Source organism: Collinsella sp. LCP19S3_D3, assembly GCF_052121455.1.
Classification (GTDB): Bacteria; Actinomycetota; Coriobacteriia; order Coriobacteriales; family Coriobacteriaceae; genus Collinsella.
In genome coordinates this window covers 1-57,671 of sequence record NZ_JBQKEF010000007.1, presented here as the reverse complement: position 1 = coordinate 57,671, position 57,671 = coordinate 1, and the positions used below count along the sequence as shown (strand labels likewise).

Below are 57,671 nucleotides of genomic sequence, written 5' to 3'. Positions count from 1 at the left end.
TTGGCAAAGGCGGGTTGCAGAGCGGTGAGCAGCTCGGACTTAAGCTGGCTGTCGATCTTATCGCGCGTGTAGCTATCGGTCACGTTGCCGCACACGTTGGTGTAGAACAGCAGCGGGTTGGTGATGCGGTACGAATACTCGCCGTTGCAGCGAACGGAGATGTCGACATCCAGGCCAATGTTGTTATCGACCACGCGGAAGGGCACAGGCGAGGCGGTGCCGTACTTGTTGCCGATGATCTCCTTGGTGTTGATGAAGTAGACGCGCTGGTCTTTGCCCGCGTCGCCGCCAAAGGTAAAACGGCTGCCGATATTGGCGAACGTCTCCTTGATGGAGTCGCCCAGGTTGCCGCTAAAGACGCTCGGCTCGCTGCCGGTGTCAAAGACAAACTCGCCGGGCTCCAGCGCGACCTCGATGATCTTGCCGTTTTGCACCACGAGCATGCCCTGGCCGTCGTTGACGGCGATGACGGAGCCGTTGGAGATGACGTTGTCCTCGCCGCGCGTGTTGGAGCTGCGGCCGCCGGTGCGCTTGCTGCCCTTGCAGGCCAAGACGTCAGCGGGCATCGATTCGCAATAGATATATTCCTTCCACTGGTCGGCCATGACGCCGCCGGCAGCACCCAATCCAGCTTTCAAGAGTCCCATGGTGATCTTCCTTTCTCGTCAAAGGCCGGGTGGTATTGGTCAGAATGGCTAATCGTCCTTGTTGTCCTTCATGACAACGGTGGTCTCGGTGTGGCTGAAGGTGTCGTGCTTCTCGGTCAAGTCGAGCTCGCCGCAGTAGCAATCGGCGTGGGTGGCCTCGTTGGCCGTCTTGAGCTGGCCTACCAGCAGCACGTCTCCGATGATTACGATAATCAGCGGTGCGACGATGTTGATGAGGATGCCCTCGATATCAAAGGTGAGGTAGTCCGGATCGAAGGCGTTCTCGCCCATAAAGAGAATCTGGGAGAGGACAAACCCGATCACAAAGAACAGCACCGAGGCGATGGCGAGCTTGGGCTTGGAGCAGGGCAGCTCGCCGACCATGCGGCCGGTTTGGCCGTTCATGGCAAACAGGTAGCTCTTGCCGTTCCACGAGGTGGAAAGCATCCACACGGGGAACAGAGCGTAGTTGCTGTCTTCCCAGGTGTAGTCGAGCTGCTTGCTTTCGACCGTGGCATCGTCATATTCGTCGACGACGGTCTCGCGCAGGGCCGAAATCGTACTTTCTTCCATACGACGCTCGGCGCGCGCCTTGCAGGTCTCGCAATCCTCATCGTAGCGGTTGGCGATGTAGCCGGGCATATACGCGACCGAGAACGGGCGCAGCGCGTCGTAGTCAAACGGCTCGATGGCATCCATATGGCCGTCGGGCATCTTGGACGATCCGTCGACGGGCACGCGCTCAAACGAGATTTTGCCCTTACGGTAGGCGTCGTAGTGGTCGGTGGTCGTGACGGTGCGGTCGGATTCCTCGGTCACGGTCTCGTTGGTCGCATCGAAGTGCACTTCGCCATCCACGCGGGCGCCGTAGAGCCAAAATGGCACGTAAACGCCTTGGACCTCGTCGATGTGGTTGCCGGTGACAAAGCTCTTGGGCAGCAGGATTTTGCCCTTGTAATGCTCTTTGAGTGCTGCCATAACATCATCGCGCCCGAGCTTAAACGGAATCACCAGGTCGGGTGAGAAGTCGCCCGAGAGCTGGCCGGGCGCCACGGCGGAGTTGCCGCAGTATGGGCAGGTGGTAACGGCGACGGTGCCGTCCGAGACCAGCTCGGCGCCGCACGACGAGCAGATGTAGCCGGCGTTTTGGGCCAGATCCTGCACGGCATCGTCGACAGCAGGTTTGGGGGCCGCGGCTGCGGCATCGGCTTTGGCATCTGCCTTGTCCTGGCGCTCGCGATAGAGGGCCTCGACTTCCTCGACTTCAAAACGCGAATCGCAGTAGTCGCAGACAAGCTTTTGTTCGGCACTGGCAAAGTGAAGGGGGCCGCCACACGCGGGGCACTGATAGTTGACACTCTCGAAGGCCATGATCGGTCCTTTCCGTGCCGGAGGCTATGCGCCGATGGCGCCGCCGCAGTATTCGCAGCGTCCACTGGCATCGGGAATGGTGGTTGCACCGCAGAAGGGGCAGGTGACCGCGGTCTTGGGGGCCTTGGCGGCCACGACGCTGTCGCGTGTCTCCTGACGCAGCTGTACCAGCGCATCGCGGACTTCGGTTGCCTGGCGCTTGGCCTCGCGATATTCGATGGAGCCACGCTGATCGATGGTGGAGTCGTTCACGCGCAGGTTGATCTCGGTAAAGTACGGCGTGTTGACGTGGATGGTCAGGTTAAAGTCGTAATCCAGGTCGTAGCGCGGCGGGTTGTAGCTCTCGCGCTCGCCGTCCTTGGTCTCGCGATAGATCTCGGTGCGATGCTCGTCGATATCCATATCGCAGCCGAGTACCTGTGAGAACTCGATGATGTCGGGATTGGCGTCGCGCCAGCGGCTCTGCGAAGTGATGATCAGCAGACCCGCGTCTTCGTCGAGCATGATGTTGGTGCGCCCGGCAGAGAGTGTGCGCGTGGGGTTGAACGAGGCCAGGCGCTCGGCGTTGGCCTCGCGGTAGGCGAGTTGCTCGCGGATATCGTCCGCGGTGCTGGAGCGCCAACCACTAAAGAAGGGGGAGAGCTTGCCTGCGCACTCTTTGCACAGGTAGCCTTCGTTGATCTTGGTCTTTCCCAAAATCCCCAGTTCGGTACCGCAAATCGCGCACTCTTTCTTCTCGAACATCTTGTCAAAGAAGCCCATGGCTGCCTCCCATCAACAGGTAGCGTGTGTCACTTTTGATGATGGGTGAGCGCGCGATCTTTCACGATACCCAGACGGCTCAAGGAGTCTCCACAACTGGGACACATGGCCCATTTTCGGCCACTCATTGGGGACGTACTTAAATGAGTGGCAGCTGGGGACAGTCCATGCCGAATGTGGCGGCTGCCGAATGTGGGCGCCGTCCCTGCTATGCCACGGTCACGGCAACCTGGGCGTAGCGGCTGCAGGGGCGCTCGGCGCGCGTCTGCACGGTAAGGGTGAGCACGAAGCGGTCGCCGGGCTGCGCGTCGGCGGGCACGATAAAAGCGGTGCTCACCGTGCATTCCTGCCACAGCGAAAGATCCTGCGTGCCTGCATAGCTCGACGGGTCCACGGCGACATCCCAATGTGCATCAAAGCCCTTGCCGTCGGGGTCGACGACGGTCGCTGCAAGGGTGACGTGCTCGCCGGCTGTAGCGCTGCGGTCGGCCGTGACCTCGACAACATGTGTCGGATGCGAACAAGCTGCCGGATCATGGGCGCACCATTGCGCGCGGGCGGCAAAGTCTTCCTGATAGGCGCGCAGGTAGGGATTGGGGTTGCCGTCTACGGGCGTGCCGATGGCGGCAAAACCGGCGGGTGCGTCCGTATCGGGATGTCCATCAAGAAACATGCGGCCGAGCAGTGTGTCGAAGCCGCGGTCGTCGATGCCGCGCAGGCCAAACGGCAGCAGCGGAATATAGGTCATGCTGTCGCCTTCGGCCATAAAGTCGCCGCGCTCAAACTGCATCGCGGGCATGCCTTCTAGACCCCAATCCAGACGGGCATGCTTGCCAAACTGAAAGCGCTCGGGCTCATTTTCGTAGACCTTGCCGTCGCCATAGAGCATGTAGCGTGCCATGAGGGGGCCGTTACCCTGCGTGAGATTCTGCTCAGGCCAAGGTGCCTTAAACAGCGGCAACGTATCGGGTTGAGCCATCTTGGCATCGACATAGCCGCCATACATATAGGGCACACACCAAAAGATGAGCTCGGGAAAGAGCTCGCGTCCATGGTCGAGCCATGAGTTGTCCTGCCCCACGCCATCGGCAACGCCCATCACGCGCACCTTCTGATAGACCCGCTGCTGCACGGCAGGCCATTCGGGCGTGGCGCGATAACGCTCGGCAATACTCATGAGGGCGCGAACGATGGTGTTCATGCCACCCCAGCTGAGCAGCCATAACGTACGCGGATCATCATCCAAGATTGCCTGCGCAATTACACGAGATCCCTCAGTTTCCTCAGTCACATCACCCTCAAAGGCAACATTTCCCACAAAGGTGCGCTCGATCATCTGGGCGGGCGTGGGAAACGGCGGCTCACCGGCAGCGCCCGCATTCGCCTGCAACTGCGGCCAAGCCTGGGCATATTCATTACTCCAGAGACTCTCAATCCAATGCTCGGGAAACGGACGATACTCACGAAGCTCGCCGGCCAGCGGATCGGGCTCATGAGGCACAACATCCCACTCATAAGAGCGACGCCCTTTGGTCCGCCAATGCGAATTCACCTCGCCCAGCGTATGAACCCCATCCCCAAGAAAGTGATACTGCGAAGCCGTGTACACCACAGCCTGAACATCAAGCACATTAAGATACAGAGCCAAATGAACGAGCGAGTTCATATCGTCGACTTCCATATCGGTAGTAACAATCACCCGAGTTAACTCTTGGGACATAGGAACAGCTCCAATCAAAATCAATTCAGCCAGTTACGCGCAAGGCAAGACGGGACCCGGTCCCCATCGCCGCCGACCCGGCGTGCTGCCGGAAGCGGCCGGCCAGGGCCAACGACAATGGCAACGCAGCGGGGGCCGGGTGTTAGTTTTGCAAACATTCCGCAGGGGGCATGGGAAGGCGCAGCGCGAAGCGCAAAGCGCCGCCCCATGCATGCCCGAGGACGTTTGCAAAACTAACATCCGGTCCCCGCGCCGGGACGGATTACCTATTGACCCTGGCCGACCACTCCCAGCAGCCCACCGGCTCGCCGTCGATGAGCACGCTGCCCCCGTCGAAGTCTTGATAACACAGGTCGTTGAATTGGTGGATCCACACGCCGTGGTTGAACGTCTTCTTGGGCGAGCCATCGGCCTCGCGATAGCGACCGGTCAGGTCCTCGACATGGCTAAAGTAGGTAAGGTGCACGTTGGCTCCGGCGTCACGCAGGCGTGCCGTGAGCGGCAGCACGGTCTGCTGCGGCGACACGAGCTCGTCGCCCTTGGAGTGCGTAAACCACAGCGGCGTCTTGGCGAGCGCGGCTACGTCCTCGTCCGTGGCGTTGTACCACGGGGCACAGCAGGGAAGGCCGGCGGCGAAGAAATCGGGGTAGTCGGCGCACAGACGCAGGGTCATAAAGCCGCCGTTGGAAAGGCCGGCGACCACGATGCGGTCGGTGTCGATGCGCTCGGCATGCTCGGCGACAAACTCGTCGATGAGCGCCTTGAGTACGGGGGAGTAGATGCTCTGGTTGGAGCGGCCGAGCTGCTCGACGCCGTTATCCATCCAAAACGTGGGAGACTGCGGCACGAGCACCCAGGCAAAGCCGCCAAAGTAGCGCTGGATTTGCGCCTGGCTAATGGCTGTCACACGGTTGCCGATATAGGCGCGCGTGGCGCCTTCGCCCTGCGTGGCACCCCTGCCTTCGCCAGCGCCGTGTAGGTACACCACGAGCGGGGCCTTTTGGGGCACGACCGTGGCCTCGGGCGCGAAGGGATTGAAGCAGGCCGAGTCCTCGGCTTTAAAGCTGGGCTCAAAGAAGCCGTACTCGAGCGCGATGCCATTGACGGCGGTCTTTTGCACGGCATTGCTCCAGCCCTTGAGCGCGGGGCAGATGTCGCCGCGACAGGTATCGAAGACCAGGCCGCAGGTGGGTTCGCCGTCGTCGCCGGGAAGAGCCGCGAGCTGCGTGACGTGAAGCTGGTTATCGAGCATGCGCGAGCCCATGACGCCGCCTTCGATCTTTTTGGTCAGGCGCTGCTCGGCGACCTCGAGTGCCACATGGGTGCCCACGGCGAGCTTGCGGCCGTTCTCGTCACTCGGATACGCGGCGAGAACGTCGATGTAACCCACGGAGGGCGTGGCATGGTCGGCGCCGTGCTCCTTGCGCATCAGGACCTCGCCCGTGCGCTCGTGACGCTCTACATATATATGGAAAGTGTTCGCATCGACATCGTTGGCGCGCACGGTGCAGGGTAGGTCGAGAACGACCTTGCTGATCCAGGGGCCAAAGTCGCCCAAGGTGCTGACGGTTGCGTAGGTGCACGATTTGAGTTCCATGAGCTGCCTCCCTTGTGCCGCGCGTGCTAAACAATCGCGGCAATACAATCTAAACATGTTTAGTGTAAAGCAGAATTTGAGAATAAGCGGATGAACTCGGTAAACGGTAGCATCAAACGTTCAATGAACTACTAAACACTCGTTTACTACTATCTAGCAGGGCTTTTGTTGATGAGTCAACAAGGCATTGAGATGCCAGATTATATAAAATCCCACGTAAAAGACCATTTATAAATAAATGGCACTATATGTAATGCCTCTGCATTCAATTACGTTCACCCCCGATTTCCTACCGTTCACCGGACTGCAAACGGCAAAACTGCCACAAATTCAATGCTGAGTGTAAACTAAGCGCTGTAAACGTTCAGTAAACAGATTGTTTACGACAGCGTATCCAAGGGTTCGGTAACCGTAAGGGGTTATAGTCACCGGGCCAAAGGCGTGCCTGCGCCCAAGCGATTAGGCACACGACGATATGGGGAGGGGTCCCATGGCAGTAGATAACAAGCAGATTGCCACCGATGTCCTCGAGCTCGTGGGCGGTGCGGAAAACGTCACCGTCGCCACCAACTGCATGACGCGCCTGCGTCTGACGCTCAAGGATAACAGCAAGGCCGACGTGGAGAAGATCAAGAAGGTCAAGGGTGTTCTGGGCTGCCAGTTCGCCGGCAGCCAGCTCCAGGTCATCATCGGCCAGAACGTGCCCAAGGTGCTCGCCGAGTTCGTCGCCATGTCCGGCGTCAAGCAGGGTGCCGCGGTCGACGAGAACCTCGACGCTCCTAAGGAGAAGTTCGAGCTCAAGAACCTGCCCAACATCATCCTCGACTACCTGTCGGGTTCCATGACCCAGCTGATTCCGCTGCTCATGGCCGGCGGTCTGTTCCGCACCATCGCTGCGGTTCTTGGTCCCACCATGCTCGGCGTTATCTCCGATACCGATCCGACCTACACGTTCCTCTACACCACCCTGTACGAGGCCACGTTTACCTTTATCCCCATCTACTTGGGCTATGCCGCTGCTAAGAAGCTCGGCGCCTCTCCGGTTCTGGGCATGCTCCTCGGCGGCGCTCTCATGGCCCCGTCCGTCGTGAGTGTCGCGACTCAGGAGGGTGGCGGAATCATCTCCGTCTATGGCATCCAGATCACCGCTGCCAACTACCAGCAGTCCGTCCTGCCGATTATCCTCTCGGTGCCGGTCCTCTACTTTGTTGAGAAGTTCTTTAAGAAGGTCATGCCCGACGTGCTGTCCACGGTCTTCACGCCGTTCTGCACCATGATCGTCACCATCCCCATCGCCTTCATCGTCCTTGCCCCGATCGGCAACGAGCTCGGTACGCTGATTGCCAACGCCCTCTTTGGTCTCGCCGACCTTGGCGGTATCGGCATCCTGATCGTCATGGCCGTCCTCGGCGCCTTCTGGCAGCTCTTCGTGGTCTGCGGCATGCACATGCCCGTCATCCTGCTCGCTCAGGTTCAGATCATCGCCGCCGGCTACGATCCCTTCGTCTTCGTTTCCACCAACTGCGCTATGGCCGCCGTCTGGGGCTGCGCTTTCGGTGCCTTCCTCAAGATGAAGAACCCCGACGAGAAGGGTCTTGCTCTGGGCTACGTCATCTCCGCCATCGCCGGCGGCGTCACCGAGCCCGCACTCTTCGGTATCCTCATGCGCTTCCGCCGCACCATGCTCGGTATGTTCATCGGCGGTGCCATCGGTGCCGTGTTCTCCGGCCTCATGGGTGTTACTTACTACCTGGCCGGCGGTGCCTCCAACTTCCTGGTCTTCACCAACTACCTGCAGGGTGGCCAGATGAACACCGTCTGGGCTATCGTCGGTATGGCAATCTCCTTTGCCATCGCCGCTGCCGTCGTCTTTGTCACTGGCTTCTCCAAGGAGGAGCTCGCCGAGATGGAGGCCTAAGGCCAAACCATTCGGTCACATACGACCTTACCTACACGACAGGGCCCCGTCAGGCGCAAGCCCGGCGGGGCCCTTTTTACAAGGTAGACTGATTGGGGGCGCGTGGCGCCTGCTCGCCGGGGCTTGCTAAGCGCCAGGGGCTTTCGCGCGGGGTTACCGCGAAAGAATCTGCCGGTTCGCAACTCCTTTATCAAACGAAAGGACATGCAGATGAGTTTGGGAAAGCTGGCCGTCAACGGTCGTCAGGACGGCTTTTTGTGCGAGGGCAAACCGTTCTTTTGGTTTGCCGATACGTGCTGGAGCGCGTTTACGAGCATTACCGAGGCCGATTGGGACTACTATCTGACCCGTCGCTCCGAGCAGGGCATGAACGTGCTGCAGATCAACACGCTGCCGCAGTGGGATCGCTGCTGCCCCGATCTGGGCATTTGGCCCTATGCCAGCGAGGATGGCGTGCATTTTGATTGGTCCCGCCCCAACCAAGCGTACTGGGATCGCGCCGCTGCCATGTGTCGCGCTGCCGTCGAGCACGGCATTCGTCCGGCACTCGTGCTTATGTGGTGCAACTACGTGCCCGGCACCTGGGGTGCCAAGATCGCTGGGCATTGCGGTGCCGAGGTTATGCCACGCGAGGAAGTCCGTGCCCACGTTGCCCGCGTCGTCGAGAACCTGGGCGAGTTCGACCCCGTCTACGTGGTGACGGGCGATACCGACTTTACCAGCGACGAGGCGATCGCCTACTACGAGGATGCTCTCGACGAAGTCGTCAAGCGCGCGCCCGAGGCGTTGCGCACCATGCATATCAACCGCGGCAACCGTACCATTCCGGCACAGTACCTGGACCGTCTGGACTTTTACATGTTCCAGCCCGGCCACAACTACGAGGGCCAGCCCGAGGCCTGGCGCCTGCCGCAGGACTTTACCGCCAACTACCCCAAAAAGCCGATGGTCAACTCCGAGCCCTGTTACGAGCAGATGGGCGCGTCACGCAACGTGTACTGGCGCTTCACCGCGCAGGACTGCCGCGCGAGCGTGTGGTCGTCGATCCTTGCCGGTGCGAGCGCTGGCGTGACCTATGGTGCGCACGGCGTTTGGAACTGGCAGACCAGCAGGAGCCAGGGCTCGGTGCTGGGCGAGGGCTTCGACATGCCGTTCCGCTGGCAGGAGTGCCTGCAGTTTACGGGCGTTTGGGACTTTGGCGCGATCGAGCATGTGCTTGCCGGCTTGGGCGCTACGGCTGGCGACGACGCGCTTGCCGTGGTTCCGGCACAGGAGCTGCTCGATGACGCGCGCGAGGCCATTCGTGTGGCGCGCGTTGGCGATCGCGTCGTCACGTACCTGCCGCGCACTACGGCGCTCAAGTTTAAGCTCGACGGCACGCGCGGCTGGACGGCGACGGTTCTCGACATGGAGGATAAGCGCATCGCCAAGCTGCCCGTTCGCGACAACGGTGACGGCACCGTGCGCGTGGCTCAGCATCCCTTTGAGCACGACGCACTGGTGATCCTGGCCCCCGGGCGCTAACGGCTCTTCTCCAACATTTACAATCCAGTCCCTTTCATGAGGCTGCGACGGAATGGTTCCTGCATGACAGCTTTAAGCTGCCAAGGGAGCCATTCCGTCGCACTCATTGGGGACGTACTTAAATGAGTGGTAGTTGGAGACGCTCCTAGCCGAGCTAGAGGTCTCGCGTGTCCCTTCTGGTCCATGTGGCTCAAAATCGCGGCGTGATGTGGACGGTGGGCTCGAAATGAGCGGCATTTCGAGCCTGGCTTCGATATTGAGACTGGTTCTGTATTAAAATAGCTTTCCAGACAATTGAGCGGCTGGGGGTTAACCATGAGAGGCACGGGAGACACAACCGCATGTCTGCGTCGGGGCATTCAGGAGATTATATGCCTGGCTCTGTTCTTCTTCACGTTTTTGGCGTGCGAGTATCTCTTTGATGTGCGCATGGCCGAGTTCGTGTCTCCGAACGAGGTCGTTATTTATGAGAGCCTTGTCCTCGGCGCGAGTGTGATTGGCTTTCTTGTGCGTCCCGTTCTGTACTATCGCCGTCCCCATGCCATCGATGCAACGAGTGACGTTACGGGTGTTTTGCTGGTGGCGGCATTCCTGCTGTTGATTATGGCGGTTCGGACTGAGGTGGTAATCGCCGGCGGTTTGGTGGCGTGCTGCGCGCTGGGCTACTGCGGATCGACTGCCCATGCAAACTTTGCGCGGCGCTTTGCGCGGACGCCCTGCTTGGCGCGCGCCGCCGCACTTTCTTACGCCATGGGCGTTCTGGTGCAGGTCTTCAACCATATGGTGATACCTGCCGGCATTCCTCAGCAGGCTGTTCTGGTCGTCGGTGCGATCGCGCAGGTGGCGTTGCTTCACGGTGCCCGACGCGCCAAACTGCGCGATGAGTCCGATCCCAACTTTGAACCCAGTGCTGCCGGGCTTTCGGTAGATGCTTTGGAATATGGCGCCAAGTGGCATGACGAGCCCGAGACAAAGGCGGCATTCCGCCGCGCCGTAGTTCGCCTGACCGTGGCGACGGCGTATCTTTCCGGCGTATTCGCCGCTCTCAACGCGGGCCTCACAACCCTGCATGCTACCGGAGCCGTTGATTTGGGTGATTGGCCGCGCCTGCTGCTTGTTGCGAGTTCGTTGGCCGCCGGCGCCCTATTTGACCTGAGCGGCCGTTCGTATATGAATATCGGCATGACATGTGTCGCCATGCTGTCCACGCTTTCTTTCTTTGTGCTCATCATCGATGGCAATGGCGGCAACGAGCTTGCTGCCACGATCATCTTTTATCTGGGCTCGGGCTTCTTTGTGGTGTTCTTTACCACAAAATTCGCCGCTATCTCGCTCTATGCGCACTGGTCATATTTTTGGCCGTGCATGGGCCGCGTCGTCAATAACGTGTGCTCGATGCTCGTGACGGCGCCGGCGGTAGCGATTATCTCGAGTCAAAACGTGCTGGCTGCAGTCGGCGCGGCACTCGTGATGTTTGTGGGTATTGCGATTACGCTGTTGGGACAGTCGGGGCAACGGGCCGATGATGCCGTGATGCAGGACGGGCTGGCGCTTGCTGCCGACAATCTTGGTGGAGATCTTGCGCCCGCATGTTCCGACCCCGCGCTTGTGGAGGCAGCGGAGCCCACGCCCGATGAGCGCCTCGATGCCTTCGTCACCACCTTTGGGCTTACAGAGCGCGAGCGCGATATTCTTGAGGCCTTGGTCGTTTCGGATCGGAGCGTTCAGGACATTGCCGCAACGCTTTTCCTTTCGCGCTCTACGCTCTACCGCCACATTTCCTCGATCAACAGAAAGACCGGTACCGACTCGCGTGTGGCCCTTATCAACTTCTTCTGGTCCTGGGCACCCAAGGACTAGCGTATGAGGCGCCGCCCAGTTCCTTACTCTAACGGGGGGATGTGGCTCCAAAGCGCACCCGCATCGACGCTTCGCCTGCGCTAAACTGGAGGGCACGTACGCGATTACGAGAGGAGCCCGCATGGAGGCTTACAAGCAAGAGTTCATCAAGTTTATGGTTGAGTCCGACGTTCTTAAGTTCGGCAGCTTTACGCTCAAGAGCGGCCGTCAGTCCCCGTTTTTTATGAACGCCGGCGCTTACGTGACGGGCTATCAGCTCAAGAAGCTGGGCGAGTATTACGCCCAGGCCATCCACGATAACTTTGGCGACGACTTTGATGTGCTGTTTGGACCGGCCTACAAGGGTATTCCGCTGGCCGTCGTGACCGCAATTGCCTACCACGAGCTGTACGGCAAGGAGGTCAAGTACTGCTGCGACCGTAAGGAGGCCAAGGACCACGGTGCCGATAAGGGCAACCTGCTGGGTTATGAGCCCCAGGACGGCGACTGCGTGGTCATGGTCGAGGACGTTACCACCAGCGGCAAGTCCATCGACGAGACCTATCCCAAGGTTAAGGCTGCTGCCGACGTCGAAATCAAGGGCCTGATCGTGTCTCTCAACCGCATGGAGGTCGGCAAGGGTGGCGTGACCACCGCTCAGAAGGAGATCGAGGCAAAGTACGGTTTCCCCGTCGCGAGCATCGTCTCCATGGCCGAGGTCGTCGAGACCCTCTACAACCACGAGATCGATGGCAAGGTCGTCATCGATGACGAGCTTAAGGCCGCCATCGACGCCTACTACGAGCAGTACGGAGCACAGGAGTAGTTACGGCGTTTTACCAAACGCCGTAACCGGCCGACGCTGCGCGCTGCCCAGAGCGACAATTTGTCATTCAAAAGGCGAGGCATGACCAGAAGGTCAATGCCTCGCCTTTTTCACGCCAACTTGTTCGCCCTGGACGTCGCTCGCTGTCCGTCCTCTACTTGCGGCGTTGTCTTGCTCCGAATGCGGCCCGCTCGCTGCCGTTGCCAGAGTAGTCATTGGGGACGTTCTTAAACGACTACTTAAGCCCGGGCAGGCGAGTATAGGGGAACGAACGCTCCAGGAATTCGGAGCAGCGGGCGTAGTCTTTGGCGAAGTAGCTGCTGTAGAGCGAATCGAGCACGTATTGCACGGCGATGTGGCTGGCGAACTGCGTGATGCGATGCGTCATGCTCTCGTGGTCACTCACCGTAAGGTAGGCGGCAAAGCCGGGGTGAATGCGCGCGCAATAAGGCGTGCCGATGACGATGACCGGGACATGCCGACTGCTGAGGATCGGCAAGATGTCCTTGAGGTTGGGGGCAAGGCCGCTGTAGGAGATGACGATTGCCGCATGGTCGGGATCCGAGGCGAGCGCCGTTCGCACCTGGGCCTCGACACCGTTGTGGCACGTCGCACTTTTACCGGCGGAGAGCAGGCGGTCGCGGAACATTCCCGCTGGATAGAGGTTGTGCGAGCCCGTGTAGATGTCGACCTGTCGGGCGTTCGCGATGAGCTTGGCGGCATGGTCGAGCTGCGTGGGGTCGAGCAGCTCCTGCGTTTCGGCCAGCGTGGTCTGGTAGAGCCCCTCCATGCGCTCCATAACCTGCGCGGGGGTGGAGGTGGCATCAAAGGGAAAGTTGATGTCCACGTCGCGGCGGTTTCCCGCCTCGGTTGCCAAGCGAATAAGCTCGACCTTGAGATCCTTAAAGCCCTCGAGGCCGAGCTTTTTGCAAAAACGATGCACGCTCGCGACCGAAACGTTGGTGCGCGCGGCAAATTCCTTAATAGAAAGCCCGCGGATGTCCTGACCGATAGCAAGGGCTGCAATGCCGAGCTGTTGCTCGGTGGGGGTGAGGCCCTGCGCCTCGGTGATCTTGCGTTTGATATCCATGCGAACTCCCACACTCGCCAAACCTGCCAAAAAGGGACAGGTTTATTTTGGCAGGTTTTGCCCGCAAAGGGTAACGGGGCCGAGGATGCCGCTGGGGGCGACGGGCTCGGTGAGGGCGAAAATGTCGGGGATCGCATGGTCGAGCGTGTTGATGACGTCGATCGTGAGCTCATGCGCACCGGCGGAGAGTGCGCCGGCGGCAAAACGATAGGGCGGGCAGATGCGTGTGCCGAGCGGGCGTCCATCGAGCGTGAGCGTCGCGGTTTCGTAGACGTCTCCCAGGTCGATTGTGGCGTCGGCGCAATCGTTGGCCAGCTCAAACGACGCATGATATCGGTAGGTACCGCAGGTGCCGGTGAACAGATCGGCTGTAAGGTCGCACAGGTGCTTGAGCTTTTGTGATTCACCAAAGGCGCCATTGCTGCCGGCAGGAGAGAGGGCGACGGTCCATGGGCCTTCGATGCGCAGGCGGAGCGACGTGTCAGCGTCGATTGCGCCGTCTCCAGGCGCATTCTCGCTGCTCGTTTCCAAAACAACGATGCAGCTCTCGAAGGGTGCGAGCTCCAACGCACCGTCAAACGCAACGGGCCCGGCGCCGTTTAGCAGGTCGAGCCGCGTGCCGCAAAGGCGCTCGCCTGTCGCAAGTGCAACCGTGCAGTCGATGCGCTCGCGTGGGTGTTCGTTGACGAGCATAACGTAGGTCTCGCCCACCCGCTCGTAGCGAAGTGCGCGTAGCCAAGGCTGCGGTGTGTCAGGCACAACGGTCTGCAGTCCCGCGCTTGCAAGCGCGCGGTCGACATCGGCGAGCGGCGTTGCGACGAGCCCTCCCAGCTCGATCGCGCCATCGGTATCGTAGAATGTGCCGGGCACCTCGTCGACGGCAAGCACCATAACGCCTGCATCCGCCATGCGTCTCACTGCCTCCGCCGTCGCAGCGCCAATAAATGAAGCTCCTGGCATAACAAACGCCTGGTAACGACAATCGTTTACGGTAAGCAATCCGTCGGCAATCGAAACCTCGTAACGGTCCTCATCCTCAAAAGCCTCGGCGGGCACAAAATCAAAGTCGATCTGCGCGCGCGTGAGCTCTGCCGCCACGCGCTCGATAGGCATGGCGTTGCCGGCCCATTCGGCATCGGCATGGTACAGGATGGCAACGGGGCGCATGGCATAGCCTCCTGAAAGCAGCGTTGCCGTACGGTTCATATAGCTCATGAGCTGGCCAAAGTGCGGCCATTGCGGATTGTTGCCGTGTGCGTAAAAGTGCGGCGGGCAGTCCCAATCGGGGAAGGGCGCCATGCTAAACGCGTGCGGCGTAAACCAGTTAATACCGCGGACGAGCATGTGGTCGGCGATCCATTTCATCTCGCGCAAGCCCTCGTGCCAGCCGAAGGCGCCAAAGACCTCGGCCATGCAGCGCCCCTGCTTTTTGGGGTCGAGGCGTGCGGCCGAAGAGCCCAACTTGGCGAGCGCGTAGGTAAAGAACTCCATGTTCCACGCGCCGTGGAAGTAGCTGTAACGTCCGTGGTCGACGCCGGGGGCAAGTTGGTTGATGACAACGTCGATGCCCGCCATATCCTGCCCGGCGACCGCGCGGAAGTAGTGTCCGGCGCCCTGGCCCAGGCGCGTGTGGCAACTCTTGTCCTCAATCACATGTCCGATGTGCATGACGCCGCGCTTGCGGCACCAGTCACCAATCTGCTCGCCAAAGCACGCGCGGTAGAGTTGCGTGGCGATGTCCATGTAAGTGTGGCGGACCCGAGCGCCGGCGGGGTCGCGCGTCCAAAGGCCGCGGAGCTCGGCAAGCCAGCTCGCGCTCAACTCCTCGTGCAAGCGGCGGGCAAGTTCATCCGACCAGGGCAGTGCCATATCGCCGCGTCCAATAAAGCTGCTGGTGGAAGCGTCTTCGAGGGTCGCACCCTTCTCGTTCATAAAGCCCGGTTCATCGGTAAAGAAGCCCAGAATGGTCTTGCCGAACTCGTCGCCCAGATGTTCAAACGTGGGTTCGTAGACGGCGTTGATGAGCATACGGCACGAATCGGCGTCGACCATGTTGATGTACTCATCGCGAAAGCCGGTCTTTTGGCTGGTGACGTAGAGCTCGAGGGTGGTGATGCCGGCAGGAGCGTCAAAGCGCAGGCGGACGGGAGTGCCGTCCTCGGTCTGTTCAACGGCGAGCTCAAGGTCGAGCGGTGCACCGGCTGCGTCGAAAGTCGCCGTGCCCACAAAGTGCTCCGTGGGATCCATAAGATTGCCGAGCTTAATGGTCGTGGACGGCTGGGGACCGACGACCGTTACCGTGTGATGCTTAAGCACGGTCTTTTTGAGCGCGGGGTCTACATCCTCGCCTGCAAGCGCGCCGTTGGCGTAGCCCGTGGGAAAGTGGGCATCATCGAGCAGCCAGATCTTCAAGTCCAGGCGCTTGCACTCGCCAATGATAAAACGCAGGTCGGACCACCAGCCGTCGCGACAAAACTCGGGATGCGTGCGCGATTCGAGGCAGACCTCGTGGATGTCCGCCCCGGCAATCTGCTCTAAGTATTCGGTAATCGTCTCGCGCGCCTCGCCCTTGAGCCACAAGAACGGAAGCACATGGTTGTCGTATGCCGCCATATCCACTCCTCTAAAACAAACCTTTTAAATCGATTGAAGTCAGAGTACGTCGCGCGCACACTCCTGCTAATATCAAAACCACGGCAGAATATGACCAAATCAATGATGGTGGCGATATGGATATCGCGCGTTTGGACAATCTTTTGCTCAAGCTGACCGACAGCGAGCGCGCTTACTGCGCAGGCACCCGCTATGACTGGAACGATGCGTTCAGCTCGGGTCATCAGCAGAATATCGGTGAAAAACATATCCATAAAATCGGTGACCCGACGCGAGCCCTGCACCAAGAAGGCATGCCTGAGGGCCTGTCAATCGTGCGCAACTCGCGCTTTAACCCCGTGCCGGAGCATGTGCACAATTATGTCGAAATCAGCTATGTCTATCGAGGGCATGCGCCGCAGGTCGTCAACGGCGCACGGCTCACGCTTGCCCAAAACGAGGTGCTCTTGCTCGACGCGGCCTGTCCGCATGCCGTAGGCGAGCTCGGCGAGCATGACATTATGCTGAGCATCGTCATCTCGCGGGTGATGTTGCACCGCAGCCTAGAGCAGAGCCTGTCGCCGTCAAGCGCCGTCTCGCAGTTCCTCATTAATGCCCTCAATGACGAAACCGACCACCGCGGTCATGTGCATTTTCGCACGGGCAACAGCCGCCGCGTGCGCCGATATATGCAGGAGATGCTGTGCGAACTTCTGGAGCCGACGGCGGCGAGTCCCCAGATCGTGTCGAGGCTGTTTGAGTTGCTGCTGGTCGAACTTATGCAAAGCTATGAGACATCGCTGCTGCAGGCGGACATGCCCACGCTGCCTTCGGCGCAGGTCGCGGCCGCCGTGAGCTACATCGAGCGCCATGCCTGCGATTGTACGCTCGAGGACGTAGCTCGCCACCTGCATCTGAGTCCCAACTATGCAAGCGCGCTGCTCAAACGGCAGACGGGCCGCACGTTTATGCAGCTCGTGCAGGAGAGCCGCCTGGAACGCGCGGCAACATTGCTCGACGCCGGCGCCACTGCCGAAACCGCGGCGCGCGAGGCCGGCTACGCCAACATGAGCTTCTTCTACAAAAAGTTTGCCGAGCGCTATGGCTGCACGCCGGCCGTCTACCGCCGGCGTTTGCCCAGATAAAACCTGCCAAAATAAACCTGTCCCTTTTTGGCAGGTATCAGGAAGTGTCAGGGGCGGGGCGGTGACGGGGCGCAAGGGCGAAAAGAAGTGTCGGGTTTGGTGCGCCCGCTTCTGCCCGTCCCGCGCGTGGGCGATACTCGGCTTATCGACCCACGATGCAAAGGAGATGCTCATGGCAAACATCAAGTTCCCCGAGGGATTCTATTGGGGCGGCGCCACCGCTGCCAACCAGTTTGAGGGCGCTTGGAACGTGGACGGCCGCGGTCCTTCCGTCGACGACCATTTCTTGGGCGGCAGCTACAAGGAGCCGCGTCAGATTACGATCGATATCGACCCCAACCGCTTCTACCCCAATCATGACGGTATCGATTTCTACCACCACTACGAGGAGGATATCGCGCTGTTCGCCGAGATGGGCTTCAATATGTTCCGCATGTCCATCTCTTGGAGCCGTATCTTTCCCAACGGCGACGACGCTGAGCCCAACGAGGCCGGCCTCGCCTTCTACGACCGCGTCTTCGACTGCCTGCGCGCCCACAATATCGAGCCGCTCGTGACCCTCTCGCACTACGAGATGCCCTATCACCTGGTCGAGAAATACAACGGCTGGGCGAGCCGCGAGCTCATCGGCTTCTTTGAGAAGTACTGCCAGACCGTCTTCGACCGCTATCAGGACAAGGTCAAGTTCTGGCTCACCTTCAACGAGATCAACTGCGGTACTCAGGACATGGGCAACCTCTTTGAGACCAGCATGATTCAGGGCTTTGAGGGTCCGGCGTCGGCGGTCCACACCACGCCGCAGGCTCGTATGCAGGCGTTGCATCACCAGTTTGTCGCCAGCGGCCGCGTCGTGCGCTATGCCCATGAACATTACCCGCAGTTTAAGATGGGCAACATGGACTGCTTCATCCTTTCCTACGCCGCCACGTGCGATCCGGCCGACGTTTTCGCCACGCAGCAGGAGATGAATACCATGAACTGGTACTGCTCCGACGTGCAGGTGCGCGGCAAGTACCCGTTCTATGCCAAGCGCTTCTGGGCCGAGAACGATGTCGAGCTCGTGATGGAGGACGGCGACCTGCAGGATATCGCCGACGGCAAGGTTGATTTCTACACCTTTAGCTACTACATGTCCGGCACCGTGGGCACCCACAAGGATCACGAGATGACCGAGGGCAACATGACCTTTGGCGGCAAGAATCCCTATCTGGAGTCCACCGACTGGGGCTGGCAGATCGATCCGCTGGGCCTGCGCATCGCCCTCAACGAGATTTACGCCCGCTACGAGATTCCGCTGATGGTGGTCGAGAACGGCATGGGCGCCTACGACGAGGTCGAGGAGGACGGCTCCATCCATGACCCGTATCGCATCGCCTACCTGCAGAGCCACATCAAGGCCATGGGCGAGGCCATTGCCGATGGCGTTGACCTGATAGCCTACACCTGGTGGGGTCCCATCGACCTGGTTTCCGCCGGCACTGGCGAGATGCGCAAGCGCTACGGCTTCATCCACGTCGATAAGTACGACGACGGCACCGGTACCTACGAGCGCCGCCGCAAGGACAGCTTCTTCGCATACCAGAAGATCATCAAGTCCAACGGCACCGAGGGCTTGGAATAATTGAGCCCCGGCGTTCCGCCGCACGCCGGACCGGCCGCCGACTACGTGACCACCTACGTCGATGACGACGGCATCTGGAACGCTTTTGTTCACCCGGGGCTTATCGAGGCTTAATCGACAATATGAGTGCCCATGGGAAAAGGTTTTGGAAGGGCTTGGAAGGGCTTGTGATTCGGGCCCTCGCCTTAGCATTTTGGCCATTTGGCACTATAATCACCATAGGTATGCGCATAACGTTGCGCTTAATCAAGAGGAGAAAACGTATGGGTCTGTTTGATATGTTCAAGAAGAAGGCTGAGCCCGTGGCTGCCGCTGCTCCGGCCTCCATTTCTGCTTCTGCCGGCGCCGACGTGCTGTGTTCGCCCGTCAAGGGCAAGGTCATCAAGATGGCCGACGTGCCCGATCCCGTCTTTGCTGGCGAGGTTTTGGGCAAGGGCTGCGCCGTGTGGCCCGAGGACGACCTGGTCTACGCTCCCTGCGACGGCAAGGTGACCGTCACCATGGGTCACGCCGTGGGCCTGCAGTCCGATAGCGGCATCGAGGTTCTGGTGCACGTTGGCGTCGATACCGTCAACATGAATGGCGACGGCTTCGAGGGCTTCGTCAAGGCCGACGACGTCGTGAAGGCCGGCCAGCCCTTGCTCAAGATCGACCGCGCCAAGATCGCTGCCGCCGGTTACAAGGACTGCGTCGTCGTGGCCGTGTCCAACACCGCCGAGTTTGCCGATGTCGAGCTCGCCGTCGAGGCCGAGTCTGCCGTCGCCGCCGGTGACGCCATCGTTAAGGTCGTCCGCAAGTAGTCTGCGGCATCCAGAAGATGCACAAGGGTGGTCGGGTTATCCGGCCACCCTTTTTTAATAGGCCGAGCAGGCGCATTTTATTGCAGGGGGCTTGCTTTATGGGCCATTCACTCGTCAAATTGAGCCGCCCACGCTTTTGCGACGTAGGGGGTTGAACGGAGCCGCTAATATGGACCTACTGTTACGACGTGCGCTGCGCGGGAAACGCAGCGCCGCTTGTTTGGAGGAATGTCATGAAAAAGAAGCTGCTGCTTGCGCCCCTGATGGCTGCCCTGGTCGCGTGCGTGGTTTTGCTTTCCGGCTGCGGAGGGCCTTCGGTGGAGGAGCTCATCACCAACGACCTTACGAGTCAGTTTGACGAGATCAAGAACGGCGGCGATGATTTCCTCTCCGGCCTGGAAGAGGCTTCGGGCGACGAGTTTGAGCAGCTGGGCATCGATTCCGAGGAGTATGCCAAGAGCTATCTCGAGGGTTTTGATTACAAGATCGGTGATGTGACGGTCGATGAGGACAAGGGCACCGCGACCGCCGAGGTCACCATCACCTGCAAGTCCATGAACAAGATCGTCGAAGATTTCGCCACCCAGTATCAGGAGAAGATCGCCGCACTCGATACGATGCCTTCCGAGGACGAGCTGTACAAGATGGCCGGCCAGGTGATGGTCGACGTGACCAAGGCCGCTAAGACCAAGGACACCAAGGTCACCTTTAAGTATTCTGCCAACGAGGATAACGAGTGGTCTGCCGATGATTCCGCAACCACCGAGATGATGAATGCGATGATGAACTAGTTCGTTGCGGCGTTTTACCAAACGCCGCAACTGCTCGACGCTGCGTGGGCACCAGAGCGACAACTTGTCATTCAAAGAGGACGGCATGACCAGAAGGTCTATGCCGTCCTCTTTTCATGCCAATTTGTTCGCTCTGGTGCCCGCTCGCTACTCGCCCAGCACCAGCGCCGCGAGCTCTGCCTGGCTGTCCACCACGTAGTCGGCGCCGGCGGCTTCCAGCTCTGCGCGGCCGCGGAAGCCCCAGCTGACGCCTGCGCTCTTAAGACCGGCGTTGTGGCCGGTCAGGATATCGACATTGGAATCGCCTACGTAGAGCGTGGTCGCCGGGTCGGCGCCCAGCTCTTCCATCACATGCAGCGTGACGGGTGCTTCGGGCTTGGGCGGAAACGCATCGACACGGCCCTGTACCAGCGCAAAGCGCTCGGAACCAAAATACTTCTCGATAAGCGGGGCCGCCGAGACGTGGTCCTTGTTAGTGAGCACGGCAAGCTGCACACCCGCGGCACGCAAGCGGTCGAGCATCTCGATCGTGCCGGCATAGGGGGCGGTGTGGTCCTCCTTGTGCTCGCCGTAATAAGCCCTAAACTCGGCAAGCGTCTGCTCAAACATACGGCCGTCGCCCGCGTACTCGGCGGGCATAAAGCGCTCAACCAGCTTGAGCATGCCGTTTCCCACCTTGTAGCGATACTCGTCAACGGCAAATGTAGGCCAGCCATGCGCCTCGCAGGTATGGTTGCCGGCGGCTGCCAGGTCCTCGAGCGTGTTGAGGATGGTGCCGTCCAGATCAAAGATCACATGGGAAAAAGCTGCTGCCATGAAAGCTCCCGTCATTGGGTTTTAAAACGCACCCCATAATACTGGGCTTCCGCGTGGGCGTGCTTGGAATCTGAACATCTCCAGGGATATCAGGTGACATCACGCCGACCATGCGATTCCGCCCTAGCAAATCCTTGGCAGCTGCTCTCCCACGAGCATGTCGAGGATGCGGGTCGAGCCCCAGCCGGTGCGCACGCGCACGGCGGGACGGGCGTCCGATCCAAGCGGCAGCACGCGACCGATGATGGCGGCATTCTCGCCGTAGCGGGCGGCGCGCATGGCGCTCAGCGCGGCATCGGCTTGCTCGGCCGGCACCACGGCAACCATCTTGCCCTCGTTTGCCACCTGCAGCACATCGTAGCCGAGCATCTCACATGCGGCCTGCACGTCGGGGCGCACGGGCACGGCATCCTCGTCGATCTCCATGGCAACACCGCTGGCCTGGGCAAACTCGTTGAGTGTGGACGCCAGTCCACCGCGCGTGGGGTCGCGGAAACAGCGCGTGCCGGGCGCTGCGGCCAAAACGTCGGCAATCAGGTGGTTGAGCGGCGCGGCATCGCTTTCGATCGTGCTCGAAAATGCCAGGCCCTCGCGTTGGCTCATGATGGCGATCCCGTGGTCGCCGAGTGTGCCTGACACCAGGATAACGTCGCCGGGGCGGCAGTTGGCGCCGCTGAGCGCCACGCCCGTGGGAACCTCGCCCACGCCGGCGGTATTGATGTAGACGCCGTCGGCCCCGCCGCGCTCGACCACCTTGGTGTCGCCCGTGATTATGGACACGCCCGCCTCGCGCGCCGTCTCGGCCATCGTCTGCACAATCTGGCGGAGCTTATCCATGGGATAGCCCTCTTCGAGGATAAAACCGCACGATAGGTAGCGCACGTTGGCGCCCGAGGTCGCGACATCGTTGACGGTTCCGCACACGGCGAGACGGCCGATGTTGCCACCGGGGAAGAACTGCGGCGAGACTACAAAGCTGTCGGTCGACATGGCGATGCGCCCGCTCGCGGGCAGCGCGGCGACGCCGGCGTCGTTGCCTTCGAGCAACTCGGGCGTCCCAAAGGCATCCAAAAAGACCTCATCGATGATGCGTTTCATCATCTGACCGCCGGAGCCATGGCCCAAAAGGACGGTGCTATCGGTGATGCTATGGGACATATCCAAAACTCCAATCGTGGGTGGAATTATATGGGTGAGGCGCAGCGTCGACCAGTCCGCCGCTCGTTAGAACGGCGGAACCTAATAGTCGCGGTAGCGGTAGTACGCCGCGCAGCTGCCTTCGGAGCTCACCATGCACGGGCCGACGGGGTGCTCGGGCGTGCAGGTGCGGCCAAAGAGCGGGCAGTCGCTCGGCGTAATGGCCCCGCGCAGCACGTCGCCGCAGCGGCACCCACGCGGCTCGACCGTCGCCTCAACGGGCACGTCAAAGCGGGTACGGGCATCAAAGCGCGAGAACTCGGGGCGGATGGAAAGGCCCGAGCTGGCAATCGGCCCCAGCCCGCGCCATGTGGTGTCGCATGGCTCAAACACCTGCTCGACCAGCTGTCGCGCCACGGGGTTGCCGCCTGCGTTGACGCCACGGCGGTAGGCGTTGCCAATCGTAGGCCTGTCCTCGACAACCATCTGGACCAGCATGCAGATGCCTTGCAGAATATCGACCGGTTCAAATCCCGTGACCACGCCCGGGGTATCGAACTCGTCGACCAAAAAGCTAAAGGGCGCCAAGCCCGTGATGGTGGCGACGTGGCCCGGCAGGATAAAGCCGTCGATGGCGGTCTCGGGATCGTTGGCGATGGCGCGCAACGCCGGCGGCGTGGTCTTGTGGGCGCAATAGACCGAAAAGTTCAAAAGCCCGCGCGTCTCGGCCTCCAAGATGGCAGCGGCGATGGTGGGCGTTGTGGTCTCAAAGCCGACGCCCATAAAGATGACCGGGCGTTCGGGATTTTGCTCGGCAATGTCGAGTGCGTCGAGCGGAGAGTAGACGACGCGGATATCGCGCCCTGCCGCCTTTTGCGCTGCGAGCGAGGTGGACGATCCGGGCACGCGCATCATGTCGCCAAAGGTGGTGATGATGGCGCCGTCTATGTTGGCGAGCGCGATCGCGTGGTCGATGTCACGGTTGGCGGTAACGCAGACGGGGCAGCCCGGGCCGCTCAGCAGCTTGAGCCCGGCCGGCATAATGGAGCGAAAGCCATAGCGGCCGATGCTCACGGTGTGCGTGCCGCAGACTTCCATAAGGTTGATGGTACGGTTGCCGACAAGACCGCGAATGCGTTCGATGAGCTCGCGAGCCAGCTTGGGGTCGCGAAATGCCGAAAAGTCGATACCGGAGCGCACCGGCTGTCCGGCCGCCACTAGTATGCCTCGGCCGGATTGCTGGCCAGTTGGTCTTCTTCGGCCAGTTCGGTCATGGCGTTAACGAGCTCGAGCGTTTCTTGCGCTTCCTGCTCGTCGACGATTTGGATGCCAAAGCCGGCGTGCACGAGAATATAGTCGCCAACCTGCGCCGTCGGCACGAGTCGCAGCGACACCGGACGCTCGACGCCCATCATATCGACGGTGGCCTTGAGGACGTCGTCGCGTTTGACTACTTTACCGGGGACGGCAAGGCACATATTGTTCCCCTTTTATACGTTTTGCGCTGGATAGGCGCTCGATAATCCATCAGTTGATGGTAGCGCTCGCGGGGTTCGCGGGCAAACGCGTTACGCCTGTGAGACGGCTGGGCACAGCGGTGTGCGAGAGCGAGCTACTGCGATGCGATCTGCGCAAGACGAGCGCTTGCGACCGCCGCCTGACCGTAGGCGATGCAGCCGTCATTGACGGGCACGGTATGGGGGATAAGGACAGTAAGACCTGCGCTTTTGAGCTCGCGGGTGAGGAGCTGGAGCAGAAGTCGGTTCATGAACACGCCGCCCGAGAGCGCGACGGTGTCGATGCCCTCGCACGCGCAGATCTCGCTGGCGATGCGTGCCGAGGAGCGCGCGACGGCGACATGGAAGTCGAGTGCGAGCCTGTCGGCGGGCACACTGGCTCTGGTTCCCTCCAAAAGCGCCGCAAAAAGTGAGCTGGGGCTCAGGACGAGAGACCTGCTCGAGGTAGCTTGGACAGTTAGTTCAGATTTGTACTTTTTAGAGTGGTAATGGGTGGTATAGATCGTCTGCGAGGGCCCCGAATGGGTTGATTTGGGGTATCCGGCGGGTGAATTAACCGCAAATGAGGTGCCTGGAGAGCCCTCTTCGGGGTAACCTGAGCCAAAACCGTTGGTTAGAGGGTCCGTTTTTAATACAAATCTGAACAAACTGTCCAGTCGCAATGGGTCAGATGCGGAACAGCCGTCTTTATCGCCGGGAACATGGGTAATTTTGCTGCCGAGCGCGCGCCAGGCGGCGGCTTCGAGTTCGATGGCGGGCTCGCCTTCGTAGGTTGCCTGCCCGCAAATGCCCAAAACTGCAGCGGCGGCGTCAAAGAGACGCCCCATACTGCTCGTGCGTGGGCTGTTGATGTTCCGCTCGATCATCGTTGCCGTCACGCTGCGTGTTTGCTCGTCTAGGCCGTCCAAGAGCCGCTCGGCCCCCGGATGTTCAAGCAGGCCGAGCTCACTGAGCAGAGCAAAGGCGTTGCGGCGGGCGTCGTGCACGGAGGCCGCCCCGCCGGGGAGCGTCCAGGTGCGCAAATGCGCGGCGCGCTCAAAGCCGCCAAGGCTGGCAACAAGAAACTCGCCGCCCCAAATGGTCCCATCGGCGCCGGCGCCGGTGCCGTCAAAGGCGATGCCAAGGACGCGCGCGTCGGTTGTAAGCTGGCCCGCGGCGATAGCCTCTGCCATTACGCTCGCGATGTGCGCATGATGGTGCTGCACCTCGACGAGCGGCAGATTGCATTTTCGCGCCTGCTCGCGCGCCCATTGGCTCGACAGATAGCTGGGGTGTAGATCGCAGGCCAAGGCGGCGGGCGCCAAGTCAAAGAGATCTTCCAAGCGCGTTCGCGCGGCGTTCCAGGCATCGAAGGTCCCGCCGTTTTCAACATCGCCGATATGCTGCGACACAAAACAGGTTGCCTCGCCGTTCGTCCCTTCACGCGTGAGCGCAATCGTGGCCTTTTGTTGTGGCCCGCAGGCGAGCACGCAGGACGGAGCGCCGTCGAGCGCCGGCAACGGCAGCGGCTGGGGTGCATATCCGCGAGCGCGGCGAACGGGCATGGCGACCCCACCGACCACGCGCACCACGGAATCATCGTAGCGCGAGAGAATCGCACGGTCGTTGCCAAGTAGCGCGTCAGCGATGCCGGCGGCAACAAGGTGCTCCCATGCAAGGGCATCATCGGTCTCGATAGGTTCTTCGCTCAGGTTTCCGCTGGTCATGACGAGCGCGTGCATACCGCGGGCTTCTGCCGCGGCAAGCAACAGATGCTGAAGCGGGGTGTAGGGGAGCATAACGCCAAGCTCAGGAAGGTTGTGCGCGACGGACGGCGCGAGCGCGTTGGGGGAGCCGCCGCTCTCGCAAACGGCACGTCGGCGCAGCAGCACGATGGGGCGAATGCTGCCGGCCAGCAGGCCGCGCTCAACGATGTTGACATGGCACAGGCGTTCAGTATCGGCAAGGCCGCGCACCATAACGGCAAGCGGCTTGTTGCTGCGGCGCTTGCGACGGCGCAGCTCGGCTACCGTCTTCTCGTTGGAGGCGTCGCATACCAAGTGAAATCCGCCCAGACCCTTGATGGCGACGATACCGCCGTTGGCCAACAGCTCAACACAGCGGTCGATAATGGCGTCGCTGGTCTTGCGCGTGGTGCCGACGGTCAGCGACGCGGCGGCTTCGCCGGCCTCGCGCCACGTAATGTGCGGCCCGCAATCAAAGCAGGCATCGGGCTGCGCGTGAAACCGCCGGTCAAGCGGGTCGCCATACTCTGCGGCACAGGTGGGGCACATAGGAAAGCAATCCATCGAGGTGGCCGCTCGGTCATAGGGCAGCGACCGGATGATGGTAAAGCGCGGTCCGCAGTTGGTGCAGTTGATAAAGGGATAGTGAAAGCGTCGGTCGGAGGGGTCGAACAGCTCGTGTAGGCAGTCGTCGCACGTGGCGATGTCGGGCGAGACGAGCGTCGTGTGGGCGGTTTGATCCTGCGATGCCACAATGCGAAAGCCCCGCTCGTTGGCGGCGTCCCAGTCGCCGGGCGCTAGGTCCATAACCTCGACATGCTCCACACGAGCCGCCGCAGGCGCATGCTCGGAAAGCGCGGCGACAAATTCGTCGAGCTCCTCGCTTAGGGCGTGCGCCTCGATATGCACGCCATCGCCCGCGTTAAGCACCCAGCCGCAAATGCCGTGCGCCATGGCCTCGCGATACACAAATGGCCGCATGCCAACGCCCTGCACAATGCCCGTCACATGAATATGCACATGCCGCATGCGACCTTCCTTCATCGAGACCTGCCAAAAAGGGACAGGTTTATTTTGGTAGGTAAAACGTTAAACCTGCCAAAACAAACCTGTCCCTTTTTGGCAGGTGCGCTGCGGGAAATCCCGCTACAGCCCCAGGCTCTGCTCGGTGGCGGCGCAGGTGAGCTCGCCGTGTTTAACGCCGCGCAGGCCCAGCAGACGGTCGGCCAGCTCGTAGACACGCTCGCCGCGACCCTTAAGAGCCAGAATCTCCAAGCAGTTGTGGTGGTCCAGATGCACGTGCATGGTCGAGACAATCTCGTCGGTGTAGTCGTGCTGCACCTCGTCCAGACGGCGCGTCAGATCGCCGGTATGGTGGTCATAGATCATGGTGAGCGACCCGATGACCTGCTCGTCGGGCGTTCGCATCTGCTCCTTGGCGATCGAGGCGCGAATCAGGTCGCGCACGGCCTCGGAGCGGTTGGCAACGTCGCCGCGGCGCGCGATTTGCTCGTCAAAGCGGCGCAACAGGTCGTCGGGAGCGGTGACCGAAAAACGGACCAGCTCGGAGGCGGAGCCGCTGCAACGGCAGCCCACGTCGCCGGTCGGCCCGTGCGGATGCTCGTGCTCGCAGGCGTGCTCGTGCTCGGCCACGCTACACCAGCTTTACGGAGCCAACGGAGTTGTGATCTGCCTCGATGGCCTCCTCGTAGCCCTCGAGCGCATCGTGCGCCTCGTGGAGCGCCGCCATGGCGGCCTCGAGCTTGGCGCCAATGCGCTCCATGTCAAAGTTCTCGGTCGCATGCAGCAGCTGATGGCTCCACTCGTGAGCGAGCTCAATGGTGTCGTCGACCTGCTTGACGCTCATGGCAAGCTGGCTCATGTTCATTCCGACGTCATGCATGGGAATCTCCTTTTGTACGGGTCTAATCAGTGGTTCAGATTCTACTACGCCCGCTTTACGCATCGCCGCATAAGAAAACGGGTGCGAGTCCGTCTGACCCGCACCCGTTCACTGGGGGCTGTTTGTGATTACCATACTATCCGTGGTCGCGGGCGCAACACCCGGCTCTCCGGCGAGCGGCACAAAACCACTCATGGACGGCAACACATGACCGGCGTATTACAGGTGCTTCTCAAGCAGCGCCTGCAGCCTAGCCTTGGGCAGCGCACCGACGGAGCGGTCGATTTCCTCACCGTTCTTAAAGACAACCAGCGTGGGGATGCTCATAACGCCAAACTTCATGGCCAGGTCCTGATTGTCGTCGACGTTGCATTTGGCGACGGTAATCTTGCCGGCCAGCTCGTCGGCCACTTCGTCAACAATAGGCGAGAGCGAACGGCAGGGACCGCACCACGGTGCCCAAAAATCAACCAGCACGGGAAGGCTGCCGTTAACGACGGAATCGAAATTCTCGGGGGTAATTTGCTTAATGTCAGCCATGGTGACCTCCATAGTGCGACGCGGCTCGGCCGCGTAAAACTCAGTACGACCGTGCTTATACCCAACGGCCCGCAATGCAACCACTCGCGGGCGGCTCTTTTATATAATGGTGGGCATGCAAACGATTGGAGAGCGCATGCCCACGTCACAAAGCCAGAAAAAAGAAGCCATCGCCCAGGCGACTGAGCAGGAGCTCGCATCGCTCGCGGGCCGCGGCGTGCGTATCGCGGGCAACGCGTGCTCGCCGATTGTACTGGTAAAAGGAGATTTAGACGATGCCGAGCGTGCGGGTGGCGAGCTGGCTGCCGGTCCAGACGGCGCCGCGTTGCGTAAGGCGCTCGGCGCCATCGGTTACGCGCCCGAGGATTTCTGCGTGCTGGCAAGTGTTGCCGGCGCGGGCGACGGGGCGGTTGCGATAGGCGAGGACCTGCCGTGCGAGCTGTTCCGCGAGGCGCTCGAGGCCTTGGATCCCGAGGCGGTCCTGCTGCTGGACGATCGCGCGGCCGATACCATGCGCGAGACCTACGCAGACATGCTCGTGGCGATCGACGACTTTGATACCGCCATGCTCAAGCCCGGCTTGGTCGCCCACGTGCAGGGTCGTCGCGTACTCGCGCTCGACGGCTTTGAGGCCGCGCTGACCGACAAGGCCGCCAAGCAGCGCATGTGGGCCTACATCAAGCAGCTGACCCCGGCCGCCGCGCCGCTGTAGCGGACTGGCGCCGGCAAGGCGGTCCTGATGGGTCGAGCGCGGCGCCGACTTGTCGCGCCCTTACATCACTGCGCGAAACTCAAACCGATCGCCGTGAATGCGAAACTGGCAGTTGCCGTTCATGCGCTCGACGGCAAGCTTAATGCTCCTGGTCCCAAAGCCGTGTCCGGTGTGCTCGGCCACGGGCATGCCGTCGACCATGCGCGGCGGGCGCCCAAACGTGTTGGAAACCAAAAGTAGCAGTTGTCCGTCCTCGCAACGCAGGTCCAGATCGACAAATCGCTTGCCCTGGGGAGCGGCGCTTGCGGCGACGATGGCGTTGTCCAGGGCGTTTGAGAGTACGCTAAACAGATCGACGTCGGCTACATGGACGCTCTCGGGCACGGCGGCGCGCAAATCGGCGCTGATGCCGTTTCGGTTGATATCGGAGCTAAATGACGAAAGCACGATATTGACCGTGTCGTTGGCGCAGTAGCGGCGCACAGCGGTGCGGTCGTTTGTCTCGCAGAGCTCGTCGATGCGCTCGAGCGCCTCGTCGATGCGGCCCTCCTCGATCAAAGCCGCAAGGCCGCGCAGGAAGTGCCGCATGTCGTGGCGGAGAACCGAAAGCTCACGTCCAGATTGGCGCCAGGCCTCGAGCTCCTTGATGGCTGCGCTGTCGCGGGTCGCGAGCATCCAGCGCTCGCGCTCGGCGATTTCCTTTGCCTCGTATTCGCGCAGATACACAGTAAGAAACATGAGGTAGAACGCGCAAAGCGCAAACGCCAAAAACTCAACCGTCACCACGGAGCCCGAGTGGAAGAGCGTGGTGTAGACGTTGGTGGCGTAGTCAAAGATGTAATAGACGAGCGGCAGGATGAGCAGAATCTCGAGCTCGGTGGGGGTTTTAACCGCCAGGCGCGGACCGATGTCGCTGGCCCAATGCAGCAGGATTGCAAAGACGACGGCCGTGGTGATAATGCGTGCCGCGTAGTACGCGATTTGCGAGTCGGTGGCGGCGAGCGCGGCGATGCCCATCCAGTTGCTGAACTGGCAGCTCAGATAAGCACTGGTGACGCCCAGCATAACGAGCAGGGGGTTCAGGCGATAGCGCGCGCACAGGTAGATGACGAGCGGCAGATGCACGACGAGCGGATATACCTGACGGGCGAAAAGCTCGCCGCCGACGGCATTGGCGAGGCCGAATGCGCATCCGGTTACGGCGCCGACCATCACCAGCTCAAGCGCATGACGCCGGTTGATCTCGATACCGCAGAGCGCCGCCGAGGCAAAAACGCCAAAAAGCAGGGTCGTTGCGTGGTGGATTGCCCAAAGTACCATCTTGGCCGCGGGGAGCATTAGCGCCTCCCGCTCTCGAACCGTGCCGCAAAGTAGGCATCCTGGAAACCCTGCTTGCAACTGCGCGCCAGCGGGATGCAAGCGCCCGAGCGCATGACGATATCCGTGCGGTTGAAGTGGTCGATATTGCGCAGGTTGACCTGGTAGCTACGGTGACATTTAAAGAAGTTCGCGTTTTTGGCCAGCTGGTCCTCGATGTTGCGGAACGGCTCGAGCGCTTCGATGTCGCGCCCGTCGCGCAGGTGGAATACCACGTGCTTGTTGCGGGCCTCGGCGTATTCGATATCGGACAGGCGCAGAGCATGGTATCCAAAGGACGTTTTGGTCACGAGCTCATCGGTCGCGTCAGGTCGCATGCTCGAAAGCTCGTCGAGCAGTTGCGCTAGGCGTTCGTACGCTACAGGCTTGAGTAGGTAGTCGAAGGCGCGGACCTCATAGGACTCCAGCGCGAACTCGGGCGATGAGGTGAGGAACACCAGACGCACGGCTGTATCGGATTGGCGCAACTCCCGCGCGGTGTCCATGCCGTTGACGAGCGGCATGATCACGTCGAGCAGAATGATGTCGGCGCGCGATGCGGCATGGCGGGCCAGCAGGCCCTCGCCGCGCGTGACGAGTGCAACGTCGACCGCCGTGCCCGTCTCGGTCGACCAGCGGTCGATCATCCGGTGCAGTCTATCTAGAAAAGCGACGTCGTCGTCGCAGGCGATGATCTTGAGCATTCGGGCCCCCTTAGTAGTTCGATTTTGCCACATTGGGTGCGCACTGCCCGCGGAGGAACACCCCGTTTGCGCCCCACGGTGCGCAACTCGCGCCGAGCAGTATTGCGGTGGCGAAAGATGCCTCCTGCGCTATCGAGAGCTCGACTGTCCTCAGCTTGCCAGTTCGAAAATGGACCCGCCCCAAAATTGAATCCTTATTCCAACTTTACACCTGGCTTTACAGCTGTCTTGTCAGCTGTAAAGCCAGGTGTCATACTAAAGCCCCAAGATTCGCCAAAAGAGAGGGGCCTTGATGGCACAGAGCGCGAACATGGATGCATCGGAGCTTGCACGCGATATCGCGGCCGGCCTGGCATCGGCAACGACGGCAACGGAGCGCGCGGCACTGGTGCCCGCAGAGCTCGTCGAGGCCATTCATCAGCTAAAAACCCAACGTGACGCAGTGATCCTGGCGCACTATTATGTGGCGCCCGAGGTTCAAGCTGTGGCCGATTACGTCGGCGACAGCTTCTACCTGGCAAAGCTTGCCAAGAGCCTGCCGCAGCAGACTATCGTGCTGTGCGGCGTGGAGTTTATGGGCGAGAGCGCCAAGCTACTCAATCCCACCAAGACCGTCCTGCTGCCCGAGCCGGGCGCGGACTGTCCCATGGCGCACATGGTCAAGCACGAGACGGTCGACGCGGCGCGCGCCGAATATGGCGACGACCTGGCCGTGGTGTGTTACGTCAACTCGACGGTCGAGATCAAGAGCTGGAGTGACGTGTGCGTTACCAGCTCTAACGCCGTCAAGATCGTCTCCGAGCTGCCGCAGCAGCACATCTTGTTCATTCCCGACCAGAACCTGGGCCGCTTTGTGGCCGAGCAGGTGCCCCAAAAGCACGTCATCCTCAACAACGGCTACTGCCCGCGCCATCACATCATCACCGTCGAGCAGATCGTCGACGCACAGGAGGCGCACCCCGATGCGCTCGTGCTGGCGCACCCCGAGTGCAAGGCCGACGTCCTGGCCGAGGCCGACTACATCGGCTCCACTGCCGGCATTATCAAGTATGCCGAGGAGTCGGACGCGAGCGAGTTTATCATCGTGACGGTCCGCGGCGTGCTCTACGAGCTCGAGCGGCGCTGCCAGGGCACCGGCAAAAAGTTCTACTTCCCCGCGGTGCAGCCCACCTGCGTCAACATGGATCTCATCACGCTCGAAAAGCTCGTGCGCTGCCTGGAGACGGGCGAGGGCGAGGTGCAGATCGGCGTGTCGGATGAGGCCGCCGACCAGGCCAAGCTCACGCTCGACCGCATGCTCGAATACGCGGCGCGCTAAGCCAATGTGACATGAGGGACCATCCCTTATGCCACATTACAAGGGAGAGGATTCCTGTGGAAACCAAACAATGCCCCGACATGGAGTGCGACGTCGTCATTGCCGGTTGCGGCGTGGCGGGCCTGTACGCGGCCCTCAATCTGCCGACGAGCACGCGCGTGATCATGCTCTCCAAGGGCGCTGTCGACGAGTGCGATTCGATGCTCGCGCAGGGCGGTATCTGCGTGCTTCCCGAAGGCTCTGACTACGACGCCTTCTTTGAGGACACCATGCACGCCGGCCACTACGATAACCGCCGCGAGAGCGTCGACATCATGATCCGCTCGAGCCGTTCGGTCATCAACGACCTGCTGGCCATGGGCGTGGACTTTGAGCGCAAGGCCGACGGCAGCCTCGACTTTACCCGCGAGGGTGCGCACAGTCGCCCGCGCATCGCCTTCCATGCCGACATTACGGGCAAGGAAATCACGACCAAGCTCCTCCAGGCCGTTCGCAAGCTGGATAACGTGCAGATTTTGGAGCACGTGGCCATGACCGACATTCTGACGGGCGAGCGTGATGGCGCCACGGCGTGCATCGGCGTCATCGCCGTTCCCGTGGACGAGGACAACTCGGTTCGCCCCGCCGACGAGCTGGCAAATGCCGCCGAGGGCGTGCATGCCGGCGAGCCGTTTAAGATCCATGCCCGCCACACGCTGTGGGCGACAGGCGGCATCGGCGGCGTGTACGACCACTCGACCAACTACCCGCAGCTCACCGGCGATGCCTGCTACATCGCCCAGGAGCATGGCATTAAGATGGAGCACCTGGACTACGTGCAGATTCACCCCACGGGACTGTTCTCGCCGCAGCCGGGCCGCACCTTCCTGATCAGCGAGAGCTGCCGCGGCGAGGGCGCGATTTTGCTCAACGCCGCCGGCGAGCGCTTTACCGACGAGCTTCAGCCGCGCGATGTGGTCGCTGCCGCTATTCGCGAGCAGATGAAGCAGGATGGTACCGAGCACGAGTGGCTGAGCTTTGCCCCCGTTGAGCGCGACGTGGTAACCGGACACTTTGCCAACATTCGCGCACGCTGCCTGGAGGACGGCCGCGACATCTTGGACGAGCCCATTCCCGTCACACCCACGCAGCACTACTTTATGGGCGGCGTGTGGGTCGACAAGGACGGCCGCACCTCGATGCCCGAGCTCTACGCCGCCGGCGAGACGGCCTGCAACGGCGTTCACGGCAAGAACCGCCTTGCATCAAACAGCCTGCTCGAGGCGCTGGTCTGGGGTCGTCGCGCCGCGTGGCACATGCGTACCGGCCAGTCGCTCGCCGTGGAGCAGGCGGGCGAGCCCGCGCTCGATGGCCGTCATCGCGCCCTGAGCGCCGACACCCTGGCAATCGATGATCTGGCCCGTGCCGCCGGCACGCAGGCCGTGGAGGAGTAGACCATGAACCCCATTACCATGAAGCTCGTCGTCGATGATCTGATTCTGCAGGCTCTGCGCGAGGACATTACGTTTGAGGACGTGAGCACGGCGAGCGTGTGCCCCACGGCGCGTCCCGCCACGGTGGAGCTCATCGCCAAGGCCGATGGCATCATCGCGGGCCTGGATGTGTTCGCTCGCACCTTTGAGCTGCTGGATTCGCAGAGCTCGGTGCTGTTTGACGTTGCCGATGGCGACGAGGTGCACGCCGGCGACCATGTGGGCCAGGTACGCGGCGATGCGCGCGTGCTGCTTTCGGGCGAGCGCGTGGCGCTCAACTACCTGCAGCGCATGAGCGGTATCGCTACCTATACGCACCAGATGGCTGCGGCGCTCGAGGGCACCAAGACCGTGCTCGTCGACACGCGCAAGACCACGCCGGGTATGCGCGTCTTCGAGAAGGCCGCGGTCGAGATCGGCGGCGGCAGCAACCACCGCTACAATCTGTCGACGGCCGTCATGCTCAAGGACAACCACATCGACGCCGCCGGCGGCGTGACGCGTGCGATCGAGATGGCGCGCGCCCATGCATCGTTTACCGCGACGGTCGAGATCGAGTGCGAGAACCTGGACATGGTGCGCGAGGCCGTGGAGGCCGGCGCCGACATCATCATGCTCGACAACATGACCCACGATGACATGGCTGCCGCGATTGAGTTTATTGCCGGTCGCGCCAAGACCGAGTGTTCGGGCAACGTGGATGCCAGCAATATCCGTGCGCTTGCCGACCTGGGCGTTGACTTTATTAGCTCGGGAGCGTTGACGCACTCTGCGCCGATTCTCGACCTCTCGCTTAAGCACCTGCGTCTGCTGGACGGTAAATAATGGACGCCCGCGAGCGTCGCCATGCCATCATGGGCGTGCTCGAGCGAGCCAAAGACCCCGTCTCCGGCAGTACGCTTGCTCGCGAGGTGGGTGTGAGCCGCCAGGTTGTCGTGCAAGACATCGCCCTGCTGCGCGCCGATGGGCACGATATCGTGGCGACCAATCGCGGCTACGTGCTGCAGGAGGCCCCCAGCAGCCCCGCCGTGCCCACGCGCCTGGTCAAGGTTCGCCATAGCATGGAGCAGGCAGGCGATGAGCTCACGAGTATCGTCGACGCCGGAGGCGCCGTGCTCAACGTGATCGTCAATCACCGCGTGTACGGTAAGATCACGGCCGACCTGGACATCCGCAATCGTCGCGATGTTGAGCGCTACCTGCACGATATCGAGAGCGGCAAAAGCTTTCCACTACTAACGGTGACGAGCGGCTATCACTTCCATCGCATCGCGGCAGAGGATGAGCAAACCCTCGACGAGATCGAGGCTATGCTCAAGGAGAAGGGCTATCTGGCAGACCTGATGCCCTACGAAGACGATCTATCGTAGCCGACGCTGCAAACGCCCCTAAGCGGCAATCTGACGTTCAATCGTCGGTCGCGTACAAAAGTACGCTTCCCTCCTCTTTCACGTCACCTTGCTCGCTTAGGGGCGTTTTCGCTGACTTATGCTCAACCTGCGACGGTGCCAAATTAGCTATCCGCACAAAAAAGAGGCCTCTGCGGCGATGCGGAGGCCTCCTTTTTTGTGCACGGTGTACTTGTGAGTGTGCAAGTGGGGGAGTTGTTACTCCTCGACGATCTCGGTGATCGCGCCGGCGGGGCAAGCGTCCTGGCAAGCGCCACAGGCGACGCAGGAGTCCTCGTCAGCAACGGTAGCGACGTCCTGGAGCTCCAGAACGCCAGCGGGGCAGGAGTCGACGCAAACGCCACAAGCGATGCACTCGTCGGCATCAATTACGGGATGAGCCATGGTAGTTTCCTCTCTGTTGACCGACGCTACAGGCGATGCGCGCCGGTTTGATTCGGGCAAAAACATACCACGTGAGCGACCGTTTGCAATACCCTCTGGCCGGCATCTTCATACCATTCGCCGAGTATGCCAAGGCTTACTAAGAAACGCACAGGTGAGGCTGGTGAGCTGTGCAAATGTTAGCTAAAGGTGACTCGAATTATTGAGCAATTGAGTGGGCTTTCGGAAAGCGCATCCCGTTACCTGGTCGAAAAACGGGTCGCAGTTTCCGGTTGGGCCCGCTAGCGGAAACTGCGACCCGGTATCAGCTCTCAAAACGGGATATGGTTTCCGGTTGAGCCTTCAGACGGAAACTACGACCCGGAATCCACGCTCAAACCGGGACGAGCTTTCCGTAAAGCAGCCCCAGGCACCCCCGGCCCAAACCTCAGCCATCTCTACATAGATTTCGAGAGATTTGCCGAGAACTCAATCAGCGCATCTACCTGCGTATTCGAGAACCTAAAATCTAAGTGATAAGAAATCTTATATGAATTGACTTAGATTTTGTATATTCCGGTCCATAAGGGGATACACTACATCCTGAAAGACAAACCGAAAGACCGCTTGGCAGACCGCCGAGTCGGTGCAAACGCACAAGAGAGAGGGAATTTCTAATGGGCAAGATTCTTGGTATCGACCTTGGTACTACTAACTCCGCAATGGCCGTTCTCGAGGGCGGTTCTCCGACCATCATCGTGAACGCCGAGGGCGACCGCACCACCCCGTCTGTCGTGGGCTTCCGTGCCGACGGCGACCGCGTCGTGGGCAAGGCCGCTAAGAACCAGGCGGTCACCAACCCCAAGAACACCGTGTTCTCCATCAAGCGCTTCATGGGCCGCAAGTACTCCGAGTGCACCTCCGAGCTCAAGACCGTGCCGTATGAGGTCAAGGAGGGCCAGGGTGGCCGTGCCGTCGTCGACATCGAGGGCAAGGAATACACCGCCGAGCAGGTGAGCGCCATGACGCTCGCAAAGATGAAGGCCGACGCCGAGAAGTATCTGGGCGAGACCGTCACCGACGCCGTCATCACCGTCCCGGCCTACTTCAACGACGCCCAGCGTCAGGCCACCAAGGACGCCGGTAAGATCGCCGGCCTCAACGTTAAGCGTATCGTCAACGAGCCGACCGCTGCCGCTTTGGCCTATGGCCTGGACAAGCAGGGCTCCGACCAGCGCATCCTGGTCTTCGACCTGGGCGGCGGTACCTTCGACGTCTCCATCCTCGACCTCGCCGACGGCGTGTTTGAGGTTCTGTCCACCTCGGGCGACAACCACCTGGGCGGCGACGACTGGGATCAGCGCGTCATCGACTGGATGGCCGATAAGTTCCAGCAGGAGAACGGTGTCGACTTGCGTCAGGACCCCATGGCCCTGCAGCGTCTGAAGGAGGCCGCCGAGAACGCCAAGAAGGAGCTCTCCGCCGCCCAGCAGTCCACTATCAACCTGCCGTTCATCACCATGAACCAGTCCGGCCCGCTGCACCTCAACTACACGCTGACCCGCGCCGAGTTCGAGAAGATCACCCGCGACCTGCTCGAGCGCTGCAAGCAGCCTGTCACCAACGCCCTGCGCGACGCTAACCTTAAGCTCTCCGATCTGACCGAGGTCATCCTCGTCGGCGGCTCCACCCGTATGCCCGCCGTCCAGGAGCTCGTCAAGACCATGACCGGCAAGCAGCCCAACATGTCCGTGAACCCCGACGAGGTCGTTGCCGACGGCGCTGCCGTCCAGGGCGGCGTGCTCACCGGCGACGTCGAGGGCATCCTGCTGCTCGACGTTACCCCGCTGTCGCTGGGCGTCGAGACCATGGGCGGCATCATGACCAAGATGATCGACCGCAACACCACGATTCCGACCTCTAAGACCGAGGTCTACTCCACCGCTGCCGACAACCAGACCAGCGTCGAGATCAACGTGCTCCAGGGCGAGCGCGAACTTGCCCGCGACAACAAGTCGCTCGGTAAGTTCCAGCTGACCGGTATCCCGGCTGCCCGCCGTGGCGTGCCGCAGATCGAGGTAACCTTCGACATCGACGCCAACGGCATCGTCAAGGTCTCCGCTAAGGACAAGGGCACCGGCAAGGAGCAGCAGATCACCATCTCCGGCTCCACCGCTCTGTCCGACGAAGAAGTCGATCGTATGGTCAAGGACGCCGAGGCTCATGCCGAGGAGGACAAGAAGCAGAAGGAAGAGGTCGAGGTCCGCAACCAGACCGACAGCCTGTGCTACTCCACCGAGCAGACCCTCAACGAGCTGGGCGACAAGGTTTCCGCCGACGTGAAGTCCAAGGCCGAGGCCGCTATCGCCGATGCCAAGAAGGCGCTCGAGGGCTCTGACGTCGAGGCCATCAAGGCCGCTGGCGAGTCCCTGCAGTCCGTGGCCTACGAGCTGGCTCAGGTTGTCTACGCCGACGCTCAGCAGCAGACCGACGGTGCCGCCGGCGCCCAGCCTGCCGACGATGACGTCGTCGACGCCGACTACGAGGTTGTGGACGACGAGGACAAGTAATCATGTCCGCCCGTAAAGCTCGCACGGAGGCGGCTGCCGTTGGAGCCGCCCCCGTTGACTCTGAGGAGAAGGACGTGAAGATTCCCGTAGAGGCCGTCGACGATACCGAGGCCAACGAGGCCGAGGCCGCCGAGGCTGTCGAGAACCAGGTAGAGGATTCCAACAAGGAGGCGACGATGACCGAGGACGAGATGGTGGAAGCCGCTATCCGCGCCGGTGAGGAAGCCGCCGACAACGACTTTAAGCTCAAGTTCGAGCAGGCCCAGAAGGAGCTTGCCGATGTGCGCAATGAGCTCGATGCTGCGGCAGAGGCTCAGAAGGCTGCCGAGGACAAGGCGAAGGACGCCACCGAGCGCACCGCCCGTCTGCAGGCCGACTGGGAGAACTTCCGTCGCCGCACCGCCAGCGAGCGTATCGCCGAGCGTGAGCGCGCGACCGAGAAGCTCGTCACGGCGCTGCTGCCGGTGGTCGACGATATCGAGCGCGCGATCGACCATGCCCGCAGCCAAGAGCTTGCCGACGACTTTAAGCAGTTCGTCGACGGCGTCGACGCGGTGCATGCCAAGCTACTCGATGTGTTTGCGCACGAGGGCGTTGAGCCCATCGACCCCAAGGGCGAGGCGTTCGATCCGCTCGAGCACCAGGCTGTGGGTCGCGTCGAGGACTCGTCGCAGTACGACGAGACCGTCAACGACGTGTACCAGAAGGGCTACCGCATGGCGGACCGCATCCTGCGTTCCGCGATGGTGACGGTGACCTACGGTGGCGAAAAGCGCCCCGCACCGGAGCCCGAAGCGGCGCCCGAGGATGCTGCGGCCGATACGGCCGAGAGCACCGAGGAGTAATTGAGAAGGGCCCCGGGGCAACACCCGGGGCCCTTTCTGGCCTAGTGCCATATGAAAGCATGAACCGCCGCCCGCTGGGCGACGGATAAAACAGGAGAGGAGCTACGATGGCTGCAGGCAAAACCTTCTATGACATCCTGGGCGTATCCAAGAGCGCCTCCGACAAAGAGATCAAGAGCGCGTTTCGCAAGCTCGCGCAAAAATATCACCCCGACGCCGGCGGCGACGAGGCCAAGTTCAAGGAGATCAGCGAGGCCTACGAGACGCTTTCGGACGAGAAGAAGCGCAAAGAGTACGACCAGATGCTCATGTTTGGCGGCATGCCGGGCGCAGGCGGCGCGTATGGCGGCGGCTACGGTGCCGGCGCGGGTGCCAGCGGCTGGGGCGACATCTTCGACAGCATCTTTAGCGGCAACGGTGCCTGGGGCAGCGATTGGGGCTCGGGCTTTGCCGGGGCTGCGGGCGCTGCCGGTGCCGGCGCGGGTCGCAGCCGCGCTCGCAAGGGCGGCGACCTGTCGCTGACCGTCGATGTGACGGCCGAGGACGCGTTTCGCGGCGTGACGCACAAGGTCACCTATCGCATTCCCTCGACAGGCGAGCAGCAGACCATTACGGTCTCGGTGCCCGCGGGCGCGGTCGACGGCGGCAAGCTACGCTACAAGCGTCGCGGCGAGTATGGCGTCGCCGGCGGCGAGCGCGGCGACCTGGTCGTGACCACGCATGTGGAGGAGCACCCGCTGTTTAAGCGCAAAGGCGCCGACGTGACCATGGAGGTACCGGTCTCGGTCTACGAGGCGGCGCTCGGCTGCACGGTGGACGTGCCCACGCCCGGCGGTGCGACGGTCCGTTTGAAAGTGCCTGCGGGTACCCAGACGGGCAAGAAGTTCCGCTTTAAGGAGATGGGGGCGCCCGACGTTAAGCACCGTGGCCGTACGGGCGCGCTGCTCGTCGAGATCAAGGTGCAGGTTCCCACGAACCTATCCGATGACGAGCGCGATGCCATGACCAAGCTGCGCGAGGCCGACACGCGCGACTACCGCGAGAAGGTCAACCGTTACAAGGCGACGTTCTAGGGCGGTCGCGGTACACGCCCACGCCCGCGGGCTTATGATGGACGATAACGAGACGGAAAGGGGTCAGGTAGCATGGCCGAGGACAATAGGAACAAACCGCTGTACATGATCAGCGTGGCGGCCGAGCTGACCGGCATGCATCCGCAGACTCTGCGCGTCTACGAGTCCAAGGGTCTGGTGAACCCCCAGCGCTCGGGCGGCAACACGCGCCTGTATTCGCGTGCCGATATCGAGCGCCTGGAGCTCATCAACCAGCTGACCGACGAGGGCATCAACCTTGCCGGCGTGGTGCGCATCCTCGATATGAAGGAGCGTGCCGAGGAGCGCGAGCGCGAGAACGAAAAGCTCCGCGCCCGCATGCGCCAGCTCGAGGACGAGCTGCACGAGTACAAGATGCAGAAGAAGATCACCTCCCTGGCCCCGCGCGATGGCTCGGTTAATCCCGAACAGGTCATGCGTAAGCTACTGGGAGCCGGCGGGGATCTCTAGGTTCCGCCGTTCTACCGAACGGCGGACCGGCCGACGCTGCGCGCCGCCCAGAGCGACAATTTGTCATTCAAAAGGCAAGGCATGACCAGAAGGTCTATGCCTTGCCTTTTTCATGCCAACTTGTTCGCTCTGGACGTCGCTCGCTGTCCGTCCTCTACCTGCGGCGTTGCCATGGTCCGGATGCGGCACTTGGGGACGTTCCTCACTTTGGAAATGCGGCCCGCTCGCTGTCCATCCTCTACCTGCGGCGTTGCCTTGCTCCGGATGCGGTAGTCGTTGGTAGTCATTGGGGACGTTCTTAAATGACTAGTCGAAAGGGACGCTCTTGCACCAAATCTGCTGACCCACATCGGGCTCGTCCTGTACTTTACCGAGATAAAGTGAACGTGCAGATTCGTAACCCACTCGCAACCGTTCTATGGCACGATATTGAACGAATGCATGCTATGCGCCCAAATCTTTTGGGCAGAGTGGGAGACAGTATGGTCAAGCTGTACGAGGACGGCATCTACCTGCGCGGCGGCAGCGAGGTTGTGCCTGCGGCCGAGGCTGCCGAGCGCGGTATTACGCAGACGCCCGAGGATGCCAAGCGCGGCACCATCGCGTATTCGATCCTCCAGGCACACAATACGTCCGGCGACCCCGAGTCGCTCAAGATTCGCTTCGATGCCATGGCGAGCCACGACATCACCTTCGTCGGCATCATCCAGACGGCGCGTGCCTCGGGCATGGAGCAGTTCCCGCTGCCCTACGTGCTCACCAACTGCCATAACTCGCTGTGCGCCGTGGGCGGCACCATCAACGAGGACGACCACGTCTTTGGCCTTTCCGCGGCCAAAAAGTACGGCGGCATCTTCGTTCCGCCGCACATCGCCGTCATCCACTCCTTTATGCGCGAGAACTTCGCCGGTTGCGGCAAGATGATCCTGGGCTCCGACTCGCACACCCGCTATGGCGCCCTGGGCACCATGGCCGTGGGCGAGGGCGGCGGCGAGCTGGCAAAGCAGTTGCTGCGCGACACCTACGACGTTGCCTATCCCGGCGTCGTCGCTATCTACCTCACGGGCGCCCCGCGTCCCGGCGTCGGCCCGCACGACGTGGCGCTCGCCATCATCCGTGCCGTTTTTGCCAAGGGCTATGTCAAGAACAAGGTCATGGAGTTTGTGGGCCCCGGCATCGCGAGCATGACGACCGATTACCGCAACGGCGTCGACGTCATGACCACCGAGACCACCTGCCTGTCGAGCATCTGGGCCACTGACGAGGACACACACGCGTTTTTGGCCATGCACGGTCGCGGCGACGACTACCGCGAGCTCAAGCCCGCCGATGTCGCCTACTACGACGGTTGCGTCGAGGTCGATCTGTCGAGCATCAAGCCCATGATCGCGCTGCCATTCCATCCTTCCAACGGCTTTGAGATCGAGGAGCTCAACGAGAACCTCGAGGACATCCTGCATGAGGTGGAGCTCGAGGCCGCCAAGATCGGCGAGGGCAAGACGCACTTTAGCCTGCTCGACAAGATCGTCGACGGCAAGCTGCACGTGCAACAGGGCGTTATCGCCGGCTGCTCGGGCGGCAACTACGACTCCGTGGTCCAGGCTGCCCGCGTGCTCAAGGGCGCCAACACCGGCTGCGGCGAGTTCTCGCTATCGGTCTATCCCACGAGCCAGCCCGTGGCACTCGAACTTACGCGCCGTGGCTATATCTACGACCTTATGGAGGCCGGCGCGATCGTGCGCACGGCGTTCTGCGGTCCGTGCTTTGGTGCCGGCGACACGCCTGCCAACAACGGCCTGTCCATCCGCCACACCACGCGCAACTTCCCCAACCGCGAGGGTTCCAAGCCGGGCAATGGTCAGCTGAGCGCCGTGGCCCTAATGGACGCTCGCTCCATTGCGGCGACGGCCGCCAACGGAGGCGTCCTGACGCCGGCGACCGACCTGCCCGAGGAGACTTGGGACGAGGCCTGCGAGTACACCTTTGACGACGCGCCGTACAAAAAGCGCGTGTACTGGGGCTTTGGCAAGGCCGAGCCTGCTGACGAGCTGGTCGAAGGCCCCAACATCAAGCCGTGGCCCGCGATGGAGCCTCTCGGCGACGATATCCTGCTCAAGGTGTGCTCCAAGATCATGGACCCGGTCACCACGACCGACGAGCTCATTCCCTCGGGCGAGACGAGCTCCTTCCGCTCCAACCCGCTGGGCCTGGCAGAGTTTACGCTCAGCCGCCGCGATCCGGCCTACGTGGGTCGTTCCAAGGAGGTCGACGCCGTGGAGAAGCGCCGCGTTGCCGGCGAGGCGGCGGGCGATCTGGCGGCACTCGATGCCGAGCTTGCCGGCGTGTTTGAGGCGCTGGCCGGCGCCGGCGTCGCGGCCGATGCCAAGGCGACCGAGTACGGCTCCATGCTCTATGCCAAGAAGCCCGGTGACGGTTCTGCCCGCGAGCAGGCCGCGAGCTGCCAGCGCGTGATTGGCGGTCTGGCCAACATCGTCCACGAGTACGCCACCAAGCGCTATCGCTCCAATGTGATGAACTGGGGCATGGTGCCCTTCCAGATGGAGGCCGAGCCCAACTTTGAGGTGGGCGACTACGTCTTCGTGCCGGGTATCCGTGCCGCGCTCGATGGCGACCTGCAGAACATCGCCGCCTACGTGGTGCGCGCCGACGGCACGGTCGAGCAGATTGAGCTCTATATTGCCGATATGACGGCGGAGGAGCGTGCCATCGTCAAGGCCGGCTGCCTGATCAACTACAACAAGTTCAAGGCCGCTGCCGAGTAACGCACTTAATTGTCCGCCCGGGGCTTATCCTTTCCCGCCCGCTCACGCGCTTCGCGAGGGTCGCGTTCGGGAAAGGATAAGCCCCGGGCTACATTTCTGCGTTCTCGTTGGGTCTTGAGGGACGCTAATAAATAGACTTGCTTGATGCCGCCTCTGTTAATGGGGCGGCTTCTTTTTGTCGAGAACCGCCACAAAGGGGGACAGGCGCCTTTGTGGCGGTTCTCGGTTTGTCTCGTTCTGTAACAGGTAGACCTCTATTTGCCGAGTAGTTGTTACAGATTTAGATTTTCGATTCGGGTGTCTTCTGTTCGTCTCGATCTGTAACAGTTAGACCCTAATTTGCCGAGTAGATGTTACAGATTGAGACAAACGGGTGCCGCTGGTCATTTCATCTTGATTTGTAACATCTGGAGCCATAAACAGCCGCTAGATGTTACATATTGAGATAGTAAGGGGACGAGGCCGCAGCGGGTGAGCATGCCTGCTCCCTATCTCTTAATCACTCAGAAAATCTTATATATAGAGACTTAGATTTGTGTATAAGATCGTACAAAGCTGGCAACAATACTTCTCGGACAACGTGAAGCCGCCCCGTAGGGCGGCCGCCCCAAGAGAGGTGATTCCATGAGAATCGATAAGCTAGCAATGACGTCGCGCGAGGCGTTGCAGACCGCCATGAGCACAGCTGCCGACGCACAGGCCGGCGCGGTGGAGCCGATTCACCTGCTGTCCGCCCTGCTCGGTGCCGGCGAGCGCAATATCTCCGTGATTATCGAGCGCATCGGCGCCGACCCAGCCCAGCTTGCACACTCCACGCAAGATGCCATCGACCGCGCACCCAAGGTTTCGGGCGAGGGCCAGCAGATGGGCCTGTCCAACGAGCTCGTTCGCGTCATCGAGAAGGCCGAGAAAAAGGCCACCAAGATGGGCGACAGCTTCGTAGTGACCGAGCATCTGCTGATGGCGCTTGCCGAGGACAAAGGTGAGGCGGGCCGCGTGCTGCGCGACGCCGGCGTTACCAAGGAGCGTATCGAGCAAGTCTACGAGGAGCTGCGCGGCGATGACCGCGTGACGTCCGCCGAGGACAAGACCCAGTTTGAGGCACTGGAGCAGTACGGCCGCAACATCTGCGACCTGGCCCGTGCCGGCAAGCTCGATCCGGTTATCGGCCGTACCGACGAGATCCGTCGTACTATCCAGGTCCTGTCCCGTCGCACCAAGAACAACCCTGTGCTCATCGGTGAGCCGGGTGTCGGTAAAACGGCCATCGTCGAGGGCATCGCCCAGCGTATCGTGGCCGGCGACGTGCCGAGCACGCTGCGCGACCGCGACCTCATCGAGCTCGACATGAGCGCGCTGGTCGCCGGTGCCAAGTACCGCGGCGAGTTCGAGGACCGCTTGAAGGCCGTGCTCAAGGAAGTGCAAAAGTCCGAAGGCAAGGTCATCCTGTTCATCGATGAGCTCCACACCATTGTGGGCGCGGGTGCCACCGAGGGCTCCATGGACGCCGGCAACATCCTCAAACCGGCGCTCGCCCGCGGCGACCTGCACGCGATCGGTGCGACCACGCTCGACGAATACCGCAAGTACATCGAGAAGGACGCGGCGCTCGCCCGTCGTTTCCAGACCGTTATGGTGAGCGAGCCTACCGTCGAGGACACCATCTCGATTCTGCGTGGCCTCAAGGAGAAGTACGAGATCTTCCACGGCGTGCACATTACCGATAGCGCGCTCGTGGCCGCCGCCGACCTCTCCGATCGTTACATCGCCGACCGCTTCCTGCCCGACAAGGCCATCGACCTGGTCGATGAGGCCGCAAGCCGCCTGCGCATGGAGCTCGACAGCATGCCGGTCGAGATCGACGCCACCACGCGTCAGCTCACCCAGTTGCAGATTGAGGAACAGGCGCTCATGAAGGAGACCGACGACGCCTCCAAGGAGCGTCTGGAGACCCTGCGCCAGGAAATCGCCGAGGTCCAGGAAAAGCTCAACGTGCAAAAGGCCGGTTGGCTCAACCAAAAGAACGCCATCGACCATGTGCAGGAGCTCAAGGGCCAGCTCGATGAGGCCAAGAGCGAAGAGGAACGTGCGACACGCAACGGAGACTTGGGCCGTGCGTCCGAGCTGCGTTACTCCGTGATTCCGGGTCTGCAGCAGCAGATTCAGGATTCCGAGGCCGCGCTCGAGGCACAAAAACAGCAGGACGGTGAAGGCCTCAACGAGCAGGTGACCTCCGACGAGATCGCCGAGGTCGTGAGCGCCTGGACCGGTGTGCCCGTCTCCAAGATGATGCAGGGTGAGCTCGACAAGCTGAAGGGCTTGGAAGGCGAGCTGCATAAGCGCGTCATCGGCCAGGATGAGGCCGTCTCCGCCGTCGCCGCGGCCGTGCGCCGTAGCCGTGCGGGCCTCTCCGATCCGGACAAGCCCATCGGCAGCTTCTTCTTCCTGGGCCCCACCGGTGTGGGCAAGACCGAACTCGCCAAGGCGCTGGCCGAGTGCCTGTTCGATGACGAGCGCGCGCTCGTGCGTATCGACATGTCCGAGTACATGGAGAAGTTCAGCGTTCAGCGTCTGATTGGTGCGCCCCCGGGATACGTGGGCTACGACGAGGGCGGGCAGCTCACCGAGGCCGTGCGCCGTCGTCCGTACTCCGTGATCTTGCTCGACGAGATGGAGAAGGCTCATCCGGATGTCTTCAACGTGCTGCTGCAGGTGCTCGACGACGGTCGTCTGACCGATGGTCAGGGTCGTCAGGTGTCCTTCAAGAACACGATCATCATCATGACGTCCAACGTGGGCTCCAAGGCCATCGCCGATCTTTCGGGCAAGGACGAGGAGGAGATGCGCCATCAGGTTGACGCGGCCATGGCTCAGACTTTCCGTCCCGAGTTCCTCAACCGTATCGACGATATCGTGGTGTTCCATCCGCTCGGCATGGCGCAGATCGAAAAGATCGTCGATATTCAGCTCGCCGACGTCCGCGCACGTCTGGCCAAGGAGCGCATGACGCTTGCCATCACCCCGGCGGCCAAGCAGATGCTCGCCGTGGGCGGTCTGGACCCGGTCTTTGGTGCCCGTCCGCTCAAGCGTCTGGTGCAGCGCGAGGTCGTGGACGCCATCGCCGCCGCTATCATCGACGGTACGGTGCGCGAGGGTGATCAGGTGACGGTTGACGTCGACAAGGACGGTGCCTTTACCGTCGTGTGCGATAACACGCCGTCTGCCACCTATGAGGTGCCCGACGCCGAGTAGATTGTTGGGCCATGCCTTAAAATCTACCTTTTGTGCCAAACGCCAAGGGCGGCGGATCCAATTGGGTCCGCCGCCCTTTTTCGTGCGACAATCGATGGTGTTGAACATGAGTACATGGCAAGGAGCTATGCAGATGAAAGACGAGAACGAGACGAACGCACCGGCGCCTGAGTCAGCGCCCGCCGCACCCAAGCCTGCGCCTAAGCCGGCACCCAAGCCGCGCGACCCCTACATCCGTGCCGAGAACGAGGACGACGACGGCTACGATCCCTACAGCGATCGCCGCCCCGAGCGCGAGCCGATGTTCGAAGCCGACCCGTGGCGCTAACTCCTGCAGGGTAGCTAATTTGGGACGGGGCTTTTTTAGCTGCCCCGGCTGGTAATGTGCCGGTTTAGTCGATTAACGGTCGGGGCAGCTAAAAAGCCCCGTCCCAAATTAGCTACCCTCGCTGCGGCCGGCTAGTCTTGGGCCTTGATGCTTGGCATCAGAATCTGAGCGAGGTAGTCGGTCTCGAGTTTGGTCGCGGCGTCTGCCTTGCCGTCTTTACCGACCAGTACGTTCTTGATCTGGCTATAGGTATAGCGGTTGCCGGTTGTAAGCTCGACAAGCTCAATGGCCGTGTCCATGGGGTAGGTCGACACGGGGTCTTGCGTGCGCCCGTTGATGGTCTGGGGCACCACATACGGATAGACGGGGCCGCTGGCGTAGACCGTGTAGCCGTTGCCAAGGCTTGCCGCACCTAAAACCGTATCGCCCTTATCGGGCGTAAAGCTCTCGCCGTCGCGCACTGCGACAAGCGTCACGATCGGCGTATTGCTGTCGCTGGCAAGATAGATGCACAACGTATTGCCGTTTTGCCAAGTCGCGACTTTGCCGTACCACTCAACGGGAATATCGAGCTGATACAGGTTCGTTGCCTTATGCCGAGCATCGGCGTCGCGGGCCGCCTGCGCCTCGCGGGAACTCATGGCATTGACGGCGGCGTCACGGCGCGCGGTTGCCGCCTGCTGGAGCACCTTTGCGACCGCGGCAGAGCTCGCGCCGCCCTCCTCGGCGTACTTGGCCGCGGCATCGATCTGGTCGTCGGTCACCGTGTCTGCCGAAGGTACCTTAAGCTTAAAGGATGCCTGAGCGCTCAGGTCCTGCCCGTCGCTCTTTACGCTAACCTGCGCCTTGGTGGTCGGCACGGTGTAAATGGTACCGTCAGCTGCGATGGGGGACCCAGCGATGGAGAGCGTATAGTCGCCAGGCAGCAGCTTAATACCGCGACCGTGCTCATCAACATAGAGCGTCTCGCTCACGGAGGAGCCGTCAGAGTCTTGCCCGCTCACCTGCACGGGAATCTTGGAGCCGGTGGAACAGTCGAGCCCTGCGGCATGTACGCCAATCTGCACCGACATCATGGTGTGGGCGTTGACGGCAGCGATGGCGGCCTGTTCTTGTTGGTATCCGTTCCAAGCGGCATAGCCCGCGCCGCCGGCAACGAGCGCGGCGGCAACGACGCCGGCAACCATCAAATTGCGTCGCTTGGGCGACATCTTGTGATGGCGAGCCTTGGCTTCGCGTGCCGAGGGAACGGACGGCAGGGGAATATCGCCCATGGCGATGGTCTCGTCGACGGCCGGCGCAGAACCCAGGCCAGGAAGCTCGCGGGTGAGCGAGTCATCGGCAGGCAAGCTGCCAAGCAGGGCGGTCTCTTCTCCCGAGGCGGATTCCGACTGGACGTCGTCCTTGCTATCGTCCTCTTCGGCTTCGGCCTCGTCAGAAGCGTCTTTGGCGTCGCTGCCTTCGTCCTCAGTGCCTTCGCGCACCTCGTCCTGCGCGTCGACGGCCAAATCGCTCAACGAGAGCTCGTCTAGCGCAATCCGGTCAAGGCTCTCCAAGGCCTCGGCACATGCTTCCGCATCCTGGGCCGCATCCTCGCGGCCACGTGTCTCATCGCTCATATATCCCCCAATGCAATATCGGCTCAACACTGTACCCAAAAATGGAGCCATATAAAGCGCATGCGAAATATAAGATCCGATTTAACCCGAGCGTATCGTTCAGCCGCATCCTCGCGGCAGCAAAAGGCCCCCGGAACGCGAACGAATCACGTTTCGGGGGCTCTGCAGTGCGTTGAGTTGCGCGGAGCCGGCTATGCCGCTTCGTGCTCAAGCGATGTTTGCGTCAGGCGCGTTACTCGGCGTGCGCGTAATCAACCTTGGCGCGACGGGCAGTGGCCTTCTCCCAATCGCTGGTGCCCTCAAAGACATCCTGCTTGTAGGGGTTGCGGCTGAGCTTCTTGGCACGGTAGGCGACGTAGATGATCGCGGCGATGTTGGCGACCAGTGCGACGATCGAGACCGCGGTGGCGGCGCCGGGGTCGAGCGTGGAGTGCGTCACAAAGATGGACTCCTCCTGGAAGTAGGGGAACACCTGGGCAAACATGCACCAAATGGCCAGCGTAAAGGCGCGGTTCTGGATCCAGCCGCCCTTGTTCCAGATAAAGGCGGCGACGGTGGGCGCCAGCAGCAGCGCAAAGCCGCAGAACCAGGAGTGGGTGGGCAGGCAGTTGTAGGTGTAGCAGAAGTTCCAGATATCGTAGGCGATGATGTAGACCCAGGTCATGTCGGGCCACAGCATGTCGGTCTTGTCCTCGGAGGCGTAGACGCTCCACCAACCGGTCATGCAGAAGATGTTGATGATGCCCGCGATGCCGTTGAACACGTTGTTCCAGCCGGCCAGCTGCGTAGCACCTTCGGAGGTGACCCAGGTGGACTCGCCCAGGACAAAGAAGTGATAGGCGCTCTCAAAGTCGGACACGACGGCGATCAAGATGTTGATGGCGACGATCACAAACGGCCATGCGCGGAACCAATGCGCCTTGCCGATCTTGCCCCACTGGTACTTAATGGCAATGAAGCCCCAGCAGCCGGCCAGCGCCGCGTATACCTTGGCGTAATGGAACCAGCTGTTCTGGTATACATGGGTGGGGTTGGTGAGCGCCCACTCGGCACCCTGCGAAACGCCGACGGCGATGGCGATGCAGTAGATGGTCATGGCCAGCGGAGCCACGCCAAAGATGATGGCCGCGCCGAGCTTGGTACGGCGGCCGACCTCGTTGAGTACGATCAAGCCGATAAAGACCATCGCCCAGCCGGCCCAGTGGATAAGGGTATCGCTACCCCAAACATCGAACAGCATGCTGCTCTCCTTTCATACGCCCGCGGCCCCTCTTCCGTCGCGGGCAGTTTGGCCAAATGTCATCAGTTCCTGGGCTTGCGCTCGGAATACTTGGCGGTGTAGCCCTCGATGTGGAGTGTCGAGGCGATAATCTCCTTAACCGTCTCGTCGGGCACATCGGGGTGCGTGCGGATGTACATCAACAGCCCCATGATGAGGGTGTAAAACGTCTCGTAGACATGGTCGATGCGCAGGTCATGATGGGCGACAAAGTCCACCACGGTGGTGTCGCAGATGTATTGCGCCACGCGCTGGACCACGTTGTGCAGAAAGCCGCCGTAGAGCGCGCCGCTGCTCGAGATGAGCGTGCTCGGCAGCTCGTGGCCGCTCACAACCAGGCGCTTAAAGAGCGGGGCGACGGTGTCGAGTGCGCCCTCGATATCACCGACGATGCGGCTGGCATTCCACTGCTCGAGCTCGGAGATAAAACCGTCGATTGCCTCGTCCATGACGGCGGTGACGGCGGCGTCCATGTCGACGAAGTAGTGGTAGAACAGCGAGCGCGTGCAGCCGGCTCGCTTGGTCACGGCCGAGACGGATAGATGGGACACGCCCAGCTCGGAGCTCACGGCGCGCACGGCGGCGAGAATCTCGCGACGGCGCTCGTCACCTGTCAGGCGCTTTGCCGCGCTGTCGGGCGTGGGGACGGCGTCGGCCACAGGGGTGTTCGCTGCGTTATCGCTCATGCGCTTGCCGCCTTTCATCCGTTTGGGCCCGACCGTTCGCCTAATAGTCTTGAATAGTGTTGACGGTTCGTCAATACTATTTTTGACATAATGTCAACAATGGCGGGTGAACGGCATGGGGGCATGCCCGGCCTGCAAAAAAGAGGGGCGCTGCGGCCTCGTCGGGCTGCGGCAAGAGAAGGGACAACCATGATTCTCAACGGACCGGGAATTAGCTACACCGAGCCCGACATCGGTTCGGAGTTCGTGCCGCCGCTGCCGGAGCATCCGCGCGAGGCCATTGTCAAGCTGTGCGAGCATTGCACCAACCGTCTGCTGCATCGCGACGAGCTGCTGGGCTACGAGTACTGGTCGTTTGCCGAGGCCGCAACCGACGAGCAGGCCGAAGTGCTCTGCAAGATGAAGATGCGCCGTCCCTATACGCTGCCCGAGATGGCCAAGCTCACCGGCATGCCCGAGGCCCAGATCGAGAAGATGCTCGACGACATGAGCTACACAGGTCTGCTCGAGTACAACTGGGAAAATCCCGAGCGCGCCAAGCAGTGGGTACTGCCCATGCTGGTGCCGGGTTCCGCCGAGTTCCTCAACATGCGCGTGGGCCAGCTCGAGGAGCATCCGGTCTATGCCAAGTTCTTTGAGCAGGCGTCCAAGGGGCCGCTGTCCAAAGCCACGCCGATGGTGCCGCCCGGAGGAGCCGGCATTGGCATGCACGTCATTCCGGTCGAGAAGGCTATCGATGCTTCGAGCACCTCGGTGCCGATCGAGCATATCGAGCATTGGCTCGACAAATACGAGGGCAAATATGCCGCCAGCACCTGCAGCTGCCGCGCGAGCCGTCGTGTGATGGGCGAGGGCTGCGCCGACGACCCCGCCGACTGGTGCATTGCCGTGGGCGATATGGCCGACTATGTGGTTGAGACCGACCGCGGCCATTATGTGACGCGTGAGGAGGTCTATGACATCTTGCGCCAGGCCGAGGACAACGGCTTTGTGCACCAGATCACCAATATCGACGGCGAGAACAAGATCTTCGCCATCTGCAACTGCAACGTCAACGTGTGCTATGCCCTGCGCACCTCGCAGCTGTTCAACACGCCCAACCTGTCGCGCTCGGCCTATGTCGCCAAGGTCGAGAAGGACAAGTGCGTAGCCTGCGGTCGCTGCGTTGAGGTGTGCCCGGCTGGTGCCGTCAAGCTCGGCCAGAAGCTCTGCAGCAAAAAGGCCGGCGGACAGGTGCCCGAGTATCCGCGCCAGGAGCTGCCCGATGCCACCAAGTGGGACCACACCAAGTGGTCGCCCAACTACCGCAACGACAACCGCATCGAGACACACGATTCCGGCACCGCGCCCTGCAAGACGGCCTGCCCCGCGCACATTGCCGTTCAGGGCTATCTGAAGCTCGCGGCGCAGGGCCGCTATGACGAGGCGCTAGCGCTCATCAAGCGCGAGAACCCGCTGCCCGCTATCTGCGGCCGTGTGTGCAATCGCCGCTGCGAGGATGCCTGCACCCGCGGTCGCGTGGACGAGGCCGTGGCCATCGACGAGGTCAAGAAGTTTATCGCCCAGCGCGATCTGGATGCCGCGACCCGCTATGTCCCACCTGTGGTGACCCCGACGCGCGCCGGCGGCTTCGACCAGAAGATCGCCATCATCGGTGCCGGTCCGGCCGGCCTGTCCTGCGCTTTCTACCTGGCCGAGAAGGGCTACAAGCCCGTCGTGTTCGAGAAGAATGAGCGCCCGGGCGGCATGCTCACCTATGGCATTCCCAGCTTTAAGCTGCAGAAGGATGTTATCGAGGCCGAGGTCGAGGTCATTCGCCTGATGGGCGCCGAGTTCCGCTATGGCGTGGAGGTCGGTCGCGATGTGACGCTCGACGAGCTGCGCGAGCAGGGCTTTAAGGCCTTTTATGTTGCCATTGGCTGCCAGGGCGGCCGCCTCGCCGGTATTCCGGGCGAGGATGCCGAGGACGTGACCGTGGCCGTCGACTTTTTGCGCAAGGTCAACAGTGGCAAGATCGACGCGCTGTCCGGCCGCACCATCGTGGTGGGCGGCGGCAACGTGGCTATCGACGTCGCGCGCAACGCCTGCCGTCTGGGTTCCGAGCACGTTGAGATATTCTGCCTGGAGAGCGAGGCCCAGATGCCCGCCAGCGAGGAGGAGCGTCGCGAGGCCGTTGAGGACGGCGCCCACATCAGCTGCGGCTGGGGCCCCAAGGAGGTCCATCTGGACGAGGCCGGTCGTGTGTGCGGTATCACCTTCAAGCGCTGCACGCGTGTCTTTGACGACGAGGGCCGTTTTGCGCCCGAGTACGACGAGAACGACCTGCGTCGTGTCGACGCCGACCGCGTGGTCATGTCGATCGGTCAGTCCATCGTGTGGGGCGACCTGCTGGCTGGCTCCAAGGTGGAGCTTGGCCGTGGCCAGGGTGCCCTTGCCGATCCTCAGACCTACCAGACCGCCGAGCCCGACATCTTTGTGGGCGGCGACGTCTACACCGGTCCGAGCTTTGCCATCAACGCCATCGCTGCCGGTCACGAGGCCGCCGTGTCCATCCACCGCTTTGTGCAACCGGGCTCCACGCTCACCATCGGCCGCAACCAGCGCCGCTACATCGCGCTCGACCGCGACGATGTCGTGATCGAGAGCTATGACAACGCGAGCCGCGAGGTGGCACATGTCGACCGCGAGCGCGAGAAGGCCGCGCCGTTTAGCGAGTACGTCGAGACCTTTACCGAAGAGCAGGTGCGCGCCGAGACCGCCCGTTGTCTGGGCTGCGGCGCCTCGATCGTCGACCCCAACAAGTGCATCGGCTGCGGTCTGTGCACTACCAAGTGCGCGTTCGATGCCATCCACCTGGATCGCGACCGCCCCGAGTGCTCCACGATGGTCAAATACGAGCAAAAGCTCCCCAGCTTGGGTAAGTACGCGCTCAAGCGTGCCATCAAGATCAAATTCGGGAAGAAGTAATGAGGTTCCGCCGTTCTAACGAACGGCGGCACTGCCGACGCTGCGCGGCGCCCAGATACCCCATCTTGCCCCTCAACTGCGGCGCCGCGGGCAAAAAGCCCAGCGGACGCCTTGTTTCGGGGCAACCTGGGGCACCTGGATCGCCGCTCGCTGACGTTTGGCTGACATCGCATCAACCGTTGCCGAAAGGTTTCTACCTTGCATGAATTGGGAATCGTCTATCACATTATTCGCGATGTCGAGAACGTGGCGCGCGCCAATGGCGTGAGTCGCGTTTCGAGCGTCACGCTGCTGCTGGGCGAGGTCTCGGGCGTCGTTCCCGACTTGCTGCTCGACGCTTGGCGCTGGGCGGCAGATAAAAAGCCTATCACCGAGGGCGCGGAGCTTATCGTGGAGCCTGTCGAGGCCGTGACGCATTGCGAGGCGTGCGGCCGCGACTATGCGACGGTCGAGCACGGCAAGATCTGCCCCCATTGCGGTAGCGGCGAGACATACCTGCTGCAGGGCCAGGAGGTCATGATCAAGCAGATTGAGACCCCCGACGAGGACCCGGCAGATGCTGCTCCCGACGGCCTCTCCGACGCCCCCGATGCCGTCGACGCTGCCAACCCCCTCCACATCGTCTAGCCCCTAGTCGTTGGGGACGTTCTTGTTTGACTAGTCGTTTAAGAACGTCCCCAATGACTACTTACGTTAGTGCACAAGTCACGCTAATAGTCAAGTTATGTCTGTTTAAACAAAATAACTGCAGTACAAGCGCATTTGCGCTTGCCTAAAATCGATATTAATGACCAGCCTGCTTGTATCTGTAAAATGAATGGCTTGATAAGTGACGCCATGGCGTGTAATCCGTCAAAAAGCAGTAACGTAATCAACTTGTAACAAACCTAGACGTTTAAACAAATTATCCAATCATTCGCATTTTTCTCTATAATTTTACAGGACGAACAGGTATACTCCTTTCATGTCGTGTAGGAAATACGTAGACAAAGAGGAGGTTATGTGATGGTAAGTATTGTTCTTGCTAGCCACGGGGACTTGGCAGCCGGAATCAAGCAGACGGGCTCGATGGTCTTTGGCGATCAGCCGTCTGTGGCCGTGGTCTCGCTCGAGCCGAGCATGGGCCCCGACGACTTCCGTGCCAAGGTCGAGGAAGCAATCGCTTCCTTCGAGGACCAGGAGCAGGTGCTCTTCCTCGTTGATCTGTGGGGCGGCACGCCGTTCAACCAGATCAGCGGTCTCATCGAGGGCCACGATTCCTGGGCTATCGTCACCGGTGTCAACCTGCCTATGCTCATCGAGGCATATTCGCAGCGCTTTGACGCAAAGAACACTGCACATGCGATCGCAAAACATCTCGTGACTGAGGCTAAGGCTGGCGTGCGCGTCAAGCCCGAGTCTCTGGAGCCCGAGGAGAAGAAGCCGGCCACGGCCGCCGCTGCTCCTGCAGGCGCCATCCCTCCGGGAACGGTCATCGGCGATGGGCACATCAAGATCGCCCACGTCCGTATCGACACCCGTCTGCTGCATGGTCAGGTGGCCACCACGTGGACCAAGCAGATCAACCCCAACCGCATCATCGTGGTTTCCGACGGCGTTGCTCACGACGAGCTCCGCAAGACCATGATCGAGCAGGCTGCCCCTCCGGGAGTCCATGCCAACGTCGTGCCCATCAAGAAGATGGCCGAGGTTGTCAAGGACACGCGCTTTGGTGACACCAAGGCCATGCTGCTCTTTGAGAACCCGCAGGATCTGCTCAAGGCTATCGAGGCCGGCGTCGACATCAAGGAAGTCAACATCGGTTCCATGGCTCACTCCAAGGGCAAGGTCGTCGTCACCAACGCCGTCGCTATGGGCGATGACGACGTCAAGACTCTCGAGGCCCTCAAGGCCAAGGGCGTCAAGTTCGAGGTCCGCAAGGTTCCTTCGGATTCCTCCGAGGATCTCGACGCCATGTTGAAGAAAGCTAAGGCCGAACTGGCCGCTCAAGCATAGTAAAGGAGGGTCCGATACATGTCTGCAATCACTATTCTGCTTGTTGCGATTGTCGCGTTGCTTGCCGGTATGGAAGGCATTCTGGATGAGTTCCAGTTCCATCAGCCGCTCGTGGCATGCACGCTTATCGGTCTCGTAACCGGTCACCTTCAGGAGGGCATCCTCCTGGGCGGTTCGCTCCAGATGATGGCCCTTGGCTGGGCTAACGTCGGCGCCGCCGTCGCGCCTGACGCCGCTCTGGCCTCGGTCGCTTCTTCGATTATCATGGTGCTCGCCCTCAACGGTGGCGCCACCGATTCGGCCAAGGCCGTTACCGCCGCCATCGCCGTCGCAGTCCCGCTGTCGGTCGCTGGCCTGTTCCTGACCATGATCTGCCGTACCCTGGCTACCGCTATCGCTCACGCCATGGACGGTTGCGCCGAGAAGGGCGACTTCTCCGGCATCGAGCGCTGGCAGTACGCCGCCATCCTCATGCAGGGCCTTCGTATCGCCATCCCGGCAGTACTTCTGTGCATCATCCCGGCCGAGGCGGTTACCAACGCGCTTAACGCTATGCCCGACTGGCTGTCCGGCGGCATGGCTGTCGGCGGCGGCATGGTCGCCTCCGTCGGTTACGCCATGGTCATCAACATGATGGCCACCAAGGAGACCTGGCCGTTCTTCATCCTCGGCTTTGTCCTTGCTGCCATCCCTCAGCTCACGCTGATCGCTCTTGGCCTCATCGGCATCTCCCTTGCCCTCATCTACCTTGGCCTCAAGGATCTGGCCAAGCAGGGTGGCGGCATGGGCGGTGGCTCTGGTGACCCGCTCGGCGACATTCTGAACGATTACGAGTAGGAGGGGAGTGATACATATGGCAGAGAACAAGATTCAGCTCACCAAGGCTGACCGCAAGAAGGTTTGCTTCCGTCATCAGTTCCTTCAGGGCTCGTGGAACTACGAGCGTATGCAGAATGGCGGCTGGTGCTTCGCAATGATCCCTGCGATCAAGAAGCTCTACACCAGCAAGGACGACCAGATTTCCGCGCTTAAGCGCCACCTGGAGTTCTATAACACCCATCCCTATGTTTCCGCCCCCGTCATTGGCGTTACCCTCGCTCTCGAGGAGGAGCGCGCCAACGGTGCACCGATCGATGACGTCGCCATTCAGGGCGTCAAGGTCGGTATGATGGGCCCGCTCGCCGGCGTCGGCGACCCCGCCTTCTGGTTCACCCTTCGCCCGATCCTGGGCGCTCTGGGCGCTTCCCTGGCCCTGTCCGGCAGCATCGCCGGTCCGCTGCTGTTCTTCTTCGCGTGGAACATCATCCGTTACGCCTTCCTGTGGTACACGCAGGAGTTTGGCTATAAGGTCGGCTCCTCCATCGCCAAGGACCTCTCCGGCGGTCTGATGGGCAAGGTCACCGAGGGTGCTTCCATCCTGGGTATGTTCATCATCGGCGCCCTGGTCGAGCGCTGGGTGTCCATCTCCTTCACCCCGGTCGTCTCCAAGGTCACGCAGTCTGCCGGCGCCTTCATTGACTGGGCTAACCTGCCTTCCGGTGCCGAGGGCATCAAGGAAGCGCTGACGATGTACAACTCCGTCGGTGCTACCGCCCTTGATCAGGTGAAGGTCACCACGCTTCAGGCTAACCTCGATCAGCTCATCCCCGGCCTTGCTGCCGTGTGCCTGACGCTGTTCGTCTGCAAGCTGCTCAAGAAGAAGGTCAGCCCGATCGTCATCATCCTGGCTCTCTTCGCCGTCGGTATCATCGGTCGCGTTTGCGGCTTCATGTAAGCACGCTTCGGCTTAAGACCGAGAGTTGCTAGGCAAGGGCTTTTGAGCCATTGAAACGGACCGCACCCGGTGGGTACACTGGATGCGGTCCGATTGTTTTATTTGGAGGGCGAGGCGCGCATGGCGCAATCTCAGAACAGCACGGTCGATCTGGCAACACCGGCAACCTGCCTGATGGGGCTTACCAGCCACGGTAACGTGATGGTGGGCAATAAGGCGTTCGAGTATTACAACGAGCGCAATCCCGAGGATTTTATTCAAATTCCGTGGGACGAGGTCGACTATATTGCCGCCGAGGTTTTGCGCGGCACTAAGAAGATCACGCGTTTTGCTATCTTTACCAAGGATAACGGCCACTTTACGTTTTCGACGCGCGACGACAAAGAGACGCTTCGTGCAGTTCGCAAATACGTCGACGAGGATAAGCTTGTGCGTTCGCCCGACTTTATCGATGTGACGGCCAAGGGCGCCAAGAGCATACCCTCCGTTATCAAAGGCCTTTTCCATAAAGGCAACTAGTCGCCTGCGACATTCTTATACGACTAGTCATTAAAGAACGTCCCCAATGACTACCCGTAGCTCTTCGCGGGATTCGCTGGGGAAATATCATCCCAGTTTGAGCGCCTATTCTGGGATGCAGTTTCCGGAACAGGCTCATTTGGGAAACCATATCCCGTTTCGAGCTCGGGACTGCGGACAAAAAGTTGGACCGTTGAGGTCCGGAACGGAGTCCGCATGGCATACAGTAGGAGAATGGTGGAGAGGGCCAGGGCGCTTCGCGGCGCCGGGCTCACCGT

47 protein-coding genes (1 of these 47 running past the window's edge) are annotated in these 57,671 nt (G+C 61.3%); 26 read left to right on the top strand and 21 right to left on the bottom strand.

What is annotated here, in order from left to right:
* From ACTQXM_RS04320 to ACTQXM_RS04300, 5 genes are all read right to left on the bottom strand, one after another.
* Nucleotides 1–647 carry the 5' portion of an SPFH domain-containing protein gene (locus ACTQXM_RS04320; RefSeq protein WP_427747636.1) on the bottom strand. It extends 595 nt beyond the left edge of the window, so only the first 647 of its 1,242 coding nucleotides appear in the window; it begins with the start codon at nt 645–647; its stop codon lies off the left edge, out of view.
* A gap of 48 nt (nt 648–695) precedes the next feature.
* Nucleotides 696–2,018, bottom strand: a complete 1,323-nt coding sequence (locus tag ACTQXM_RS04315) for a hypothetical protein (RefSeq protein WP_441537087.1) — start codon at nt 2,016–2,018, stop codon at nt 696–698.
* Nucleotides 2,019–2,042: 24 nt separating this feature from the next.
* On the bottom strand, nt 2,043–2,780 hold the full coding sequence (locus ACTQXM_RS04310) for a DUF4428 domain-containing protein (RefSeq protein ID WP_154518194.1): 738 nt from the start codon (nt 2,778–2,780) through the stop codon (nt 2,043–2,045).
* Nucleotides 2,781–2,988: 208 nt separating this feature from the next.
* Nucleotides 2,989–4,500, bottom strand: a complete 1,512-nt coding sequence (locus ACTQXM_RS04305; RefSeq protein ID WP_441048952.1) for a nucleoside hydrolase-like domain-containing protein — start codon at nt 4,498–4,500, stop codon at nt 2,989–2,991.
* Nucleotides 4,501–4,762: 262 nt separating this feature from the next.
* Nucleotides 4,763–6,097 (bottom strand): prolyl oligopeptidase family serine peptidase, encoded by a 1,335-nt coding sequence (locus ACTQXM_RS04300; protein ID WP_441048951.1) that lies wholly within the window; start codon nt 6,095–6,097, stop codon nt 4,763–4,765.
* Nucleotides 6,098–6,587: 490 nt separating this feature from the next.
* On the opposite strand from ACTQXM_RS04300, the gene ACTQXM_RS04295 reads away from it, so the two are divergent.
* The 4 genes from ACTQXM_RS04295 (at nt 6,588) to pyrE (ending at nt 12,204) form a co-directional block, all read left to right on the top strand.
* Nucleotides 6,588–8,015: a PTS transporter subunit EIIC gene (locus tag ACTQXM_RS04295; protein ID WP_441048950.1), complete on the top strand. Its 1,428-nt coding sequence runs from the start codon at nt 6,588–6,590 to the stop codon at nt 8,013–8,015.
* A gap of 210 nt (nt 8,016–8,225) precedes the next feature.
* Nucleotides 8,226–9,539, top strand: a complete 1,314-nt coding sequence (locus ACTQXM_RS04290) for an apiosidase-like domain-containing protein (protein WP_441063915.1) — start codon at nt 8,226–8,228, stop codon at nt 9,537–9,539.
* Between the two features lie 315 nt (nt 9,540–9,854).
* Nucleotides 9,855–11,399: a LuxR C-terminal-related transcriptional regulator gene (locus ACTQXM_RS04285; protein ID WP_441537086.1), complete on the top strand. Its 1,545-nt coding sequence runs from the start codon at nt 9,855–9,857 to the stop codon at nt 11,397–11,399.
* Nucleotides 11,400–11,520: 121 nt separating this feature from the next.
* On the top strand, nt 11,521–12,204 hold the full coding sequence (gene pyrE, locus ACTQXM_RS04280; protein ID WP_441537085.1) for an orotate phosphoribosyltransferase: 684 nt from the start codon (nt 11,521–11,523) through the stop codon (nt 12,202–12,204).
* Between the two features lie 235 nt (nt 12,205–12,439).
* Here pyrE and ACTQXM_RS04275 read toward each other — a convergent pair whose 3' ends face one another.
* Both ACTQXM_RS04275 and ACTQXM_RS04270 read right to left on the bottom strand, forming a co-directional pair.
* Nucleotides 12,440–13,294: a MurR/RpiR family transcriptional regulator gene (locus ACTQXM_RS04275; RefSeq protein WP_441537084.1), complete on the bottom strand. Its 855-nt coding sequence runs from the start codon at nt 13,292–13,294 to the stop codon at nt 12,440–12,442.
* 42 nt (nt 13,295–13,336) lie between these two features.
* Entirely contained in the window at nt 13,337–15,907 is a 2,571-nt protein-coding gene (locus ACTQXM_RS04270) for a glycosyl hydrolase (protein WP_441537083.1), read from the bottom strand.
* A gap of 116 nt (nt 15,908–16,023) precedes the next feature.
* Between ACTQXM_RS04270 and ACTQXM_RS04265 the strand changes: the two genes are divergently transcribed.
* From ACTQXM_RS04265 to ACTQXM_RS04250, 4 genes are all read left to right on the top strand, one after another.
* Entirely contained in the window at nt 16,024–17,031 is a 1,008-nt protein-coding gene (locus ACTQXM_RS04265) for an AraC family transcriptional regulator (protein ID WP_441063910.1), read from the top strand.
* A gap of 172 nt (nt 17,032–17,203) precedes the next feature.
* The gene (locus ACTQXM_RS04260) at nt 17,204–18,652 is read left to right on the top strand and encodes a glycoside hydrolase family 1 protein (protein WP_441048944.1); all 1,449 of its coding nucleotides are present in this window, start codon (nt 17,204–17,206) and stop codon (nt 18,650–18,652) included.
* A 263-nt stretch (nt 18,653–18,915) separates the two neighbouring features.
* Nucleotides 18,916–19,452, top strand: coding sequence for a PTS sugar transporter subunit IIA (locus tag ACTQXM_RS04255; protein WP_427719835.1), 537 nt, complete (start codon nt 18,916–18,918; stop codon nt 19,450–19,452).
* Between the two features lie 233 nt (nt 19,453–19,685).
* Nucleotides 19,686–20,243, top strand: coding sequence for a hypothetical protein (locus tag ACTQXM_RS04250; protein ID WP_441537082.1), 558 nt, complete (start codon nt 19,686–19,688; stop codon nt 20,241–20,243).
* Nucleotides 20,244–20,390: 147 nt separating this feature from the next.
* Here ACTQXM_RS04250 and ACTQXM_RS04245 read toward each other — a convergent pair whose 3' ends face one another.
* From ACTQXM_RS04245 to trxA, 8 genes are all read right to left on the bottom strand, one after another.
* The gene (locus ACTQXM_RS04245) at nt 20,391–21,059 is read right to left on the bottom strand and encodes an HAD family hydrolase (protein WP_229770728.1); all 669 of its coding nucleotides are present in this window, start codon (nt 21,057–21,059) and stop codon (nt 20,391–20,393) included.
* 123 nt (nt 21,060–21,182) lie between these two features.
* The gene (hypE, locus tag ACTQXM_RS04240) at nt 21,183–22,217 is read right to left on the bottom strand and encodes a hydrogenase expression/formation protein HypE (protein WP_441537081.1); all 1,035 of its coding nucleotides are present in this window, start codon (nt 22,215–22,217) and stop codon (nt 21,183–21,185) included.
* A gap of 81 nt (nt 22,218–22,298) precedes the next feature.
* Complete coding sequence (gene hypD, locus ACTQXM_RS04235; RefSeq protein WP_441537080.1) at nt 22,299–23,414, bottom strand: hydrogenase formation protein HypD; 1,116 nt, start codon at nt 23,412–23,414, stop codon at nt 22,299–22,301.
* Entirely contained in the window at nt 23,414–23,674 is a 261-nt protein-coding gene (locus tag ACTQXM_RS04230) for a HypC/HybG/HupF family hydrogenase formation chaperone (RefSeq protein ID WP_441537079.1), read from the bottom strand. Before ACTQXM_RS04230 ends, hypD begins: the two co-directional genes overlap by 1 nt.
* 134 nt (nt 23,675–23,808) lie before the next feature.
* A complete protein-coding gene (hypF, locus tag ACTQXM_RS04225) occupies nt 23,809–26,466 on the bottom strand; it encodes a carbamoyltransferase HypF (RefSeq protein ID WP_441537078.1) in 2,658 nt (885 codons plus the stop codon).
* Between the two features lie 117 nt (nt 26,467–26,583).
* Nucleotides 26,584–27,090, bottom strand: coding sequence for a nickel-responsive transcriptional regulator NikR (gene nikR / locus ACTQXM_RS04220; RefSeq protein ID WP_427795236.1), 507 nt, complete (start codon nt 27,088–27,090; stop codon nt 26,584–26,586).
* Between the two features lies 1 nt (nt 27,091).
* A complete protein-coding gene (locus tag ACTQXM_RS04215; RefSeq protein WP_006235225.1) occupies nt 27,092–27,340 on the bottom strand; it encodes a hypothetical protein in 249 nt (82 codons plus the stop codon).
* A 219-nt stretch (nt 27,341–27,559) separates the two neighbouring features.
* Entirely contained in the window at nt 27,560–27,880 is a 321-nt protein-coding gene (gene trxA / locus ACTQXM_RS04210; protein ID WP_154518161.1) for a thioredoxin, read from the bottom strand.
* A 115-nt stretch (nt 27,881–27,995) separates the two neighbouring features.
* Here trxA and ACTQXM_RS04205 point away from each other — a divergent pair, with 115 nt between their 5' ends.
* Nucleotides 27,996–28,592: a hypothetical protein gene (locus tag ACTQXM_RS04205; protein ID WP_441547610.1), complete on the top strand. Its 597-nt coding sequence runs from the start codon at nt 27,996–27,998 to the stop codon at nt 28,590–28,592.
* Nucleotides 28,593–28,652: 60 nt separating this feature from the next.
* Here ACTQXM_RS04205 and ACTQXM_RS04200 read toward each other — a convergent pair whose 3' ends face one another.
* Together ACTQXM_RS04200 and ACTQXM_RS04195 are read right to left on the bottom strand one after the other, a co-directional pair.
* A complete protein-coding gene (locus ACTQXM_RS04200; protein WP_441537077.1) occupies nt 28,653–29,930 on the bottom strand; it encodes a sensor histidine kinase in 1,278 nt (425 codons plus the stop codon).
* Entirely contained in the window at nt 29,930–30,652 is a 723-nt protein-coding gene (locus ACTQXM_RS04195) for a LytR/AlgR family response regulator transcription factor (protein WP_441537076.1), read from the bottom strand. Before ACTQXM_RS04195 ends, ACTQXM_RS04200 begins: the two co-directional genes overlap by 1 nt.
* A 292-nt stretch (nt 30,653–30,944) precedes the next feature.
* Between ACTQXM_RS04195 and nadA the strand changes: the two genes are divergently transcribed.
* Genes nadA through ACTQXM_RS04175 form a run of 4 tightly spaced genes read left to right on the top strand, consistent with a single transcriptional unit; the run spans nt 30,945 to nt 34,812 of the window.
* Nucleotides 30,945–31,970 carry a quinolinate synthase NadA gene (gene nadA, locus ACTQXM_RS04190; RefSeq protein ID WP_427747652.1) on the top strand — a complete coding sequence of 342 codons (1,026 nt, stop codon included), beginning with the start codon at nt 30,945–30,947 and terminating at the stop codon, nt 31,968–31,970.
* 56 nt (nt 31,971–32,026) lie between these two features.
* A complete protein-coding gene (locus ACTQXM_RS04185) occupies nt 32,027–33,403 on the top strand; it encodes an L-aspartate oxidase (protein ID WP_441537075.1) in 1,377 nt (458 codons plus the stop codon).
* A gap of 3 nt (nt 33,404–33,406) precedes the next feature.
* Nucleotides 33,407–34,267, top strand: coding sequence for a carboxylating nicotinate-nucleotide diphosphorylase (gene nadC / locus ACTQXM_RS04180; RefSeq protein WP_441015372.1), 861 nt, complete (start codon nt 33,407–33,409; stop codon nt 34,265–34,267).
* Nucleotides 34,267–34,812 (top strand): transcription repressor NadR, encoded by a 546-nt coding sequence (locus ACTQXM_RS04175; protein WP_441537074.1) that lies wholly within the window; start codon nt 34,267–34,269, stop codon nt 34,810–34,812. The genes nadC and ACTQXM_RS04175 overlap by 1 nt, the downstream gene beginning before the upstream one ends.
* 237 nt (nt 34,813–35,049) lie before the next feature.
* Here the strand turns inward: ACTQXM_RS04175 and ACTQXM_RS04170 are convergent, their stop codons facing one another.
* Entirely contained in the window at nt 35,050–35,301 is a 252-nt protein-coding gene (locus ACTQXM_RS04170) for an indolepyruvate ferredoxin oxidoreductase subunit alpha (RefSeq protein ID WP_158564522.1), read from the bottom strand.
* Nucleotides 35,302–35,891: 590 nt separating this feature from the next.
* On the opposite strand from ACTQXM_RS04170, the gene dnaK reads away from it, so the two are divergent.
* From dnaK to ACTQXM_RS04135, 7 genes are all read left to right on the top strand, one after another.
* Complete coding sequence (gene dnaK / locus ACTQXM_RS04165) at nt 35,892–37,784, top strand: molecular chaperone DnaK (RefSeq protein WP_154518137.1); 1,893 nt, start codon at nt 35,892–35,894, stop codon at nt 37,782–37,784.
* Between the two features lie 2 nt (nt 37,785–37,786).
* The gene (locus tag ACTQXM_RS04160; protein WP_427727348.1) at nt 37,787–38,629 is read left to right on the top strand and encodes a nucleotide exchange factor GrpE; all 843 of its coding nucleotides are present in this window, start codon (nt 37,787–37,789) and stop codon (nt 38,627–38,629) included.
* A 107-nt stretch (nt 38,630–38,736) separates the two neighbouring features.
* Complete coding sequence (locus ACTQXM_RS04155; protein ID WP_154518131.1) at nt 38,737–39,702, top strand: DnaJ C-terminal domain-containing protein; 966 nt, start codon at nt 38,737–38,739, stop codon at nt 39,700–39,702.
* 72 nt (nt 39,703–39,774) lie between these two features.
* Entirely contained in the window at nt 39,775–40,191 is a 417-nt protein-coding gene (locus ACTQXM_RS04150) for a heat shock protein transcriptional repressor HspR (RefSeq protein WP_427719306.1), read from the top strand.
* Nucleotides 40,192–40,673: 482 nt separating this feature from the next.
* Nucleotides 40,674–42,974: a hydratase gene (locus ACTQXM_RS04145; protein ID WP_441049043.1), complete on the top strand. Its 2,301-nt coding sequence runs from the start codon at nt 40,674–40,676 to the stop codon at nt 42,972–42,974.
* Between the two features lie 624 nt (nt 42,975–43,598).
* Nucleotides 43,599–46,226, top strand: a complete 2,628-nt coding sequence (gene clpB, locus ACTQXM_RS04140; RefSeq protein WP_154518122.1) for an ATP-dependent chaperone ClpB — start codon at nt 43,599–43,601, stop codon at nt 46,224–46,226.
* A gap of 133 nt (nt 46,227–46,359) precedes the next feature.
* Nucleotides 46,360–46,554, top strand: a complete 195-nt coding sequence (locus tag ACTQXM_RS04135) for a hypothetical protein (protein WP_229770727.1) — start codon at nt 46,360–46,362, stop codon at nt 46,552–46,554.
* Between the two features lie 131 nt (nt 46,555–46,685).
* Here the strand turns inward: ACTQXM_RS04135 and ACTQXM_RS04130 are convergent, their stop codons facing one another.
* From ACTQXM_RS04130 to ACTQXM_RS04120, 3 genes are all read right to left on the bottom strand, one after another.
* The gene (locus ACTQXM_RS04130) at nt 46,686–48,173 is read right to left on the bottom strand and encodes a hypothetical protein (RefSeq protein ID WP_441537073.1); all 1,488 of its coding nucleotides are present in this window, start codon (nt 48,171–48,173) and stop codon (nt 46,686–46,688) included.
* A gap of 232 nt (nt 48,174–48,405) precedes the next feature.
* A complete protein-coding gene (locus tag ACTQXM_RS04125) occupies nt 48,406–49,413 on the bottom strand; it encodes a DUF5692 family protein (RefSeq protein WP_441049041.1) in 1,008 nt (335 codons plus the stop codon).
* A 62-nt stretch (nt 49,414–49,475) separates the two neighbouring features.
* Nucleotides 49,476–50,138 (bottom strand): TetR/AcrR family transcriptional regulator, encoded by a 663-nt coding sequence (locus tag ACTQXM_RS04120; protein ID WP_427719312.1) that lies wholly within the window; start codon nt 50,136–50,138, stop codon nt 49,476–49,478.
* 189 nt (nt 50,139–50,327) lie between these two features.
* Here ACTQXM_RS04120 and ACTQXM_RS04115 point away from each other — a divergent pair, with 189 nt between their 5' ends.
* The 6 genes from ACTQXM_RS04115 (at nt 50,328) to ACTQXM_RS04090 (ending at nt 57,393) form a co-directional block, all read left to right on the top strand.
* Nucleotides 50,328–53,105 carry an FAD-dependent oxidoreductase gene (locus ACTQXM_RS04115; RefSeq protein ID WP_441049040.1) on the top strand — a complete coding sequence of 926 codons (2,778 nt, stop codon included), beginning with the start codon at nt 50,328–50,330 and terminating at the stop codon, nt 53,103–53,105.
* A 198-nt stretch (nt 53,106–53,303) separates the two neighbouring features.
* A complete protein-coding gene (locus ACTQXM_RS04110) occupies nt 53,304–53,732 on the top strand; it encodes a hydrogenase maturation nickel metallochaperone HypA/HybF (RefSeq protein WP_441041753.1) in 429 nt (142 codons plus the stop codon).
* Nucleotides 53,733–54,110: 378 nt separating this feature from the next.
* Nucleotides 54,111–55,100: a PTS sugar transporter subunit IIB gene (locus tag ACTQXM_RS04105; RefSeq protein WP_154518426.1), complete on the top strand. Its 990-nt coding sequence runs from the start codon at nt 54,111–54,113 to the stop codon at nt 55,098–55,100.
* A gap of 18 nt (nt 55,101–55,118) precedes the next feature.
* Nucleotides 55,119–55,937, top strand: coding sequence for a PTS mannose/fructose/sorbose transporter subunit IIC (locus ACTQXM_RS04100; protein ID WP_055285302.1), 819 nt, complete (start codon nt 55,119–55,121; stop codon nt 55,935–55,937).
* A gap of 16 nt (nt 55,938–55,953) precedes the next feature.
* Nucleotides 55,954–56,874 (top strand): PTS system mannose/fructose/sorbose family transporter subunit IID, encoded by a 921-nt coding sequence (locus tag ACTQXM_RS04095; protein WP_154518429.1) that lies wholly within the window; start codon nt 55,954–55,956, stop codon nt 56,872–56,874.
* 120 nt (nt 56,875–56,994) lie between these two features.
* Nucleotides 56,995–57,393, top strand: a complete 399-nt coding sequence (locus ACTQXM_RS04090; protein ID WP_427719318.1) for a DUF956 family protein — start codon at nt 56,995–56,997, stop codon at nt 57,391–57,393.
* Nucleotides 57,394–57,671: the final 278 nt, after the last annotated feature.

Excerpts from the sequence above, each read along its gene's own strand:
- ACTQXM_RS04315 (WP_441537087.1), bottom strand. The coding sequence starts at position 2,018 with ATGGCCTTCGAGAGTGTCAACTATCAGTGCCCCGCGTGTGGCGGCCCC.
- ACTQXM_RS04310 (WP_154518194.1), bottom strand. The coding sequence starts at position 2,780 with ATGGGCTTCTTTGACAAGATGTTCGAGAAGAAAGAGTGCGCGATTTGC.
- ACTQXM_RS04305 (WP_441048952.1), bottom strand. The coding sequence starts at position 4,500 with ATGTCCCAAGAGTTAACTCGGGTGATTGTTACTACCGATATGGAAGTC.
- ACTQXM_RS04300 (WP_441048951.1), bottom strand. The coding sequence starts at position 6,097 with ATGGAACTCAAATCGTGCACCTACGCAACCGTCAGCACCTTGGGCGAC.
- ACTQXM_RS04295 (WP_441048950.1), top strand. The coding sequence starts at position 6,588 with ATGGCAGTAGATAACAAGCAGATTGCCACCGATGTCCTCGAGCTCGTG.
- ACTQXM_RS04290 (WP_441063915.1), top strand. The coding sequence starts at position 8,226 with ATGAGTTTGGGAAAGCTGGCCGTCAACGGTCGTCAGGACGGCTTTTTG.
- ACTQXM_RS04285 (WP_441537086.1), top strand. The coding sequence starts at position 9,855 with ATGAGAGGCACGGGAGACACAACCGCATGTCTGCGTCGGGGCATTCAG.
- pyrE (WP_441537085.1), top strand. The coding sequence starts at position 11,521 with ATGGAGGCTTACAAGCAAGAGTTCATCAAGTTTATGGTTGAGTCCGAC.
- ACTQXM_RS04275 (WP_441537084.1), bottom strand. The coding sequence starts at position 13,294 with ATGGATATCAAACGCAAGATCACCGAGGCGCAGGGCCTCACCCCCACC.
- ACTQXM_RS04270 (WP_441537083.1), bottom strand. The coding sequence starts at position 15,907 with ATGGCGGCATACGACAACCATGTGCTTCCGTTCTTGTGGCTCAAGGGC.
- ACTQXM_RS04265 (WP_441063910.1), top strand. The coding sequence starts at position 16,024 with ATGGATATCGCGCGTTTGGACAATCTTTTGCTCAAGCTGACCGACAGC.
- ACTQXM_RS04260 (WP_441048944.1), top strand. The coding sequence starts at position 17,204 with ATGGCAAACATCAAGTTCCCCGAGGGATTCTATTGGGGCGGCGCCACC.
- ACTQXM_RS04255 (WP_427719835.1), top strand. The coding sequence starts at position 18,916 with ATGGGTCTGTTTGATATGTTCAAGAAGAAGGCTGAGCCCGTGGCTGCC.
- ACTQXM_RS04250 (WP_441537082.1), top strand. The coding sequence starts at position 19,686 with ATGAAAAAGAAGCTGCTGCTTGCGCCCCTGATGGCTGCCCTGGTCGCG.
- ACTQXM_RS04245 (WP_229770728.1), bottom strand. The coding sequence starts at position 21,059 with ATGGCAGCAGCTTTTTCCCATGTGATCTTTGATCTGGACGGCACCATC.
- hypE (WP_441537081.1), bottom strand. The coding sequence starts at position 22,217 with ATGTCCCATAGCATCACCGATAGCACCGTCCTTTTGGGCCATGGCTCC.
- ACTQXM_RS04230 (WP_441537079.1), bottom strand. The coding sequence starts at position 23,674 with ATGTGCCTTGCCGTCCCCGGTAAAGTAGTCAAACGCGACGACGTCCTC.
- hypF (WP_441537078.1), bottom strand. The coding sequence starts at position 26,466 with ATGCGGCATGTGCATATTCATGTGACGGGCATTGTGCAGGGCGTTGGC.
- ACTQXM_RS04215 (WP_006235225.1), bottom strand. The coding sequence starts at position 27,340 with ATGCATGACGTCGGAATGAACATGAGCCAGCTTGCCATGAGCGTCAAG.
- trxA (WP_154518161.1), bottom strand. The coding sequence starts at position 27,880 with ATGGCTGACATTAAGCAAATTACCCCCGAGAATTTCGATTCCGTCGTT.
- ACTQXM_RS04205 (WP_441547610.1), top strand. The coding sequence starts at position 27,996 with ATGCAAACGATTGGAGAGCGCATGCCCACGTCACAAAGCCAGAAAAAA.
- ACTQXM_RS04200 (WP_441537077.1), bottom strand. The coding sequence starts at position 29,930 with ATGCTCCCCGCGGCCAAGATGGTACTTTGGGCAATCCACCACGCAACG.
- ACTQXM_RS04195 (WP_441537076.1), bottom strand. The coding sequence starts at position 30,652 with ATGCTCAAGATCATCGCCTGCGACGACGACGTCGCTTTTCTAGATAGA.
- nadA (WP_427747652.1), top strand. The coding sequence starts at position 30,945 with ATGGCACAGAGCGCGAACATGGATGCATCGGAGCTTGCACGCGATATC.
- nadC (WP_441015372.1), top strand. The coding sequence starts at position 33,407 with ATGAACCCCATTACCATGAAGCTCGTCGTCGATGATCTGATTCTGCAG.
- ACTQXM_RS04175 (WP_441537074.1), top strand. The coding sequence starts at position 34,267 with ATGGACGCCCGCGAGCGTCGCCATGCCATCATGGGCGTGCTCGAGCGA.
- ACTQXM_RS04170 (WP_158564522.1), bottom strand. The coding sequence starts at position 35,301 with ATGTTTTTGCCCGAATCAAACCGGCGCGCATCGCCTGTAGCGTCGGTC.
- dnaK (WP_154518137.1), top strand. The coding sequence starts at position 35,892 with ATGGGCAAGATTCTTGGTATCGACCTTGGTACTACTAACTCCGCAATG.
- ACTQXM_RS04160 (WP_427727348.1), top strand. The coding sequence starts at position 37,787 with ATGTCCGCCCGTAAAGCTCGCACGGAGGCGGCTGCCGTTGGAGCCGCC.
- ACTQXM_RS04155 (WP_154518131.1), top strand. The coding sequence starts at position 38,737 with ATGGCTGCAGGCAAAACCTTCTATGACATCCTGGGCGTATCCAAGAGC.
- ACTQXM_RS04150 (WP_427719306.1), top strand. The coding sequence starts at position 39,775 with ATGGCCGAGGACAATAGGAACAAACCGCTGTACATGATCAGCGTGGCG.
- ACTQXM_RS04145 (WP_441049043.1), top strand. The coding sequence starts at position 40,674 with ATGGTCAAGCTGTACGAGGACGGCATCTACCTGCGCGGCGGCAGCGAG.
- clpB (WP_154518122.1), top strand. The coding sequence starts at position 43,599 with ATGAGAATCGATAAGCTAGCAATGACGTCGCGCGAGGCGTTGCAGACC.
- ACTQXM_RS04135 (WP_229770727.1), top strand. The coding sequence starts at position 46,360 with ATGAAAGACGAGAACGAGACGAACGCACCGGCGCCTGAGTCAGCGCCC.
- ACTQXM_RS04130 (WP_441537073.1), bottom strand. The coding sequence starts at position 48,173 with ATGAGCGATGAGACACGTGGCCGCGAGGATGCGGCCCAGGATGCGGAA.
- ACTQXM_RS04125 (WP_441049041.1), bottom strand. The coding sequence starts at position 49,413 with ATGCTGTTCGATGTTTGGGGTAGCGATACCCTTATCCACTGGGCCGGC.
- ACTQXM_RS04120 (WP_427719312.1), bottom strand. The coding sequence starts at position 50,138 with ATGAGCGATAACGCAGCGAACACCCCTGTGGCCGACGCCGTCCCCACG.
- ACTQXM_RS04115 (WP_441049040.1), top strand. The coding sequence starts at position 50,328 with ATGATTCTCAACGGACCGGGAATTAGCTACACCGAGCCCGACATCGGT.
- ACTQXM_RS04105 (WP_154518426.1), top strand. The coding sequence starts at position 54,111 with ATGGTAAGTATTGTTCTTGCTAGCCACGGGGACTTGGCAGCCGGAATC.
- ACTQXM_RS04100 (WP_055285302.1), top strand. The coding sequence starts at position 55,119 with ATGTCTGCAATCACTATTCTGCTTGTTGCGATTGTCGCGTTGCTTGCC.
- ACTQXM_RS04095 (WP_154518429.1), top strand. The coding sequence starts at position 55,954 with ATGGCAGAGAACAAGATTCAGCTCACCAAGGCTGACCGCAAGAAGGTT.
- ACTQXM_RS04090 (WP_427719318.1), top strand. The coding sequence starts at position 56,995 with ATGGCGCAATCTCAGAACAGCACGGTCGATCTGGCAACACCGGCAACC.